Source organism: Streptomyces sp. NPDC016851 (assembly GCF_055562795.1).
Genome location: NZ_JBVHEP010000010.1, coordinates 1 through 57,281 on the forward strand (window position 1 = coordinate 1; position 57,281 = coordinate 57,281).

The 57,281-nt window shown below is 72.1% G+C and carries 46 protein-coding genes, 1 tRNA gene and 1 pseudogene (1 of these 48 running past the window's edge); 25 read left to right on the top strand and 23 right to left on the bottom strand.

Features of this window, described 5'->3' with window-relative positions; translation table 11 throughout:
• Positions 1-117: 117 nt before the first annotated feature.
• Genes ACZ3I3_RS17485 through ACZ3I3_RS17495 form a run of 3 tightly spaced genes read right to left on the bottom strand, consistent with a single transcriptional unit; the run spans position 118 to position 5,201 of the window.
• Positions 118-2,262: an acetate--CoA ligase family protein gene (locus tag ACZ3I3_RS17485; protein WP_467366428.1), complete on the bottom strand. Its 2,145-nt coding sequence runs from the start codon at positions 2,260-2,262 to the stop codon at positions 118-120.
• Between the two features lie 4 nt (positions 2,263-2,266).
• Positions 2,267-3,508 (bottom strand): formyl-CoA transferase, encoded by a 1,242-nt coding sequence (gene frc, locus ACZ3I3_RS17490; RefSeq protein WP_467365963.1) that lies wholly within the window; start codon positions 3,506-3,508, stop codon positions 2,267-2,269.
• Positions 3,509-3,518: 10 nt separating this feature from the next.
• Entirely contained in the window at positions 3,519-5,201 is a 1,683-nt protein-coding gene (locus ACZ3I3_RS17495) for a thiamine pyrophosphate-binding protein (protein WP_467365965.1), read from the bottom strand.
• Positions 5,202-5,345: 144 nt separating this feature from the next.
• On the opposite strand from ACZ3I3_RS17495, the gene sucC reads away from it, so the two are divergent.
• The 3 genes from sucC to ACZ3I3_RS17510 are packed head-to-tail and all read left to right on the top strand — an operon-like array spanning position 5,346 to position 8,971.
• Positions 5,346-6,476: an ADP-forming succinate--CoA ligase subunit beta gene (sucC, locus tag ACZ3I3_RS17500; RefSeq protein WP_467365967.1), complete on the top strand. Its 1,131-nt coding sequence runs from the start codon at positions 5,346-5,348 to the stop codon at positions 6,474-6,476.
• A 9-nt stretch (positions 6,477-6,485) separates the two neighbouring features.
• On the top strand, positions 6,486-7,385 hold the full coding sequence (gene sucD, locus ACZ3I3_RS17505) for a succinate--CoA ligase subunit alpha (RefSeq protein ID WP_467365969.1): 900 nt from the start codon (positions 6,486-6,488) through the stop codon (positions 7,383-7,385).
• Between the two features lie 44 nt (positions 7,386-7,429).
• A complete protein-coding gene (locus tag ACZ3I3_RS17510) occupies positions 7,430-8,971 on the top strand; it encodes an aldehyde dehydrogenase family protein (protein ID WP_467365970.1) in 1,542 nt (513 codons plus the stop codon).
• Positions 8,972-9,032: 61 nt separating this feature from the next.
• Here the strand turns inward: ACZ3I3_RS17510 and ACZ3I3_RS17515 are convergent, their stop codons facing one another.
• Positions 9,033-10,367: a DUF2254 domain-containing protein gene (locus ACZ3I3_RS17515; RefSeq protein ID WP_467365972.1), complete on the bottom strand. Its 1,335-nt coding sequence runs from the start codon at positions 10,365-10,367 to the stop codon at positions 9,033-9,035.
• Between the two features lie 142 nt (positions 10,368-10,509).
• Between ACZ3I3_RS17515 and ACZ3I3_RS17520 the strand changes: the two genes are divergently transcribed.
• Positions 10,510-10,594: transfer RNA gene (locus ACZ3I3_RS17520), tRNA-Leu, on the top strand.
• Positions 10,595-10,681: 87 nt separating this feature from the next.
• On the opposite strand, the gene ACZ3I3_RS17525 is transcribed toward ACZ3I3_RS17520, so the two are convergent.
• Positions 10,682-12,565 (bottom strand): sigma-54-dependent Fis family transcriptional regulator, encoded by a 1,884-nt coding sequence (locus ACZ3I3_RS17525; RefSeq protein WP_467365974.1) that lies wholly within the window; start codon positions 12,563-12,565, stop codon positions 10,682-10,684.
• Positions 12,566-12,708: 143 nt separating this feature from the next.
• On the opposite strand from ACZ3I3_RS17525, the gene ACZ3I3_RS17530 reads away from it, so the two are divergent.
• The 5 genes from ACZ3I3_RS17530 to ACZ3I3_RS17550 all read left to right on the top strand — a co-directional run bounded on the left by ACZ3I3_RS17530 (position 12,709) and on the right by ACZ3I3_RS17550 (position 18,562).
• Entirely contained in the window at positions 12,709-14,502 is a 1,794-nt protein-coding gene (locus tag ACZ3I3_RS17530) for an FAD-dependent oxidoreductase (RefSeq protein ID WP_467365976.1), read from the top strand.
• A gap of 79 nt (positions 14,503-14,581) precedes the next feature.
• Complete coding sequence (locus ACZ3I3_RS17535) at positions 14,582-15,451, top strand: intradiol ring-cleavage dioxygenase (protein ID WP_467365978.1); 870 nt, start codon at positions 14,582-14,584, stop codon at positions 15,449-15,451.
• Entirely contained in the window at positions 15,448-16,575 is a 1,128-nt protein-coding gene (locus ACZ3I3_RS17540) for a maleylacetate reductase (protein WP_467365980.1), read from the top strand. The genes ACZ3I3_RS17535 and ACZ3I3_RS17540 overlap by 4 nt, the downstream gene beginning before the upstream one ends.
• Before the next feature lie 69 nt (positions 16,576-16,644).
• Positions 16,645-17,481 (top strand): NAD(P)H-binding protein, encoded by an 837-nt coding sequence (locus ACZ3I3_RS17545; RefSeq protein WP_467365982.1) that lies wholly within the window; start codon positions 16,645-16,647, stop codon positions 17,479-17,481.
• A 166-nt stretch (positions 17,482-17,647) separates the two neighbouring features.
• Positions 17,648-18,562, top strand: a complete 915-nt coding sequence (locus tag ACZ3I3_RS17550; protein ID WP_467365984.1) for a YceI family protein — start codon at positions 17,648-17,650, stop codon at positions 18,560-18,562.
• Positions 18,563-18,590: 28 nt separating this feature from the next.
• On the opposite strand, the gene ACZ3I3_RS17555 is transcribed toward ACZ3I3_RS17550, so the two are convergent.
• A complete protein-coding gene (locus ACZ3I3_RS17555) occupies positions 18,591-19,244 on the bottom strand; it encodes a hypothetical protein (protein ID WP_467365986.1) in 654 nt (217 codons plus the stop codon).
• Between the two features lie 445 nt (positions 19,245-19,689).
• Between ACZ3I3_RS17555 and fusA the strand changes: the two genes are divergently transcribed.
• Entirely contained in the window at positions 19,690-21,732 is a 2,043-nt protein-coding gene (fusA, locus tag ACZ3I3_RS17560) for an elongation factor G (RefSeq protein WP_467365988.1), read from the top strand.
• A gap of 107 nt (positions 21,733-21,839) precedes the next feature.
• Entirely contained in the window at positions 21,840-22,751 is a 912-nt protein-coding gene (locus tag ACZ3I3_RS17565; RefSeq protein ID WP_467365990.1) for an alpha/beta fold hydrolase, read from the top strand.
• A gap of 71 nt (positions 22,752-22,822) precedes the next feature.
• Here the strand turns inward: ACZ3I3_RS17565 and ACZ3I3_RS17570 are convergent, their stop codons facing one another.
• From ACZ3I3_RS17570 to ACZ3I3_RS17580, 3 genes are all read right to left on the bottom strand, one after another.
• Positions 22,823-23,782: an ATP-binding protein gene (locus ACZ3I3_RS17570; protein ID WP_467365992.1), complete on the bottom strand. Its 960-nt coding sequence runs from the start codon at positions 23,780-23,782 to the stop codon at positions 22,823-22,825.
• A gap of 105 nt (positions 23,783-23,887) precedes the next feature.
• A complete protein-coding gene (locus ACZ3I3_RS17575; protein ID WP_467365994.1) occupies positions 23,888-24,673 on the bottom strand; it encodes a DUF1963 domain-containing protein in 786 nt (261 codons plus the stop codon).
• A 109-nt stretch (positions 24,674-24,782) separates the two neighbouring features.
• A complete protein-coding gene (locus tag ACZ3I3_RS17580; protein WP_467365996.1) occupies positions 24,783-26,726 on the bottom strand; it encodes an AfsR/SARP family transcriptional regulator in 1,944 nt (647 codons plus the stop codon).
• A gap of 111 nt (positions 26,727-26,837) precedes the next feature.
• Here ACZ3I3_RS17580 and ACZ3I3_RS17585 point away from each other — a divergent pair, with 111 nt between their 5' ends.
• Positions 26,838-27,716, top strand: coding sequence for an alpha/beta fold hydrolase (locus ACZ3I3_RS17585; RefSeq protein ID WP_467365997.1), 879 nt, complete (start codon positions 26,838-26,840; stop codon positions 27,714-27,716).
• An 81-nt stretch (positions 27,717-27,797) separates the two neighbouring features.
• Entirely contained in the window at positions 27,798-29,312 is a 1,515-nt protein-coding gene (locus ACZ3I3_RS17590; protein WP_467365999.1) for an ABC transporter substrate-binding protein, read from the top strand.
• Between the two features lie 30 nt (positions 29,313-29,342).
• Here the strand turns inward: ACZ3I3_RS17590 and ACZ3I3_RS17595 are convergent, their stop codons facing one another.
• On the bottom strand, positions 29,343-29,744 hold the full coding sequence (locus ACZ3I3_RS17595; RefSeq protein WP_467366001.1) for a RidA family protein: 402 nt from the start codon (positions 29,742-29,744) through the stop codon (positions 29,343-29,345).
• A 122-nt stretch (positions 29,745-29,866) separates the two neighbouring features.
• Between ACZ3I3_RS17595 and ACZ3I3_RS17600 the strand changes: the two genes are divergently transcribed.
• Complete coding sequence (locus ACZ3I3_RS17600) at positions 29,867-30,247, top strand: winged helix-turn-helix transcriptional regulator (RefSeq protein WP_399406051.1); 381 nt, start codon at positions 29,867-29,869, stop codon at positions 30,245-30,247.
• A gap of 24 nt (positions 30,248-30,271) precedes the next feature.
• Here the strand turns inward: ACZ3I3_RS17600 and ACZ3I3_RS17605 are convergent, their stop codons facing one another.
• The gene (locus ACZ3I3_RS17605; RefSeq protein WP_467366003.1) at positions 30,272-31,030 is read right to left on the bottom strand and encodes a CDP-alcohol phosphatidyltransferase family protein; all 759 of its coding nucleotides are present in this window, start codon (positions 31,028-31,030) and stop codon (positions 30,272-30,274) included.
• A gap of 108 nt (positions 31,031-31,138) precedes the next feature.
• Between ACZ3I3_RS17605 and ACZ3I3_RS17610 the strand changes: the two genes are divergently transcribed.
• The 5 genes and pseudogenes from ACZ3I3_RS17610 to ACZ3I3_RS17630 form a co-directional block, all read left to right on the top strand.
• Positions 31,139-32,119 (top strand): zinc-dependent alcohol dehydrogenase, encoded by a 981-nt coding sequence (locus ACZ3I3_RS17610; protein WP_467366005.1) that lies wholly within the window; start codon positions 31,139-31,141, stop codon positions 32,117-32,119.
• Between the two features lie 138 nt (positions 32,120-32,257).
• Positions 32,258-32,656: a 6-pyruvoyl trahydropterin synthase family protein gene (locus ACZ3I3_RS17615; protein WP_010043117.1), complete on the top strand. Its 399-nt coding sequence runs from the start codon at positions 32,258-32,260 to the stop codon at positions 32,654-32,656.
• The gene (locus tag ACZ3I3_RS17620; protein ID WP_467366007.1) at positions 32,653-33,858 is read left to right on the top strand and encodes a glycosyltransferase family 4 protein; all 1,206 of its coding nucleotides are present in this window, start codon (positions 32,653-32,655) and stop codon (positions 33,856-33,858) included. Before ACZ3I3_RS17615 ends, ACZ3I3_RS17620 begins: the two co-directional genes overlap by 4 nt.
• Positions 33,855-35,072, top strand: coding sequence for a class I SAM-dependent methyltransferase (locus ACZ3I3_RS17625; protein ID WP_467366009.1), 1,218 nt, complete (start codon positions 33,855-33,857; stop codon positions 35,070-35,072). The genes ACZ3I3_RS17620 and ACZ3I3_RS17625 overlap by 4 nt, the downstream gene beginning before the upstream one ends.
• Positions 35,069-36,094: pseudogene (locus ACZ3I3_RS17630) on the top strand (lysylphosphatidylglycerol synthase transmembrane domain-containing protein); the annotation flags it as partial. The gene ACZ3I3_RS17625 and the pseudogene ACZ3I3_RS17630, both read left to right, overlap by 4 nt.
• 164 nt (positions 36,095-36,258) lie before the next feature.
• Here the strand turns inward: ACZ3I3_RS17630 and ACZ3I3_RS17635 are convergent.
• Positions 36,259-36,987, bottom strand: a complete 729-nt coding sequence (locus ACZ3I3_RS17635) for a creatininase family protein (protein WP_467366011.1) — start codon at positions 36,985-36,987, stop codon at positions 36,259-36,261.
• Positions 36,988-37,028: 41 nt separating this feature from the next.
• Between ACZ3I3_RS17635 and ribA the strand changes: the two genes are divergently transcribed.
• The 3 genes from ribA to ACZ3I3_RS17650 all read left to right on the top strand — a co-directional run bounded on the left by ribA (position 37,029) and on the right by ACZ3I3_RS17650 (position 40,043).
• Positions 37,029-37,688, top strand: coding sequence for a GTP cyclohydrolase II (gene ribA, locus ACZ3I3_RS17640; protein ID WP_467366013.1), 660 nt, complete (start codon positions 37,029-37,031; stop codon positions 37,686-37,688).
• A 146-nt stretch (positions 37,689-37,834) separates the two neighbouring features.
• Entirely contained in the window at positions 37,835-38,896 is a 1,062-nt protein-coding gene (locus ACZ3I3_RS17645) for a saccharopine dehydrogenase (protein WP_467366015.1), read from the top strand.
• The gene (locus ACZ3I3_RS17650; RefSeq protein ID WP_467366017.1) at positions 38,886-40,043 is read left to right on the top strand and encodes a saccharopine dehydrogenase family protein; all 1,158 of its coding nucleotides are present in this window, start codon (positions 38,886-38,888) and stop codon (positions 40,041-40,043) included. Before ACZ3I3_RS17645 ends, ACZ3I3_RS17650 begins: the two co-directional genes overlap by 11 nt.
• Positions 40,044-40,049: 6 nt before the next feature.
• On the opposite strand, the gene ACZ3I3_RS17655 is transcribed toward ACZ3I3_RS17650, so the two are convergent.
• Entirely contained in the window at positions 40,050-41,282 is a 1,233-nt protein-coding gene (locus ACZ3I3_RS17655; protein WP_467366019.1) for a serine hydrolase domain-containing protein, read from the bottom strand.
• A 301-nt stretch (positions 41,283-41,583) separates the two neighbouring features.
• Here ACZ3I3_RS17655 and ACZ3I3_RS17660 point away from each other — a divergent pair, with 301 nt between their 5' ends.
• Positions 41,584-41,994 (top strand): VOC family protein, encoded by a 411-nt coding sequence (locus tag ACZ3I3_RS17660; protein ID WP_467366021.1) that lies wholly within the window; start codon positions 41,584-41,586, stop codon positions 41,992-41,994.
• A gap of 41 nt (positions 41,995-42,035) precedes the next feature.
• Here the strand turns inward: ACZ3I3_RS17660 and ACZ3I3_RS17665 are convergent, their stop codons facing one another.
• Both ACZ3I3_RS17665 and ACZ3I3_RS17670 read right to left on the bottom strand, forming a co-directional pair.
• On the bottom strand, positions 42,036-43,394 hold the full coding sequence (locus tag ACZ3I3_RS17665; protein WP_467366023.1) for an MFS transporter: 1,359 nt from the start codon (positions 43,392-43,394) through the stop codon (positions 42,036-42,038).
• A 200-nt stretch (positions 43,395-43,594) separates the two neighbouring features.
• Positions 43,595-44,266 carry a TetR/AcrR family transcriptional regulator gene (locus ACZ3I3_RS17670; RefSeq protein ID WP_467366025.1) on the bottom strand — a complete coding sequence of 224 codons (672 nt, stop codon included), beginning with the start codon at positions 44,264-44,266 and terminating at the stop codon, positions 43,595-43,597.
• A gap of 141 nt (positions 44,267-44,407) precedes the next feature.
• On the opposite strand from ACZ3I3_RS17670, the gene ACZ3I3_RS17675 reads away from it, so the two are divergent.
• On the top strand, positions 44,408-45,283 hold the full coding sequence (locus ACZ3I3_RS17675) for a shikimate dehydrogenase (RefSeq protein ID WP_467366027.1): 876 nt from the start codon (positions 44,408-44,410) through the stop codon (positions 45,281-45,283).
• Positions 45,284-45,297: 14 nt separating this feature from the next.
• A complete protein-coding gene (locus tag ACZ3I3_RS17680) occupies positions 45,298-47,094 on the top strand; it encodes a bifunctional sugar phosphate isomerase/epimerase/4-hydroxyphenylpyruvate dioxygenase family protein (RefSeq protein ID WP_467366029.1) in 1,797 nt (598 codons plus the stop codon).
• Here ACZ3I3_RS17680 and ACZ3I3_RS17685 read toward each other — a convergent pair.
• The 8 genes from ACZ3I3_RS17685 to tkt form a co-directional block, all read right to left on the bottom strand.
• Entirely contained in the window at positions 47,081-48,547 is a 1,467-nt protein-coding gene (locus ACZ3I3_RS17685; RefSeq protein WP_467366031.1) for a membrane-associated oxidoreductase, read from the bottom strand. The two genes, ACZ3I3_RS17680 and ACZ3I3_RS17685, sit on opposite strands and share 14 nt — an antisense overlap.
• Positions 48,548-48,620: 73 nt before the next feature.
• Positions 48,621-49,208 (bottom strand): histidine phosphatase family protein, encoded by a 588-nt coding sequence (locus tag ACZ3I3_RS17690; protein WP_467366033.1) that lies wholly within the window; start codon positions 49,206-49,208, stop codon positions 48,621-48,623.
• A gap of 3 nt (positions 49,209-49,211) precedes the next feature.
• A complete protein-coding gene (gene gnd, locus ACZ3I3_RS17695) occupies positions 49,212-50,096 on the bottom strand; it encodes a phosphogluconate dehydrogenase (NAD(+)-dependent, decarboxylating) (RefSeq protein WP_436730279.1) in 885 nt (294 codons plus the stop codon).
• A 1-nt stretch (position 50,097) separates the two neighbouring features.
• Positions 50,098-51,762, bottom strand: a complete 1,665-nt coding sequence (gene pgi, locus ACZ3I3_RS17700) for a glucose-6-phosphate isomerase (RefSeq protein WP_467366035.1) — start codon at positions 51,760-51,762, stop codon at positions 50,098-50,100.
• Entirely contained in the window at positions 51,755-52,690 is a 936-nt protein-coding gene (opcA, locus tag ACZ3I3_RS17705; RefSeq protein WP_354744699.1) for a glucose-6-phosphate dehydrogenase assembly protein OpcA, read from the bottom strand. Before opcA ends, pgi begins: the two co-directional genes overlap by 8 nt.
• Positions 52,687-54,354, bottom strand: coding sequence for a glucose-6-phosphate dehydrogenase (gene zwf, locus ACZ3I3_RS17710; protein WP_467366037.1), 1,668 nt, complete (start codon positions 54,352-54,354; stop codon positions 52,687-52,689). The genes opcA and zwf overlap by 4 nt, the downstream gene beginning before the upstream one ends.
• Positions 54,351-55,496, bottom strand: a complete 1,146-nt coding sequence (gene tal, locus ACZ3I3_RS17715; protein WP_467366039.1) for a transaldolase — start codon at positions 55,494-55,496, stop codon at positions 54,351-54,353. Before tal ends, zwf begins: the two co-directional genes overlap by 4 nt.
• A gap of 19 nt (positions 55,497-55,515) precedes the next feature.
• Positions 55,516-57,281: the 3' portion of a transketolase gene (tkt, locus tag ACZ3I3_RS17720; RefSeq protein ID WP_467366041.1), read on the bottom strand. It continues 310 nt past the right edge of the window; 1,766 of the gene's 2,076 nt are visible here — the last part of the coding sequence; the start codon falls outside the window, past its right edge; the stop codon is at positions 55,516-55,518.

Here is a 57,281-nt window from a genome sequence, read left to right on the forward strand (position 1 = left end):
CCGGAGCGCCTGGCGTCTAAATTTGGGCCCCGCCCCCCGGGCCCCGTGCGTGGGGGGGGGGGGGGGGGCCGGGGGCCGCCCGCCCCCCCCGGGGGGCCGCCCCCCCGCTGCCTCACCTCATGTACCGCCCCCCAGCAGCCCCGCCTCCCGCGCCCAGCGGTACTTCGCGCCGAGCACGGCCACCGGCTTCTCGGTCGTGTACGGGTACGCGACGACCCCGTGCTCGAAGAGGTACTGGCAGGCCTCCTCGACCTCCACGTCCCCGGCGAGCGACGCCACGACCGGCTTCTCGATCCCCCGCTCCCGGAACTCGGCCACCACGCGCGCGGTGAGCTCCGCGAAGACCATGGGAGGAGTGACGATGGTGTGCCAGTAGCCGAGGACGAGCGCGTGGATGCGCGGATCCTCGAGACCCAGCCGGATCGTCGCCTCGTACGTCGACGGCGGCTCGCCCCCGGTGATGTCCACCGGGTTGCCCGCGGCCCCGAAGGGCGGGATGAACTTCCGGAACGCCTCGTCCAGGTCCGGCGGGATATCCATCAGCGACAGGCCGTTGTCCGTGACCGCGTCCGAGAGCAGCACACCGCTGCCGCCGGCACCCGTGATGATCACGACGTTGTCGCCCTTGGGGGCGGGCAGCACCGGCAACGCGCGCGCGTACTCCAGCATGTCGTTCAGCCCCGGCGCCCGGATCACCCCGGCCTGCCGCAGGATGTCGTCGTACACGGCGTCGTCGCCCGCCAGCGCGCCGGTGTGCGAACCGGCCGCCTTCGCGCCCGCCGCCGTACGCCCCGCCTTCAGCACGACCACGGGCTTCTTCGGCACGGTGGCCCGCGCGGCCTCCACGAAGGCGCGCCCGTCCTTGAGGTCCTCCAGGTGCATGGCGATGCACTCGGTGTGCGGGTCCTCCCCGAACCAGGTCAGCAGGTCGTCCTCGTCCAGGTCCGACTTGTTGCCGAGCCCGACGATCGCCGACACGCCCGTCTTGGTGGTGCGGGCGAAGCCGAGGATGGCCATCCCGATGCCGCCGGACTGCGAGGTCAGCGCCACCCCGCCCTTGACGTCGTACGGCGTGCAGAACGTGGCGCACAGGTCGTGCCAGGTCGAGTAGTAGCCGTAGATGTTCGGCCCCAGCAGCCGCACTCCGTACCGCTCGGCGATCGCCACGATCTCCGCCTGGAGTTCGTGTTCACCGGTCTCGGCGAACCCGGAGGGGATCAGTACGGCGTTCGGGATGCCCTTGCGTCCCACCTCCTCCAAGGCCGAGGCCACGAACTTGGCGGGGATCGCGAAGACCGCCACATCCACCTCACCGGGAACGTCCGTGACACTCTTGTACGCCTTGCGGCCCAGAATGTCATCGGCCTTGGGATTCACCGGATGGATGTCCCCGGCGAAACCACCGTCGACGAGGTTGCGCATCACCGAATTGCCGATCTTGCCCTGTTCATTGGAGGCCCCGATCACTGCGACCGCACTCGGCTCCATCAGGCGGCGCATCGAGGTGAGGATCTCGTCCCGCGTGTACTTCCGGCGCGGCGCGGGCTGCGACTCGGCGAGGATGACCCGGATGTCGGCCGCCACCGCCCCCTCCGCGGTGGCGATCACCGGGTTGAGGTCGACCTCCGCGATCTCCGGGAAGTCCGCGACGAGTTCCGACACCCGGCGGATCTGCTCGGCGACGGCCCACCGGTCCACGCCCGCCTGACCGCGCACCCCGCGCAGGATCTCCGCCGACCGGATCGAGTCCAGCATCGACAGCGCCTCGTCCGCGTCCACCGGAGCGAGCCGGAAGGTGACGTCCTTCAGCACCTCGACCAGCACCCCGCCGAGCCCGAACGCCACCACCTTCCCGAACGTCGGGTCCGTGACAGCGCCGACGATGACCTCCTGCCCCTTGGGCAGCAGCTCCTGCACCTGCACACCCGAGATGCGGGCCTTCGGGTCGTACGCACGGGCGTTGTCGATGATGGTGTGGAACGCCGCCCGTACGTCCGTCGCGCCCTCGACCCCGACGATCACCCCGCCGGCGTCGGTCTTGTGCAGGATGTCCGGCGAGACGATCTTCATCACGACGGGCCCGCCGAAGCGCGCCGCGAACGCCACGGCCTCCTCGACGTCGGTCGCCAGCTCCTCGCCCGGTACGGCGATCCCGTACGCGTCGGCGATCACCTTGCCCTCGGGCGCGGTCAGCGCGGTCCGCCCCTCGGCCCGTACGGAGTCCAGGACGCCCCGCACCCGCAGGATCCGGTCTTCGGCCATCACGTCAGATCACTCCGTTCGACTTGAGCAGGCGCACTTCCTCGTCGCCGAGGCCGAGTTCGCCGACGTAGACCTCTTCGTTGTGCTCGCCGAGGAGCGGCGAACTGGTCACCTCGACGGGGGAGTCGGACAGCTTGAGCGGGCTGCCGACGGTGACGAACTCGCCGCGCTCGGGGTGCGGGACGGTGACGACCATCTCGTTGGCGGCCAGCGACCGGTCCTCGATGATCTCCTTGGTGGACAGGATCGGCCCGCACGGGATGTTGTGCGCGTTGAGCCGCTCCAGCACCTCCCACTTGGGCAGCGTCGAGGACCACTCCTCGATCAGCTGGAACATCTTGTTCAGCTTGGGCAGCCGCGCCTCGGGCGTCGCCCACTCGGGGTCGTCGGCCAGCTCCGGCCGGCCGATGAGCTCGCTGACCGGCCGCCAGCCCACGGGCTGCACGATGACGTACACGTAGTCGTTCGGGCCGCCCGGCGCGCACTTGACCGCCCAGCCGGGCTGGCCGCCGCCGGACGCGTTCCCGGACCTGGGAACCTCGTCGCCGAAGTCCTCGTTGGGATATTCAGCGAGCGGCCCGTGTGCCAGGCGCTGCTGGTCCCGCAGCTTCACCCGGCACAGGTTCAGTACAGCGTGCTGCATGGCCACGTTGACCCGCTGCCCGCGCCCGGTGCGCTCCCGTTGGTAGAGCGCGGCGAGGATGCCCGCCACGGCGTGCACGCCCGTCCCCGAGTCCCCGATCTGGGCCCCCGTCGCCAGCGGCGGCCCGTCCTCGAAGCCGGTGGTCGACATCGACCCGCCCATGGCCTGCGCGACGACCTCGTACGCCTTGAAGTTGGTGTACGGGCCTTCGCCGAACCCCTTGATGGAGGCATAGACGATCCGTGGATTGATCTCCTGGATGCGGTCCCAGGTGAAACCCATCCGGTCGACCGCGCCCGGGCCGAAGTTCTCGACCATGACGTCCGAGCGCCGGATCAGCTCGGTGAGGATCTCCTTGCCGCGCTCGGTCTTGGTGTTGAGGGTGATGCTCCGCTTGTTGCAGTTGAGCATCGTGAAGTAGAGGGAGTCGACGTCCGGCAGGTCACGCAGCTGCTTGCGCGTGATGTCGCCGGTCGGCGCCTCCAGTTTGACGACGTCCGCGCCGAGCCAGGCGAGCAGCTGGGTCGCGGAGGGCCCGGACTGGACGTGGGTCATGTCCAGGACGCGGATGCCTTCGAGGGCCTTGGTGGACGGAGCAGTCATCGGGGGCACCTCACTTGTACATGGTCTGGTTCATGGTTCCGGGGGCGTACGCGTCGGGGTCGACCCAGACGTTGATCAGGGAGGGCTTGCCGGACTCGCGGGCGCGCCTGAGGGCCGGGCCGATGTCGGCGGGGTCGCGGACCTCCTCGCCGTAGCCGCCCAGCATCTGGGCGAACTTGTCGTAGTGGACGTCGCCGAGGGTGTTGCCGATCCGCTCGCGGTCCTTGCCGTACTTGGCGGCCTGGCCGTAGCGGATCTGGTTCATGGAGGAGTTGTTGCCGACGATGCCGACGAAGGGGAGGTCGTAGCGGACGAGAGTCTCGAAGTCCCAGCCGGTGAGGGAGAACGCGCCGTCACCGAAGAGGGCCACCACTTCCTTGTCGGGCCGCGCCTGCTTGGCCGCGAGCACGAAGGGGACGCCGACGCCTAGCGTGCCCAGGGGACCCGGGTCCATCCAGTGCCCGGGCGACTTGGGCTGCACGACCTGCCCGGAGAAGGTGACGATGTCGCCGCCGTCGCCGATGTAGATCGAGTCCTCGGTGAGGAAGTCGTTGATCTCGCTGACCAGCCGGTACGGGTGGATGGGCGAGGCGTCCGACCTCAGGCTCGGCAGCCGCTTCTCCAGAGCGGTCTGCTCGGCCGCGCGCAGCTCGTCCAGCCACTCCTTGCGCCTGGACGCCCCGCCGTTGACGCGTCCGGAGGCCGCCTCGGTGACCGACTTCAGCACCAGCCCGGCGTCGCCCACGATGCCGAGGTCGATGTCGCGGTTCTTGCCGACCGTGCGGTAGTCGAGGTCGATCTGCACGACGGTCGCGTCCGGTGACAGCCGCTTGCCGTAGCCCATGCGGAAGTCGAAAGGCGTACCGACGATGACGATGACGTCGGCGTTGGAAAAGGCGTACCGCCGCGACAGCTGGAAGTGGTGCGGGTCGCCGGGCGGGAGGGTGCCACGGCCGGCGCCGTTCATGTACGCCGGGATGTTCAGTGTGCGCACCAGCTCGATGGCCGACTCCGTGCCCCGGGTCGTCCACACCTGGCTGCCGAGCAGGATGGCCGGCTTCTCGGCGTGCACCAGCAGGTCGGCGAGCTTCTCGATCGCCTCCGGGTCGCCGGCGGAGCGGGTCGACGCGCGGTAGGCGCCGGCCTGCGGCACGCGTGCCTTGGTGGTCGGCACCTTGGCGTCCAGCACGTCGCGCGGGATCTCGAGGAAGGAGGGGCCGGGCGCGCCGTGGAAGCACTCGCGGAACGCCATGGAGACCATGTCGGCCGCGCGCGCCGTGTCGGGGACGGTCGCCGCGAACTTGGTGATGGGGTTCATCATGTCGACGTGCGGCAGGTCCTGGAGGGACCCCATCTTGTGCTGGGTGAGGGCCCCCTGACCGCCGATCAGCAGCATGGGGGACTCCGCGCGGAAGGCGTTGGCGACACCGGTGACGGCGTCGGTCGTCCCCGGCCCCGCGGTGACCACCGCGCAGCCTGGCTTGCCGGTGATGCGCGCGTAACCGTCGGCGGCGTGGGCGGCGACCTGTTCGTGGCGTACGTCGACGACTTCGATGCCCTCGTCGACGCAGCCGTCGTAGATGTCGATGATGTGGCCGCCGCACAGGGTGTAGATGCGCTCGACCCCCTCGGCCTTCAGAGCCTTGGCTACGAGATGACCACCGGAAATGACGTCCTGGGTGTCGTCGGGCATGGCGAAGTCCTGTCCCTTCGTAGGGGGTTGGAACGTCTCGCGGTACATTGCATACAGTCGACGAATACTGTATGAAGCTTGTTATCCCGCATCCGATGGGGTGGTGTCCAGGGGGCGTGCGGCACTTTCAGACAGGAGCCTGGAATGGACCTGTACGAACATCAGGCAAGGGAACTCTTCGAAGAACACGGCATCTTGGTGCCGCGGGCCGAGGTGACGGACTCGTCCAAGGAGGCCCGTGAGATCGCACGCCGGCTCGGTGGCCGAGTCGTGGTGAAAGCCCAGGTGAAGACCGGTGGCCGGGGCAAGGCAGGAGGGGTGAAGCTCGCCGCGGACCCGGCCGCCGCCGAGCTCACCGCCCGTCAGATTCTCGGTATGGACATCAAGGGCCACCGGGTCGGCACGGTGATGCTGGCCCAGCCGGTGGAGATCGAGGCCGAGTTCTACGTGTCCTACGTACTCGACCGCGCGGCGGGCCGCTTCCTCGCGATCGCCTCGGCCGAAGGCGGCATGGAGATCGAGGAGGTCGCCGCCACCCGTCCCGACGCCGTGGCCCGCGTCCCCGTCGACCCCGCCGAGGGCGTCACCTCCGCGAAGGCGGGCCAGATCGCCGAGGCGGCCGGACTGCCGCCGCAGACCGTCGACGTCCTCGTACGGCTCTGGGAGGTCCTGGTCCGCGAGGACGCCCTCCTCGTCGAGGTGAATCCGCTCGTCCGCACCCGGCAGGGGCAGATCCTCGCCCTCGACGGCAAGGTCACCCTCGACGACAACGCCCGCTTCCGGCAGGCACGGTGGGGCGCGGACGACACCGGACACGACGACCCGCTGGAGGCGGCCGCCGCCGCGAAGGGCCTCAACTACGTCAAGCTCGACGGCGAGGTCGGCATCATCGGCAACGGCGCCGGACTCGTCATGTCGACACTGGACGTGGTCGCGGGCTGCGGCGCCCGGCCCGCCAACTTCCTCGACATCGGCGGCGGAGCGAGCGCCCGGGTCATGGCGGACGGACTGTCGGTCATCCTCTCCGACCCAGACGTGAAGTCCGTCTTCGTCAACGTCTTCGGCGGGATCACCGCGTGCGACGCGGTCGCCGACGGCATCGTCCAGGCGCTGGACACCGTCCGCCTCACCAAGCCGCTCGTCGTGCGCCTCGACGGCAACAACGCGCCGCGGGGCCGGGCCATCCTCGACGAGCACGCACATCCGCTGGTCCAGCAGGTCACCACCATGGACGGCGCCGCCCGCCGTGCCGCCGAACTCGCCACCACAGCCTGAGGGGACGTCATGGCCATCTACCTCACCAAGGAGAGCAAGGTCCTCGTCCAGGGCATGACCGGCAGCGAGGGCATGAAGCACACACGGCGCATGCTGGCGGCCGGCACGAACGTCGTCGGCGGCGTCAACCCGCGCAAGGCGGGCCGCACCGTCGACTTCGACGACCGGGCCGTCCCCGTCTTCGGCACGGTCGCCGACGGGATGCGCGCGACCGGGGCGGACGTCACCGTCGTCTTCGTGCCGCCCGCTTTCGCCAAGGCGGCCGTCGTCGAAGCCGCCGACGCCGGCATCGGCCTCGCGGTCGTCATCACCGAGGGCATCCCCGTCCACGACTCCGTCGCCTTCACCACGTACGCGAGGGAGAAGGGGACACGAGTCATCGGGCCCAACTGCCCGGGCCTCATCACCCCCGGCCAGTCCAACGCGGGCATCATCCCGGCCGACATCACCAAACCGGGCCGCGTCGGCCTGGTCTCCAAGTCGGGCACGCTGACGTACCAGCTGATGTACGAACTCCGCGACATCGGCTTCTCGACCTGCGTCGGCATCGGCGGCGACCCGGTCGTCGGCACCACGCACATCGACTGCCTCGCCGCCTTCCAGGACGACCCCGACACCGAACTCATCGTCCTCATCGGCGAGATCGGCGGCGACGCGGAGGAACGGGCGGCGGCCTACGTCCGCGAGCACGTCTCCAAGCCGGTCGTCGGCTACATCGCCGGGTTCACCGCACCCGAGGGCAAGACCATGGGGCACGCGGGCGCCATCGTCTCCGGCTCCTCCGGTACGGCACAGGCCAAGCAGGAGGCGTTGGAGGCGGCCGGGGTGAGCGTGGGCAGCACGCCGACCGAGACGGCGAAGCTCGTGCTGGCGCGCCTCGGAGCGAGCCTCGGAGAACAACGGCAGTGAGCCAGGTCCCGCCCCCGACCGTGCACCGAGAGCGGAGCAACCCGATGGCACCCACCCTCACCCTCAAATCCGGCACGACCTGGCCCGACGCGTGGCAGCGCTGCCTCGCCGCCGCGCCCGAGGCGTTCCGCGACGAGCGGGTCCTCAACCTCTGGAACGCCGCCTGGCAGGCGGACGGCCGGGTCCTGCCCGCCGTCAGCCCCGTCGACGGCAGCCCGATCGCCGGCCCGCCGCGCCTGGACGGGGCCACCGCCCGCCGGGCCGTGCGCGCCGCCCTGGACCAGCACCGCGCCTGGCGTCACGTCCCCCTGCCGGAGCGCCGCGCCCGCGTCGCCGCCACCCTCGACGCCCTCGCCGAACACCGCCGGCTGCTCGCCCTCCTGCTCGTCTGGGAGATCGGCAAGCCCTGGCGGCTCGCCCTGGCCGACGTCGACCGCGCCATCGACGGGGTCCGCTGGTACGTCGACGGCATCGAGGAAATGGTTGCCGGCCGGGCCCCGCTGGACGGGCCGGTGTCCAACATCGCCAGCTGGAACTACCCGATGAGCGTGCTCGTTCACGCAGTGCTGGTCCAGGCACTGGCAGGCAACGCGGTCATCGCCAAGACCCCGACCGACGGCGGTGTCGCCTGCCTGACCCTGGCCTGCGCCCTCGCCGCCCGTGAGGGGGTCCCCGTGACCCTCGTCAGCGGCAGCGGAGGCGAGCTGTCCCAGGCGCTGGTGCGGGCGCCCGAGATCGGCTGCGTCTCCTTCGTCGGCGGCCGCGACACCGGCGCCGCGGTGGCCACGGCCGTCGCCGACCTCGGCAAACGACACGTACTCGAACAGGAGGGACTCAACACCTGGGGCATCTGGAACTACTCGGACTGGGACGCGCTCACGGCGCTCATCCCCAAGCTCTTCGACTACGGCAAGCAGCGCTGCACGGCGTACCCGCGTTTCGTCGTCCAGCGGCACCTGTTCGACGCGTTCCTGGCGGCGTACCTCCCGGCGGTCCGCACGCTCAGGGTCGGGCACCCGCTCGCCGTGGAGCAGCCGGACGACCCGTACCCGCAGCTGGACTTCGGGCCGGTCATCAACGCGGCCAAGGCGAAGGAACTCCAGGACCAGGTCGCCGAGGCGATCGAGCGCGGCGCCGTACCGCTGCACCGCGGCAGTCCGTCCGACGCCCGCTTCCTGCCCGGCCAGGACACCTCGGCCTACGTCCAGCCGGTCACGCTCCTCAACCCGCCCCCGTCCTCTCCGTTGCACCACGCGGAGCCGTTCGGGCCGGTCGACACGATCGTCCTGGTCGACACGGAGGCGGAGCTGCTGGCCGCGATGAACGCCTCCAACGGCGCGCTGGTGGCCACGCTGTCCACGGACGACCGGGCGACCTACGAGCGGCTCGCCCCGCAGATCCGCGCGTTCAAGACCGGCCACGGCCGGCCCCGTTCCCGCGGCGACCGTGACGAACTGTTCGGCGGGCTCGGCGCGTCCTGGCACGGCGCGTTCGTCGGTGGCGAGCTGCTGGTGCGCGCGGTGACACGGGGACCGGCGGGGGAGCGGCTGCCGGGCAACTTCCCGGAGTACCAGTTGCTGCCGTGAGGGCAGGCCGTAGCGCGAGTATCGGAGACCGTATCGGCGACGGACGTCGCCGATACGCCGCTCAGCCGATGCCCTGCCGGTCCGGGCGCAGGGCGAACGCGCGGTCGGAGGGGGCCGGTCCGGACCGGTCCACCGCCTGCCGGAGCAGCTCGCGATGGCGCCGGAGCGGCTCGCGCCGCTCCGGCGGCACGAGCAGGAGCAGGTCGTCCAGCCCCGCCAGCATGCGCCGCGAAACCTGCGGGCTCCCGATGGCGCACCCCCGTACCTCGGCGAACCCGAGATCCACCAACTCGGTCCAGCCCGGCACGGGCTGCACCAGCCGCACCGCCCCGCCCCGGTCCCGGTGCAGGGCGGCGTCGAGCGGCCGTCGGCTCAGCGCGGCCAGGAACTGGACGATCCGGTCCAGCGCCTGGACGGCGGTCGTCGGATCGTTGATCGCGGACGACAGGGCGCGCAGCGCGATGTCGGACAACTGGCGCAGTCCGAAGCCGAGATCCTGGTGGTAGGTCCGCTCCACCCCCACCGAGATCGCGTAACGCAGCGCCCGGCGCGGCGGGGCCGGCCCGCCGTGGACCGCCAGCACGGGCATCCCGGGCACCACGAAGTCCCCGATCCGCGGGATCAGCCGCAACACGACCCCGTGTTTGCGCGCCACCCGCACCAGCCGCGTGATGTGCACGTCCCGCAGCACCCCCGCCCGGCCCTCGTGCGGGACCCACGCGGTCGCGGAACCGAGGCGGGCGGCCTCGTCCTGCCCGCCCGTCGGCACGGGCATCGAGGCGGCCACCCGGAAGGACTCCGTGGCGATCCGCGCGATCACATGGCTGATCCGCATCAGCCGCAGGGTGGTGTTCACGTACAGCACGAAGAGCAGCAGGCTCAGCGCGACCATGCAGAGGGTGAGGACCGACTGCACCAGAGGGACGGTCGTGACGGTCCGTGGGTCTCGCGCGCTGTCGAAGGAGGTCAGGACCAGCAGGGTCAGCACGAAGGTCGCCAGGAAGACGGCGAAGGTCGCCTTGGTGATCCGGCTCCGGACGAAGAGCCGCACCACGCGCGGGGTGAACTGCCCGCTCGCCATCTGCACGGCCACCAGCGAGATGCTGAAGACCACACCGATGAAGGTCATCATCGCAGAGCCGACCGCGCTCACGACGGCCTTGGCGTCCTCCGCGAACCGCAGCAGCTCGTCGAGCGTGTCGTAGTCGCGGTCGTCCTGGAGCGCTTCCACGATGGCCGCGTCCAGTGCCTGGGCCCCCACCCAGACCACGAAGACCCCCGCCATCGCCGCGGTGGGGGCGAACCAGAACGTGTCCCGCAGATGCTCCCTGAGCGGCGACAGCGCACGGGGACGACGGCCCGACGTGGAGCTCTGCGTAACCATCCAGTCACTCATGGTGTGACCCTAGGTGCATCGGGGCGTGAGGTCCCGGACCCCCGCCCTGGGGAAGGAAACGCAGGTGAAAGGCACTGCGAAACCTTGGTATGGTTGTCCATGTCGCCGCCGGGCAGAGCCCTGGCAAGGCGGCAGACACCTGGTCCGGGTGGCGGAATGGCAGACGCGCTAGCTTGAGGTGCTAGTGCCCTTTATCGGGCGTGGGGGTTCAAGTCCCCCCTCGGACACTTGCTTCGGCGTACGAGAGGTGCCGACCGGTTCTGGTCGGCACCTTTTCTGTGTCCGGCGACGCAGGCGGGCGCGCAACCGCGCCCTCAGACCCGGTAGCCCCGCAGCTTGCGATACAGCGTCGCCCTTCCTATCCCCAGCGCCGCAGCCGCGCGTGCCTTGTTGCCGCCGTGCAGGCGCAGGGCCTCCAGGATCGCGGCGCGCTCGGCGTGCTCCATGGGGCTGAGGGGCCGCGCGGCCGGGCCTTCCCGCACGGCGTCCGGCAGCTCCGCCCGGCGGACCGGCCCCGACATCCGGCGGTGCTCCGCGAGGGCCCGGACGACGTGGGCCAGCTCGGTGACGTTCCCGGGCCACGGGTACCGCTCCAGCGCGCGCAGGGCGTCCAGTGTCCAGGTCAGGGGCGGCTGCCCGGCGGCCGGCCGTGGCGCCAGGGCGGGCAGCAGCTCCCGTATGTCCTCGGTGCGTTCCCGCAGCGGGGGCAGGGTCACCGAGCGGGCGGACAGTTTGTCCAGCAGACGCTGGAGGCAGGGGCCGGCCGGCGCGCCGGGCGTGTAGGTGACCAGCAGCCGGGTGGCCGGGTGGGTGTCGAGCAGGGAGTTGAGCGCGGCCACGCCGGGCTGGGCGAGGCGCTCGGCGTGCCGGAGCAGGAGCGGGCGATCGGCCGGCCAGGTGGGCAGGGCCCTTTCGAGCCCGGCGTCCAGCGCCGCGTCGGCGATCTCGACCGCCGCCCGGGCCTCCGTGCCGAGCAGGTCCAGAGCCAGCGCGGACTTGCCGGTTCCGCGTTCACCGGTCAGCAGCAACGGCTCCGGCGAGCGGGCCAGTTCGACGGCGCGGCCGACGGCGTGTCGCCAGGGGACGGACGAAACGGTGAGCGAGCAGGGCGGGTGCGGCCCGGCCGGCACAGATGTCGGCTGCGACGGCGCGGGACCGGCGAGCGGCTCCAGGACGGCGACGATCCCGACGACCACGCCGTCCAGCCGCACGGGGTCGACCCGTGCCACGCATCCAGAGCCGTCCGGCAGCTCGACCGGGCTCATTTCCCCGTCATCAGGCAGCTCGACCGGGCCCGTTTCCCCGTCATCAGGCAGCTCGGCCCGACCCGTTTCCCAAGACTGCGCGGCCTCACCCACGGCACCCGCGTGCCGCGCGCTCACCGCCGTCCGCTCCAGCGCTCCGAGCACCTCGGGCGTCAGCAGCCGCTGCGCGGAGTCGCTGATCAGGCGGTTACGGCCGTCCAGAGCGACCACGGCACGGTCCGGGCCGTCCATGACCCGGCCCGGTCCGGCAACCGCCCGCACATAAGCGTCCAACAGCACCCGCTCGGCCCGCCCCGCCCGCGCCCGCAGCTCCGTCTCCACCGCCGCGGCGGCGGCCTCGGCGAGTGCCGCGTGCGGGTGGGGCGAACGTGCGGTACCCAGTAGCGAACGTGCGGTACCCAGCCGCGACGCGAGCGACGCGACGGTCAGCGTGCCGACGACCCGGCCGCCCTCCGGGGCGAGCAGCGGGACGCTCACGGCGGACACGTCCTGCCACCGGTCGAGGAAGTGCTCCGGCCCGTGCACCTCCGCCCGGCGCCGGGTGCGCAGGGCGACAGCCGCACTGTTGTTGCCGACCTCCTGCTCCGACAGGACGGGGCACGGATCGAGCCCGGGAACGCTCCCCGCGCTCCACAGCACGCGCAGCCGCTCGTCGGTCAGGAGGAGCAGGGACCGGTCCGTGTCCAGGGCCGGGGCGATCCGGTCGAGCACCGGCCGGGCGGCACCGAGCAGCGCCGAGTCCACCGGCCGGGACGGGGCGGCGGCCGGTTCCTTCAAGTCGTGCGGCACACCGAAGAACCGTGCCCGCCGCCATGCCGCGACGACCTCCTCCGGAACACCGCCGGGCAGTGGGCCGCCCGACAGGAACCGCTCGCGGGCGAGACGCAGCGAGGGGCGGGCGGTGGCTGCGGGGGAAGGCTCGGTGGTGGTCACGGCATGAACACCGTAGCGGGTTCGGTTGAACGGGCAACAACGGGTCGCAACGGGCAGCAACCGCGGTGCCCGGCCGCCCCCTCGCTCACCCGCCGGGTGTCTCGTAATGAGACACCCGCGACCGGCCGAACCGCTCCATGATCATGGACCACCCCCGTCCTCCCTCCCCCAAGCCCGCAGGAGCGCCCGTGTCCGCCACCGTCGAGACCGACGTCCTGATCGTGGGCAGCGGCCCCGCCGGTGCCTCCGCCGCGCTCGCCCTGAGCACCTACGGCGTGCCCAACACCGTGGTGACCCGCTACGCGAGCCTCGCCGACACGCCCCGCGCGCACATCACCAACCAGCGCACCATGGAGGTGCTGCGCGACCTCGGTGTGGAACAGGACGTCGTCGCGCAGGCCACCCCGCAGCACCTGATGGGCAACACGACGTTCTGCACCAGCCTGGCGGGCGAGGAACTGGGCCGGGTGCGTTCCTGGGGCAACGACCCGCTCGTGCAGGCGGAACACGAACTCGCCAGCCCCACCCGCATGTGCGACATGCCGCAGCACCTCATGGAGCCGGTCCTCGTGAACGCGGCCGTCGCCCGCGGCACCCGGCTCCGCTTCCAGAACGAGTACCTCTCCCACACCCAGGACGCCGACGGCGTCACCGCCACCGTCCGCGACCGGCTGCGCGGGGACACGTACGAGATCCGCGCCAAGTACCTGATCGGCGCCGACGGCGGACGGTCCAGGGTCGCCGCGGACGCCGGGCTGCCGATGGGCGGCCAGATGGGCGTGGCCGGCAGCATCAACATCGTCTTCGAGGCGGATCTGGCCAAGTACACCGCCCACCGCCCGTCCACGCTCTACTGGGTCCTCGCGCCCGGTGCCACGGTCGGCGGCATCGGCGCGGGCCTGGTGCGCTGTGTCCGCCCCTGGACCGAGTGGCTGATCGTGTGGGGGTACGACGTCACCGCGGGCGCCCCGGACCTGACCACCGAGTACGCCGAATCCGTCGTGCGTAAGCTCGTCGGCGACGACGACATCCCCGTGACCATCAAGTCGTCCTCCGCGTGGACCGTCAACGAGATGTACGCGGAGAGCTACGCGAACGGCCGCGTCTTCTGCGCCGGCGACGCCGTGCACCGGCACCCCCCGTCCAACGGCCTCGGCTCCAACACCTCCATCCAGGACGCCTACAACCTGGCCTGGAAGCTCAAGCTCGTCCTCGACGGCACCGCCCACCCCAGGCTGCTCGACAGCTACACCGCCGAGCGCGCGCCCATCGGCCGGCAGATCGTCACCCGGGCCAACCGGTCCATCCGCGAGACCGCCCCGATCTTCGAAGCCCTCGACGGGCTCTCCCCGCAGAGCCCCGAGCAGCTGTGGGCCAACATCGCCGCGCGCAAGGACAACACCGAGGCCGCCGCGAAACAGCGCGTCGAGCTGCGGGAGGCGATCGCCTTCAAGGTGTACGAGTTCAACGCGCACGGCGTCGACCTCAACCAGCGCTATCCCGCCGAAAGCTCAGCCGCGATCGTCCCGGACGGCACGCCCGACCCGGGCTTCGCCCGCGACCCCGAGCTGTACCACCAGCCGTCCTCACGCCCCGGCGCCCGGCTCCCGCACGCCTGGATCACCTCCGGCTCCCGCACGCTCTCCACCCTCGACACCGTCGGCAGGGGCCGCTTCACCCTGCTCACCGGCATCGGGGGAGAGGACTGGGTGCGGGCCGCCACGGCTCAGGACATCCCGGTCGCCACCGTGGTGATCGGCCCGGGGCAGGAGTACGAGGACCCGTACGGCGACTGGGCGCGCCTGAGCGAGATCTCCGACGCGGGTGCCCTGCTCGTGCGCCCCGACGGGTTCGTCGCCTTCCGGCACGCGTCCGCCGCACCGGACGCCGGCGAACTGCTCACGGACGCGGTGCGGACCGTCCTCGGACACGCCTGAGCGAGCAATCACGGGAGGCACCGGGGCGCGCAATCATGGAAGCAAGGGCACCAGCGAACTTCGACGACGAGGAGCCGGGATGACCACCGACGCGACCGGGACCGGCGTCACCGAGCAGGCCCTCGCCAGCCTCCGGGGAACCGCCGACCCGCGGCTGCGCGAGCTGCTCACCGGCCTCGTCCGCCATCTGCACGACTTCGCGCGCGAGACCCGGCTGACCCAGGAGGAGTGGGAGCGGGCGATCGCCTTTCTGACGGCGACCGGGCAGGCCTGCACCGACACCCGGCAGGAGTTCATCCTGCTGTCGGACGTGCTCGGGCTGTCCATGCTCGTGGAGACCGTCAACGGCCACCGCGCGCCCGGCGCCACCGAGTCGACCGTGCTCGGCCCCTTCCACATGACCGAGTCCCCGGTGCGCGCCCTCGGCGACGACATCGATCTCGTGGGCGGCGGCGAACCGTGTGTGGTCAGCGGCCGGGTGCGGTCCGAGGACGGCACCCCGCTGCCCGGCGCCGTCGTCGACGTGTGGCAGGCCGACGACCAGGGCTTCTACGACGTCCAGCAGCCCGGCGTCCAGCCCGCCGGCAACGGACGCGGGCTGTTCACCGCCGACACCGAGGGCCGCTTCTGGTTCCGCACCTGCGTCCCGGCGCCGTACCCGATCCCCACCGACGGCCCGGTCGGCGGGCTGCTGCGCGCGACCGGGCGGCACCCCTACCGCCCCGCGCACATCCACTTCATCGCCACGGCCGAGGGACACACGCCCGTCACCACGCACATCTTCGTGGCCGGCGGCGACTACCTCGACTCGGACGCGGTGTTCGCCGTGAAGGAGAGCCTGGTCCAGGACTTCGCGGAGACCGACGACCCCTCCCTGGCCCGGGAGTTCGGCGTGCCGAACCCCTTCCGGCACGCCCGCTTCGACCTCGTCCTGGAGCGTGCCGCATGACGTTCCCGAGCTTCCAGAGCTTCGAGAGCTCCCCGAGCTTCCAGAGCGATTTCTCGTACGAGACCCGGCCCGTGCGGGTCGTCTTCCGGCCCGGCGCGGCCGTCACGGCGACACCCGGCGAGGCCGCGCGCCTGGGCCTGCGGCGGCTCCTCGTGGTCTGCGGCAGCCGGGGCGAAGCCGTCGCCCGGGCGGTCGCGGACGCGCTCGGCGACACGTGCGTCGGGGTCCACGCCGAGGCCCGGATGCACGTCCCCGTCGAGGACGCCGACCGGGCCGTGGCAGCGGTACGGGCGGCCGGGGCGGACGGCTGCGTCGCGGTCGGAGGCGGCTCCGCGATCGGCCTCGGCAAGGCGATCGCCCTGCGCACCGGACTGCCGCTGATCGCCGTGCCCTCGACCTACTCCGGTTCCGAGATGACACCCGTGTGGGGCCTGACCGAGCACGGCGCCAAGCGCACCGGCCGCGACCCGGTCGTCCAGCCCCGCAGCGTCGTCTACGACCCCCGGCTCACCCTCTCCCTGCCCATGCCGCTGACCGTGACCAGCGGCGTCAACGCGCTCGCGCACGCCGTCGAGGCGCTGTACGCCCCGGACACCTCGCCGCTGGTCTCGGTCATGGCCGAGGAGGGCGTCCGCGCCATGGCCGAGGCACTGCCACGCCTGGCCGCCGGCCCGGAGGACCTGGACGCGCGCAGCCGGGCGCTGTACGCGGCATGGCTGTGCGGCTCGTGCCTCGGCGCGACCACGATGGGGCTGCACCACAAGCTGTGCCACGTCCTCGGCGGCACGTACGGCCTGCCCCACGCCGAGACCCACACCGTGGTCCTGCCCTACGCCCTCGCCCACAACGCCCCCGCCGCACCGCAGGCGCTGGCCGTCCTGCGACGCGCCCTCGGCGCCGACGACCCGCCCCGCGCCCTGTGGGAACTGGCCGGGCGCCTCGGAGCCCCCCGCTCCCTCGCCCAACTAGGCCTCGCGGAAGGTGACGTGACACCGGCGGCGGCCCGGGTCGCGGGCGAGCCGTACGCGAACCCGCGCCCGGTGACGGCGGCAGGGGCCCGGGCCGTGCTGCGAGCGGCGTACGAGGGCGGCCCGCCGGAACCGCTGGAGACAACCACCCTTTAGCGGATGCAGAGTTGCGGACTCGCGGACTTGCGGACAGAAGCTGACCGCAAGGGTTTCTACGGTCGTGCCATGACACAGACGCAGAAGTTCCTTGTCACCGGCGCCACCGGAACCGTCGGCCGTCAGGTCGTCGCCGAACTGCTCGCCCGCGGGCACGAAGTCCGCGCCCTCACCCGGAACGCCGCGAAGGCGGATTTCCCCGCCGGTGTGGAGGTCGTCGAGGGCGACCTGACGCAACCCGACAGCCTGGCCCCGGCCTTGGAGGGGATCACCGGCCTCCACCTGATCACCTTCGGCGGTGCCGCCCTCACCCCGCTGGAGACCGGACCGCGCATCCTGGAGCTGGCCCGCTCGGCCGGCGTCCGCCGGATCACCGTGCTGCACGGCGGCGGACCCTCCTTGCTGGAGGACGCGGTACGGGCCGACGACGGTGTGGAGTGGACCGTGCTGATGCCGGTCGAGTTCATGGCCAACGCCCTGGAGTGGGCGGACGGGATCGCGGCCTCGGGCGAGGTGCGGGAGCCGTTCGTGGACCGGCTGAGTGCCATGGTCCACGAGGGCGACATCGGCGCCGTCGCCGCGGTGGCGCTCACGGAGGAGGGCCACGCAGGTCAGGAATATGTGATCACAGGCCCCGAGTTGCTCACCGTCGGCGACAAGGTGGAGACGATCGCCGCCGCCGTCGGCCGGAAGATCACCCTGGTCGAACTGACCGAGGAGCAGGCCGTCGAGCAGTGGCGGGCGGTGGGTCTCCCGGAGGATGTGATCGGTTTCCTGCTCGAGGCGTACGGCAACACCCCCGAGGTGGGCCGTACGGTCGTCGGCACCGTCGAGAAGGTCACCGGCCGCCCGGCCCGCACCTTCGCCCAGTGGGCGGCGGAACACGCGGACGCGTTCACGGCGTAAAGGCACGGCGGCCGTCTCCGGGACGGGTGTCTCGTAATGAGACACCCGTCCCGAAGACCGGTCCCGCAAGATCGGCAAGGGGGTGTGACCGCAGCATGGTGCGGCCGTCGGCGTGCGCGGAGAACCGCCGCCCGCACGGCCGTGCCACCGAAGAAAGGTGAACCACATGGCCCTCGCACTGCTCCGGCGCCGGTGGCTCAAGAACACCTCCGCCGCGGCGGCGGGCCTCGCCCTCCCCCTCCCCGCGGGCGCGGGCGCCGTAGCCCGCGAGGTCGTCGACCCGATGGGCACGCCCCTGGCGGCCGCGGACGTCACCGTCACCGCCCTGGACACCCACCGCGTCGCGGCCCGCGGCACGACCGACCCGTACGGCTACTTCCTCGCGGCGCTGCCGCCCGGCCGGTACAGCCTGCTCATCTCGGCGCAGGGCCTGCGTCCGCACCGCGAGACGATCGAGACGGGCCCGGGCGCCCCGACGGCCACCGAGCGCGTCTGGCTGCAGCCCGCCGAGGCGCTCCAGCTGCCGACGCCCGGCACCTGGCTCTTCGACCCGCCGCACACCGCGATCCGGTTCATCGCCAAGCACGTCGGCATGGCCCATGTCCACGGCCGCTTCGAACGCTTCGAGGGCGGCATCCGGATCGCCCAGGACATGACCGACTCCCAGGTGCACGTCCGCATCGACGCCTCCAGCATCACCACCGGCAACACCACCCGCGACAACCACCTGCGGTCCGCCGACTTCCTGGACGTCGAACGCTTCCCGCACATCGACTTCAGGAGCAGCCGCTTCGCCTACCGGGGCGGCAGCAAGTGGACGCTGCAGGGCTCCCTCACGATGCACGGCGTCAGTCGCTCGGTGGCCCTGGACACGACCTACCTCGGTACCGTGAACGGCGGCTACGGCCAGGAGTTGCGCTGCGCGGCCCTGGCGACGGCGGAACTGCACCGCGAGGACTACACGCTCAACTGGCGTTCCATGCTGGCCCGGGGCATCGCGGTGGTCGGCCCGACGGTCCAACTGGAGCTGGACGTCCAGGCGATGTACCGGACGCACGACACTCCTACTCCCCCGGAATAGAGGGGGAGCAGGGCGCGCGTCGTCGTCCTCAGCCGGTGATCCGGCCGTTGAATTCCGGGAACTCGAGGTCGAAGTTCTCGCTGTTCCGCTGAACGGTCACCACGATCTTCTTGCCGTACCTGGTCTCAAGGACGTGGTCGGCGTTCTTCGTGGTCGTCACCCCCGGTGCGAGCCGGCCCTCGAGCGGCTGCGACCCGTTCTCGAAGGCGGTGAACGAGGCCTCCCCGCCGTTGGTCGCTCCCTCGACGATGAGGGACAGGTCGTCCAGACGGGCCGGCTCCTTGCCGGAGTTCTGCAGCTTCAACGTGACCCGGAAGTCCGTGCTGCCGGGCTCCGGCGACTCCAGCAGATCCTCGTCGAAGGCGGTGAACACCTTCGCGCCGACCACGGTGACCTTCAGTCCGTCGGGCCATGTGTACGACTCGCCGAACTTCAGGTCCGTCGACTTGGCTGCCGTGTCGCTGTCGCTGTCGCTGTCGCTGTCAGCGCCGGCGTCCTGCGCGCAGTGCTCCATCCAGTCGGCCTGACTGAGCTTCTGGCTGGTGCAGTCGACGCTCTCCGGCTGACCGGCCGACGCCGAGGCCTTCGTCTGCGAGCCGGAGCTGTCACCGCCGTTGCCGCCGCATGCGGTCAGAGCGGCCAGAAGCACGGCGGCGGTAACCGTCGTCGAACGAATGCGCATGGGTCCCCCAAGGTTGAACGTCGGAACACCGTATAGCAGATGTGAGGGAAATGTGTGCATGCGTCAATCAGTGGTGCTACGACAGCGCCCGTATCGCACGCACGGCCTCCGGCCCGCCGGAAATTCCCTGGCCCCGTAACCCCCCGGCTCCCTACACTCACGCACGTACCCGCGCCGCCCACTACCAGGTGCCGGGCACCGCCGCGACGAACGAAGGGAGACGGACATGCGTGATCGCACCGCTGTCGCCGTCTCCCTGCCTCGCTACGAGGTGATCCTCGTGTCTTCGTCGCCCCGGTGTCCGCTGCGCGGCGGCACCGGCTGACCGGACGAACGCCCGGGTGTCCTTAGATGCTGACGTGACGTCAGGTCTGGGTGCCGACCTGCTCGTTTTGCCCGGTAATCGCGCTGCCCCTTTCCTGAACGCTTCGAAAGGCCCTGGGCCGTGCGCATCAACCGCAACCCGCTCGCCGTCGTCCGTAACCTCGGCATCCTCGCCCACGTCGACGCCGGCAAGACCACCGTCACCGAACGGATCTTGTTCGCCACCGGAACCACGCACAAGCGCGGCGAGGTCCACGACGGCACGACCGTCACCGACTTCGACCCGCAGGAGCGGGACCGGGGCATCACCATCTTCGCCGCGGCGGTGAGCTGCGCCTGGGACGGTCACCGGATCAACCTGATCGACACCCCGGGGCACGTCGACTTCGCCGACGAGGTGGAGCGTGCCCTGCGCGTGCTCGACGGTGCCGTGGCCGTGTTCGACGCGGTGGCCGGAGTGGAGCCGCAGAGCGAGTCGGTGTGGCGGCAGGCCGACCGGCACGGCGTGCCGAGGATCGCGTTCGTCAACAAGATGGACCGCGCCGGTGCCGACCTCGACGCGGCCGTCGCGTCGATCCGGGAACGGCTGCACCCGGCCCCGCTGGTCGTGCAGTTGCCCATCGGCTCGGAGGACGCCTTCACCGGCGTCGTCGACCTCGTACGCCTGCGCGCCCTGCGGTGGGCCGACGGTGACGTCGTCGAGGAGACGCCGGTGCCGGACGACCTGCGGGACGAGGCCCTCGCGCGCCGCCGGGCGCTGGAAGAGGCCGTGGCGGAACTCCATCCGGGCGCCCTGGAGGAGTTCTGCGACACGGGCACGCTCGGCGCGCGGACCCTGGCCTCGGCGCTGCGGGACCTGACCCGGGACGGCGACGGCGTGGTCGTGCTGTGCGGATCCGCGTACCGCAACCGGGGCGTGGAGCCGCTGCTCGACGCGGTGGTGGACTATCTGCCGTCGCCCCTGGACGTGCCGCCGGTGCGCGGCACCCACGAGGGCGAGGAACGGGAACGGCCCGCCGACCCGGCGGCTTTGCCGGTCGCCCTCGCCTTCAAGGTGCAGGCCACTCCGACAGGACGGCTGACCTACCTGCGGATCTACTCCGGGACGATCGAGAAGGGAGACACCCTGTGGGACGCGAGCGCGCGGCGCACCGAGCGCATCGGCCGCATCCTGCGCGTCCGGGCCGACCGGCACGCGCCGCTGGACCGGGCGGTCGCCGGGGACATCGTCGCCGTCGTCGGGCTCAAGTCGGCCCGCGCCGGCTCGACCCTGTGCGCGCCGGACGCCCCGCTCGTGCTGGAACCGCCGGGCGTGCCCGAGCCGGTGGTGTCGGTGGCGGTCGAGTCCCGCAGGGCCGGTGACACCGACCGGCTGGCGTCCGGACTGGCTCGGCTGACGGAGGAGGATCCCTCGCTGGTGGTGCGGACCGACCCGGAGACCGGGCAGACCGTGCTGTCGGGCATGGGTGAACTGCACCTGGAGGTGGCGGTGGAGAAGCTCCGGCGCGAGCTGGGGCTCGAGGTCAACGTCGGCCGCCCCCGGGTCAGTTACCGCGAGACCGTCGCCCGGGGTGTGTCCGGTCTGGTCTACCGGCACGTCAAACAGGACGGCGGGGCGGGGCAGTTCGCCCATGTCGTCCTCGACGTGGAGCCGTACGAGGAGGGAGGGTTCGCGTTCCGCTCGGCCGTCGTCGGCGGACGCGTGCCGCAGGAGTACGTCCGGGCGGTCGAGGCCGGCTGCCGCGACGCTCTCGCCGAGGGGCCGCTCGGCGGGCATCCGGTGACCGGCCTGCGCGTCACGCTCACCGACGGTGCGACCCATGTGAAGGACTCCTCGGACACGGCGTTCCGCACGGCCGGCCGGCTCGGCCTCCGCGAGGCCCTGCGCACCTGCGCGATGGCCTTGCTGGAGCCGGTCGTCGAGGTCACGGTGACCGTGCCCGAGGACGCGGTGGGCGGCGTGCTCGGCGACCTCGCCGCCCGGCGCGGCCGGGTGACCGGCTCGGTCACCCGCGCGGGCGCGGCGGTCGTCACGGCCACCGTGCCGCTGGCCGAACTCTTCGGCTACGCGACCCGGTTGCGCAGCCGCACCCAGGGCCGCGGCACCTTCACGGCCCGGCCCACCGGCTACGCGCCGGCGCCGGTCGCGACGCCGGCGCGGTAGCACCGTAGGGCGGCGGCCCCTCCCCTGGACCGGAAGGGGAGGGGCCTGGCCGCCCTGCCGACGGATATCCGGTTGCCCCGGCCTTCGCCTCCTGTCAGCCTCACGCCATGCCCACCTTCACCGCTCCCGACGGCACCACCCTCGTCCACCACGTGACGGGGGACGGACCGCCCGTGGTCTGTCTCCCCGGTGGCCCGATGCAGGACTCGGTCTACCTCGGGGACCTGGGCGGGCTGACCGCCCACCGCAGTCTGGTCCGGCTGGACCTCCGGGGTACCGGCAGTTCGGCTGTGCCGGGGGACACGGCGTCCTACCGCTGTGACCGGCAGGTCGACGACGTCGAGGCGCTGCGGCAGGAGCTGGGGCTGGAGCGGCTGGATCTGCTCGCGCACTCCGCCGGTGCGAATCTCGCCGCGCTGTACACGGCCCGCCATCCGGACCGGGTGGGCCGGCTCGCCCTGATCACGCCCAGCGTCTTCGCCGTCGGCCTCGGCATCACCGCCGAGGACCGCCTGGAGACGGCACGCCTGCGCCGGGACGAACCGTGGTTCGCCCCGGCGTACGCGTCCCTGGAGACCATCACGGCCGGCCGGGCGACGGCCGGCGACTGGGACGCCGTCGCCCCGTTCTGGTACGGCCGGTGGGACGACGAGGCCCGGGCCTTCCGCGCGGCGGAGCAGCGACAGCGCAACGACGAAGCCGCCGCACGCTACGCCTCCGACGGTGCCTTCGACCCCGATGCCACCCGGAACGCCCTTGCCGCGTTTGCCTCACCGGTGCTCGTCCTCGCCGGGGAGTACGACGTGGCCGCGCCCGCGCGCGTGATGAAGGAGTACGCGGGGCTGTTCCCGAGGGCCGAACTGGTCGTGCAGAGCGGGGCGGGGCACTTTCCGTGGCTGGAGGATCGGGGGCGGTTCGTGACGGCCGTGGCAACCTTCCTGGGCGATGGCGATGGCGATGGCGATGGCGATGGCGATGGCGATGGCAATGAGGATGGGCGTGCTGTCAGCAGTCCCTGAACTCCGGTGACTGGTTCAGGATCCATGGGGGAGTGTCGTCCTGTCCGGTCGGGGATGGCGGCCGGAGGGTGTCAGGTGGTGGACGGGGCGCCCGGGACGTAGTCCGGGTCGACCTGGGCGGCCAGGTCCTCGCCGGTGCGGGCGTCCGCCCACGCTCGGGCGTTGCGCAGGTGGAACTCGACGGCGTGGCGGTGGAGACGGTCCCAGGCGCGGGGGTGGGAGTCGACGGCCTCGCGGAGGATCGTGAGGGCGTGGCGGTTGTGGGGCTCGAGGGAGTCGAGCGCGTCCGGGCCGGCCTCGACGCGGCCCTGTTCGGCCGCGCGGACCCAGGGGGAGTGGACCAGGTAGGCCAGGAGGTCGTCCCCTACCTGTTCCTTGAGGAAGAGGAGGTCGTCCTCGCCGGTCACCTTGTTGCCGATGACCGCGACGCGGATGCCGAACTGTTCCGCGTGGTCGCGGTACTGGCGGTAGACGGAGACGCCCTTGCGGGTGGGTTCCGCCACCAGGAAGGTGATGTCGAAGCGGGTGAACAGGCCCGAGGCGAAGGCGTCCGCGCCCGCCGTCATGTCGACCACGACGTATTCGCCGGGACCGTCGGCCAGGTGGCCGAGGTACAGCTCGACCGCACCGAGCTTGGAGTGGTAGCAGGCCACCCCCAGGTCGGACTCGTCGAACTCGCCCGTGACCATCAGCGGGACGCCGCCCGCGCTGCCGACGTGCCGCGCGTGGAGCTCGTCGTCTCCCAGCGGACGCAGCAGACGGGAGCCGCGACCGGGCGGCGTCGTCTTGATCATCGCCTCGGGGGAGGTGATGCGCGGGTTGGTGCCGCGCAGGTAGTTCTTGATCTCGGGCAGGTGCGCGCCCAGGGGAGGGGCGGCCTCCTCCTCGCCGCCCAGCGCCTCGGCCAGGTGCTGGTTGATGTCGCCGTCGATGGCGAGGACCGGTGCGCCGGAGCGCGCCAGGTGGCGGGAGAAGAGCGCCGACAGGGTGGTCTTGCCGCTGCCGCCCTTGCCGACGAACGCGACCCTCACGACCGCCCCACCTTTTTGAAAATGGATGTCATGTGATGGAGTTTTAGGGAGTGATCGTCGGTGCTGTCAAATCGTTCTGCGTGTCCCGCGGAACCACCATGGGGGTCAGAAGGCGTCGACGTACACGTACAGCCGGTCGAAGCGCAGGGCGGCCAGGTCGGCGCGGCGGATCACCCAGTGGAAGAGGCCCGACTCCAGCTCCTCGCAATCATCATCACCGCGCCAGGTGGCCAGCAGCGTCCACTCGTCGCCGTCCCCGGCGGGCAGCGGCACTTCGTCCCGGGCCACTTCGACCGGATCCCAGTTGAACAGGACCGGCTCACCGCCGAGCTGGAAGCGCCAGCGAGGGCGCCAGCCGACCACGTGAGACCAGGCGGACTCCAGCTCGGCGGCCCGCTGCGACTCCTCGTCGTCGTCCTCGTCGCGCCACGGCCACGACCACTGGTGGAAGCAGAAGTCCAGGCGCGCCCGGCGGTAGGCGCCCGGCTCCTCCTCCGGGTCGAGCGGTTGCTCCGGCAACAGGGTCCCGGCCGGCATGTAGCGCACGGCGTCGGCGATCACCGCCCCGCTGCCCGGATCGGGGTCGGCGAAGAACAGCAGCAGGCCCTCGGCCGGCAGCGGCAGATCCGTCGCCCCGGGCGGCAGGGCCGCGCAGTCGACGGCCGCGACGAACGAAGCCGCCGGCGCCGGGGTACCCTCCGCCGCAGGCGGATTCCCGCCGGTCAGCGCCACCACCGGGCCGGGGCCGTCCTCGGCGAGATAGATCGCCGGGCGGGCGGTGCGGATGTACGCCTCCACCTCGGCGGCCGGAATTCCCCGCGCGGCTGCCTCCGCACGGAAGCGGGCAGCCCTCGCCGCGGGGGATTCGTCAACGATCTCCGTGTCGGTCATGGGCCGACCCTACGGCCCGTCACTCGGTCCGCTCCGCCGGGGAGTACCCTCCACCGCGTGGCCTGCCGTGGAGCGAACTCATGAGCCAGGCAACATTTCTGATGCCAGATCAGGTGATCGTTGCCCCGACATGTTCCTCCGCCTCCGCCAGGTACCGCGCCACCGGGCCCAAGGTCAGCATTCCGCTGGCGGCGCCGGCGTGTTCCGCGCGGGCGCAGCGCAGGGCGGTCACGGCGCGTGCGGCGATTCCCCGCTCGCCGAGGCGTACGGCGGCGTGGGCGGTCAGGCACCACATGGCTTCCTGCATGTGGTCACGCGCCGGCTCCGGCGCCGCGGTCAGCGCGGTACGGGCTTCCTCGCCCCGGTCCTGAGCGAGGAGCACGAGCGGTCGCGCCCACGGCAGGTACGGACCCCAGTCGAGGCGCGGGTCGGTGGGCGCGGGCCGGTCGTGCAGCAGGCGCAGCCCCAGCAGGGCCAGCGGGAACAGCCCACGGTGCAACCCTGGCATGCCGGCCGTCCGCAGGGCGTCCTCGGCAGCTCGGTAGTGCGCTGCTGCCGTGGCGGCGGCAGGTCCGCCGGGTTCGGTGCTGCGCTCGGCAGTGACCCGGGCCCGGAACCAGGCGGTGAGCACGGGGACGAGGGGCGCCTCGGTGGCCGCGGCGAGCCGTTCGGCCGCGTGGGCGTGCGAGGCCGCGGCGTCGAGTTCGCCGAGCGCTGAGGCGGACTGCAGACGGACGAGTCGGCCGAGTACGGCGAAGTTCGGCAGGTCGTGCCGGGTGGCCAGGTCGAGGATCTCGGCCCCGACGCTGTCCCGCACCGCGGCGAGCCCGGGCCGGGAGAAGGACTGCAGGAACACCCCGTTGAGGGCGAAGGCCAGGAGAGCGGGGTCGGCCAGCTCCCGTGCCAGCGCCTCGCTCCTCCGTGCCGCCTGGTGCGCGTGCTCCAGACCGGTCCCCGACAGATCGGCGCTGCGGCTCTCGACGGCGACCGTGGCCAGGAGGCGGGCGGTCAGGTCGGCGGGGCTGTCGGGGCCGAGCGCCTCGAGCGTGCGCTCGGCGGCCGCGACCACGGCCCGTGACTGCTCCGGGTCGTCGGCCCGGCTCCAGATCGCGGGCACGTCATAAGCACCGATGACCCGGGCCGTCAGAAGGAGGTCTCCCGTGCGTTGTGCGGCCTGGACGGCCGCGAGGCGGTCGCGCCGCGAGTGGACGAGGGCGTCGCCACCGGCCAGGGCGAGGGTGCGGGCCAGATCCACCGTGGTGCGCGGGCCGAGCCGGACACCCGGGCCGGGCCACGCCGTCCGCGCGCCTTCGAGGGACATGGAACCGTTGAGGATCTCCGTCTCCAGGCTCTGCAGGGCGGGGCCGGGATCGAGCCCGAGCCGGCCGACGAGCATCGCGCGGGCGCGGCGGAGGGTGGCGAGGGCGTCGGCCCGCCGGCCCGCGCGGTGGAGCGCGCGGGCAAGCAGCTCCCAGGCCGGCTCGCGCCATGGATGCTCGGCGACGTGGGCACCCAGCTCGGCGACGAGACCCGAACCCTCCCCGGAGTCGAGGAGGATGCGGGCGCGCAGTTCCACTCCCTCCAGCCGCAGCTCCTCGAGCCGGGTCCGCTCGCGCTGCGCCCACACGGAGTCGGCCACATCGGCGTAGGCGGGTCCGCGCCAGGCGGCGAGTACCGCTGCGAGGTCGGTCACCGCATCAGGGTTGCGGCGGGCGCGGGACAGAGTGTCCTGGAACCGATGCACGTCCACGTCCTCGCGAGGCAGCAGCAGTGCGTAACCGGGGCCTTCGGTGACGAGGATCCGTGGCGGAGTGCGCGGCGGCCGGTCGGGTTCGAGAGCGCGGCGCAGTGCGGCGACGAAGGTACGCAGAGCGCCCACGGCGCGGACCGGCGGATCGGACCACAGGTCGTCGACGAGGGTGTCGGTGGTGACCAGCCGTCCCTCGGCGGCGACGAGCCGGGCGAGTACCTCGCGATGGCGGGGCCCGCCCAGGTCGACGGGACTGCCGTCGTCACGCAGGGCCCGCACGGCCCCGAGCACGTCGATGCGCATGCCCCCATCCTGCGTGCCAGGAGCCGGCGGCGCCCAACCGCACTGATCGGCTGCTGATCGCCGTCGCGCAGGCTGATCCGGTCGGTTCCCGGCCCGAAAGGACGGCCTTCCATGGCGCTCACCATTCCCGGCTTCGATCACATCCGCGTGCCCGGCACGGACGGTGTGGAGTTGGCCGCCGCCGTCGGCGGCAGCGGCAGCCCGGTGGTGCTGCTGCACGGTTTCCCGCAGACCCACCTGATGTGGCGGCACGTCGCCGAGCGACTCGTCGACCAGCACACGGTGATCTGTCCCGATCTGCGCGGCTACGGTGCCAGCGACAAGCCCGAGGCCACCGATCCGGACGTGTACGCCAAGCGCACCATGGCCGCCGACGTCGTGACCCTGGCGGCGTCGCTCGGTCACGAGCGCTTCGCCCTCGTCGGCCACGACCGGGGTGCCCTGGTCGCCTTCCGGGCGGGCTTGGACCACCCTGACACCATCACGCACCTCGGCATCCTCGACGTCGTGCCGACGCTCGACATGTGGAACGTCCTGCACGGCGCCCCGGCGGCGGTCGGCTACCACCTCTTCCTCATGGCGCAGCCGCCGGGCCTTCCGGAGACGATGATCACCAACAGCGCGGACGCGTTCTTCGGCTCGTTCCTCGACGCCTGGGCCGGCGATCCGACCGCCGTGCCGGAGGAGGTGCGCGCCGAGTACCTGCGGGCGAGCGCCGCGGCGGTGACGTCGATCGTCGCGGACTACCGGGCCTCGGCGGGCATCGACATCGTGCACGACCAAGCGGATCTGGACGCCGGATCGCAGTTGGCCATGCCCGTGACGGTCATCCAGCAGGACTGGGGCACACGCCTGGGGTATGACGCTGCCGGGGTGTGGAAGGCCTGGGCGCCGGACCTGGACCACCGGCTGACCCGAGCGGGGCACTTCATGGCCGAGGAAGCGCCCGACGAGATCGCCGCCGCGATCCAGGACCTCCTGGCCCGCTGAACCTCTGGGCGTAGGGGACTTGGGCGCATCCCTGCCCTCGGGCACCCGGCCGACCGGCGTGCCGGGCTTGATGCATATGCTGTGCAAGTGCGTCAGCTGAGCATCAAGAACGGCCTCCGGTTCCTCACCGTCCTCGTCCTCGTCCCGGGCCTGGCCGGCTGCTTCGTCTCCCCGCCGGGGGAGTCGTCGTCGGACGGCGGACAGCCGGGCTCGCGGCTGCGCGTCGCCCTCGCCTTCCCGCCCGCCGAGAACTTCTCGCCGTACGGAGCCGACGCCACGCTCCTCAGCCGGCTCGGCGTCACCGAGGGCCTGACCGCCCTGGACGCCAACGGTGCCGCGACCCCCGCGCTCGCCGAGTCCTGGCGCCGAGAGGACGACCGGACCTGGCGGTTCACCCTGCGCGAGGCCACCTTCCAGGACGGCACGGACGTCACCCCCTCCGCCGTGGCCGACGCGCTCACCCGCGCCACGAAGGCGAAGCCCCTGCCCGCCGCACTCGCCGGGGTCACCCTCGACGCCGAGGCCGACGGCAGCCGCGGCATCCGGATCACCACCGGCGCGGCCGATCCCGTGCTGCCCACGCGCCTGTCCAGCCCGAGCCTGGCGATCCTCTCCCCGAAGGCGTACGCGAGGAAGGGCGCCCCCACGCCCGTCGGCACCGCCACCGGACCCTTCGAGATCACCAAGGTCAGCAGCGGCGGCTCGGCCACCCTCGACCGCTTCGACGACTACTGGGCCGGCCGCGCCCACGCCTCCGGCATCGACGCACGCTTCGTCAAGGACGGCACCGCGCGCGCCAACGCGGTGCGCACCGGCGACGTCGACATCGCCGAGGCCGTCCCCGTCGCCCAGGCCGCCACCCTCGACAAGGAGACCCTGAAGGAAGCCGGCACCACCCGGACGACCAGCCTTCACCTCAACACCAGGACCGGCCCCTTCAAGAACCCGGCGCTGCGTGCCGCCGCGCGCACCGCGGTCGACTCCTCCGTCATCGTCAAGGGTGTCTTCGAGGGGTACGCCGACCCGGGCGCGGGCGTGTACGGGCCCGCCGTCACCTGGGCCGAGAGCAAGCGCGTGAAGCCGACGGGGCGCGCGGACGCCGCCCGGCCCGACGGCACGCGGATCACTCTCGCCACCTACGACAACCGGCCCGAACTCCCCGAGGTCGCCCAGGTCGTACAACAGCAGCTCGAAAAGGCCGGGTTCACCGTCGACCTGGAGGTCCGCGAGTACTCACGCTTGGAGAGCGACGCCCTGGCCGGGAAGTTCGACGCGTTCATCGGCGCCCGCAACAGCCTGCTCGACACCGGCGACCCCGTCGGCATCCTCGCCAGTGACTACACCTGCGACGGCGGCTACAACCTGGCCCTGCTGTGCGACGAGGGCGTCGACCGGGCCGTGCGCAAGGCCGACGGGACCGACGGCACGGGCGAGCGGCAGGACGCGGCCATGGCCGCCGAGGCCGCGGTCCTCGGCACGGACGCGGTCGTGCCGCTGGCCCATCAGCAGATCATCGCCGGAGTCGCCCCCGAGGTCCGGGGCGTCGTCCTCGACCCGTACGAGCGGGCCCTGGTGGGTGCCGGGACGCGTCGCTGACCGTCTCCCGTCGAGGGCCCGCCCCCCGACTCACGCGGGCAGCTTCGTGTCGATCACGCAGCTGATCTCCACCGTTTGTCCGGGGAAGGTGAGTTCGGTGACGCCCAGGGCCGTGCTGACCGGGCGGTGGGTACCGAAGTACGCCCGGTTGCCCTCCGCCACCGCGTCGGCGTTCTTCACCAGGTCCACCACGTACAGCGTCTGGGAGACGATCTGGTTGCGCGTGACGCCGTAGTGGGCCAGCACCTTGTCGATGTTGGCGTAGGTCCCCTTCAGCTGAGTGGCGACATCGTCCTCGGCGCGGAAGCCGCCCGCCTCGTCGAACGAGAGCTGTCCGGAGACGTGGATCAGATCACCGGACCTGATCGCCTGCGCGTAGCCGAAGTGGCTCTCCGCCGGGATGGCGTGGTCGTAGACATCGATCGTGGTCATGGTTCCCGTCCTTGCGTTTCTTCGGTCGAGCGCGAACACACGCTCTCTTGCGGTTACTCGGAAACCGTAGGAGAGTCTGTGCCGACCTGGAAGAACGCACTTTTCAGTGACTGGGGAACCAGATGGTGACCAAGCAGTTGAGGGACCTGCCGGAGAACGCGGACCTGCGGCGGGCCGACTCCCTGGCGCGGGAGATCTTCTCGGACGTGGCCAACAAGTGGGCGCTGCTGATCATCGAGGCCCTCGGTGAAGGCACCCTGCGCTTCAGCGAGTTGCGCAACGAGGTCGAGGGCGTCAGCCACAAGATGCTCACGCAGAACCTGCGGATGCTGGAGCGCAATGGGCTGGTCGACCGGAAGGTGCACCCCACCGTGCCGCCGAAGGTCGAGTACACGCTCACCGAACCGGGCCGGGCCCTGCGCGCCACCGTCGACCTGATCTGCGGCTGGACCCATGAGTACCTCGGGCACATCGAGTCGGCGCGCGACCGGTTCGACGCCTGACCGGCCGGGGGCGTCAGCTCGCGATCAGCTCGCGACCAGTTCCCGCACCTGCCGCCGGGCCGGGGCCTTCTCGACCCGCGAGGTCCGGTACAGCCACAGCACATCCCGTCCGAACGACCACACCAGCAGACCCAGCGCCAGGGCCGCGACCCCGAAGTTGGCCGCGTACGGCAGCAGATCGGCGCCCGCCAGCAGCAGCAGCACGCCCTGGAGCGCGGCGACGGTCTTGCGGGCGGTGCTCGGCGGGAGCGCGGCGGTCAGCCAGGGCCAGACCCGCGCGGCGGCGACGAAGACGTACCGCATCCCGCCGATCAGCAGCACCCACAGGCCCAGTTGCATCGACACGTACACGCTCAGCACCAGGATCAGGAACGCGTCGACCTCCATGTCGAAGCGCGCGCCCAGCGGGGTCGAGGTGCCGGTGCGGCGGGCGACCTTGCCGTCGACACCGTCGAGGATCAGCGCCACCGCCGTCAGACCGACGAGCAGCGACACGGGCGGCGAGCTCTGGAAGGAGTCCGCGACCAGCGCGGTGACCCCGCCGACGAGGGTGGCCCGGCCGAGGGTGACCCGGTTCGCCGCGCCGAACGAGCGCAGCCGGGAACGGTGCAGGGCCCGGGAGAGCACCGCCCAGGTGGCGATCGCGAACGCGAGGCCGGTCAGCCAGCCCGCCGGCCCCATCCCGATCGCCGTGCCGATCAGGGCCAGCAGCAGGATCTGAACTCCCGCCCCCAGGGCGGTCTCCTGCTGGAGCCTCGCGTCGTAAGTGTTGTTCAGGGCCACCGAACACCCTCCGGCCGTGTGACAGAGTCGATCAACGCCGCTACCTTGTGCGCGGCCTGTGCACCCCTCGGTACGCAAGCAGCTTCCCGATCGTTCAGGAGGACTTCGATGAAGCACACCGGACGCGCGTTCTGGATCGACTCGCCTGGGCGAGGCGGCATCCGGGACGTCAGTCTGCCGGAGCCCGGCGAGGGCGAGGTGCTGGTCCGCGCCCTGTACTCCGGCGTGAGCCGTGGCACGGAGACGCTGGTCTTCCGCGGCGGCGTGCCGGAAAACCAGCACACGGCCATGCGGGCGCCGTTCCAGGAGGGCGACTTCCCGGGCCCGGTGAAGTACGGCTACCTCAGCGTCGGCGTGGTGGAAGAGGGGCCCGAGGCCCTCGTCGGCCGTACGGTGTTCTGCCTCTATCCGCACCAGACCCGCTACGTCGTCCCGGCGAGCGCCGTCACACCCGTACCGGACACCGTGCCGGCCGAACGGGCCGTGCTCGCGGGGACCGTGGAGACCGCCGTCAACGCCCTGTGGGACGCGGCGCCCCTGGTCGGCGACCGGATCGCCGTGGTCGGCGGGGGCATGGTCGGCTCCTCGGTGGCCGCGCTGCTCGCCCGGTTCCCCGGTGTGCGCGTCCAGTTGGTCGACGCCGACCCGGGCCGGGCTGAAATCGCCAAGGCCCTGGGCGTCGGCTTCGCCTCTCCCGAGGAGGCCCTCGGCGCGTGTGACCTGGTCGTGCACGCCAGCGCCACCGAGCAGGGCCTCGCCCGTTCCCTGGAACTCCTCACCGCCGAAGGGACCGTGCTGGAACTGAGCTGGTACGGCGACCGGCAGGTGAGCCTGCCGCTCGGCGAGGCCTTCCACTCCCGGCGCCTCGTCATCCGCTCCAGCCAGGTCGGCACCGTCTCCCCGGCCCGCCCGGGCCGCACCTACGCCGACCGGCTCGCCCTCGCCCTCGACCTGCTCGCCGACCCGGCGCTCGACGCCCTCGTCACCGGCGAATCCGCCTTCGAGGACCTGCCGGACGTGCTGCCGAAGCTCGCCTCCGGCGAGATCCCCGCCCTGTGCCACCGCGTCCGTTACGACGGGAGCGCCTGACCTGAGAGAAGGCCAGAGCGCCTGACCTGAGAAAAGACGTAGCGGAGGCTGAACAGGGGAAGGGAAGCAGCCGTAATACACGGCATCCCCGGCACATGGAGCGGGGGAGCAGACGCGCCGCACCTGGAGGGTCGTCCGTTGTTCAGCATCACCGTCCGCGATCACATCATGATCGCCCACAGCTTCCGCGGCGAGGTCTTCGGACCGGCGCAGCGCCTGCACGGGGCCACGTTCCTCGTGGACGCCACGTTCCGGCGCGAACAGCTGGACGAGGACAACATCGTCGTCGACATCGGCCTGGCGACCCAGGAACTGGGGGCGGTGGTCAGCGAGCTGAACTACCGCAACCTCGACAACGAGCCCGACTTCGCCGGTGTCAACACCTCCACGGAGTTCCTCGCCAAGGTCATCGCCGACCGGCTCGCCGAGCGCATCCACAAGGGCGCGCTGGGCGAGGGCGCCAAGGGCATCGCGGGCCTGACCGTCACCCTGCACGAGTCGCACATCGCGTGGGCGAGTTACGAGCGTGCGCTGTGACCGACACGACGATCGAACGGCCCGGGCAGAGCGGACCGGCGCCCGCGCGGCTGAATTATGTTCCCGTGCAGCACGCCACTCTGAAGAACGCCGAGATCATCCCCATGTCCCTGCGCACCGTGCACTTCGTGCTGCCGGGCGGCGTCGACGACCCGGCAACGCCGAGCGGCGGCAACGCCTACGACCGGCGCGTGTGCCTGGACCTGCCCGGCTTCGGCTGGCAGGTCACCAAGCACGCCGTGGCCGGTGACTGGCCCCGGCCGGGGGCGGCGGCCCGTACGGAACTCGCCCGCGCCCTGAGCGGCCTGCCCGACGGTGCCGTCGTCCTGCTCGACGGGCTGGTCGCCTGCGGCGTCCCGGAGATCGTCGTGCCGGAGGCGGAACGGTTGCGCATGGTCGTCCTCGTCCACCTCCCGCTCGGCGACGAGACCGGGCTCGACCCGGCCGTGGCCGCGGAACTCGACGCCAAGGAGCGGGCGGTGCTGCGGGCGGTGCCGGCGGTGGTCGCCACCAGCGACTGGGCGGTCCGCCGTCTGGTCGCCCACCACGGCCTTCCCCCCGAGCGGGTGCACGTCGCCGCCCCCGGCGCCGACATCGCGCCGCTCGCGCCCGGCACCGACGGTGTCTCACGGCTGCTGTGCGTGGCCGCCGTGACCCCGCGCAAGGGACAGCACCGGCTGGTGGAGGCACTGGCCTCGGTGGCCGACCTGCCGTGGAGCTGTGTGTGCGTCGGCAGTCTCACCCAGGACCCGGAGTACGTCGCCCACCTGCGGTCCCTCATCGCCGAGCACGGTCTTCAGGACCGGCTGGAGCTGGCGGGAGCGCAGACGGGCGCCGCACTCGACGCCAGTTACGCCACCGCCGACCTGATGGTCCTCACCTCCTACGCCGAGACGTACGGCATGGCCGTGACCGAGGCCCTGGCGCGCGGCATCCCGGTCATGGCCACGGACGTCGGCGGACTCCCCGAGGCGGTCGGCCGCGCCCCCGACGGCGGCGTGCCCGGCATCCTCGTCCCGCCGGAGAACCCGGCCGCCATCGCCGCGGAACTGCGCTGCTGGTTCGGCGAGGCGGACGTGCGCCGTCGCCTCAAGGGCGCCGCCCGCAGCCGCCGCGCCGCCCTCGGCGGCTGGGCGACGACCGCACAGAGCCTGGCGGCGGTACTGCGCCGGCTCCCGACCGACCCCCGGAGGGCCGCATGACGAACCCGGTGACGACCCAGCAGAACGGGACGATCCCGGCCCAGCCCGGACCGAGGGAGGCTGCCGAGACGATGAGTGGCGTGATTCCGGGCGCGGGCCCGAACGGGAAGCCCGGGCCCGACCCGTCGGCCCGGTCGGCGGATGCGGTGCTCCCGGGCGTGGGCCCCGGCGGGCCGTCCGCCTGGTCGGCGGGCGCGGCGGCCCCGGGTGTGGGCTCCGCTGGGCAGGCCGCCCGGCCGGCGGACGCCGTGCCTGCGGGCTCGGCCCTCAGCGGCCGGTCCGGGCCGGGGCAGGCCGCGGACGTGGTCATCCCGGGTGCCGGGCCCAGTGTGAGTCCCGGGGCGCGGCCCACCGTGAAGCTGCGTGAGGCCGATCCGGACGATCCGCCCCGTTACGCGCCCGAGTGGCTGGAGTTGCGGGAGCCGGCCGATGCCGCGGCGCGGGCGCACGATCTGCTCGACCCCTTGCGGATCCGGCTCGCCAACCTGCCCGGCAAGTCCGGCGGGGTCGTCATCCACGACCTCGGGTGCGGTACCGGCTCGATGGGCCGCTGGCTCGCCCCCTGCCTGGACGGCGCGCAGCACTGGATCCTGCACGACCGCGACCCCTATCTGCTGCACTTCGCCGCCGTCGCCTCCCCGCGCTCCGCGGCCGACGGCAGCCGGGTCACCGTGGAGACGCGGCGCGGTGACGTCGCCCGCCTCACCGCGGACGCCCTGCACGGCGCCTCCCTGGTGACGGCGTCCGCACTGCTGGACGTCCTCACCCGCGAGGAGATCGACGCCCTCGCCGCCGCCTGCGCGGGAGCCGGCTGCCCCGCCCTGCTCACGCTGTCCGTCGCCGGCCGGGTGGAACTGACGCCGTCCCACCCGCTGGACTCGGAGATCGCCCAGGCGTTCAACGACCACCAGCGCCGTGACGGTCTGCTCGGTCCCGACGCGGTGACGGCGGCGACCGAGGCGTTCTCCGAGCACGGCGCGACGGTGCGGCTGCATCCGAGCCCCTGGCGGCTCGGCCCCGAGCAGGCCGCGCTCACCGAGCAGTGGCTGCGCGGCTGGGTCGGCGCCGCCGTCGAGCAGCGCCCCGAGCTGCGCGCCCGCGCCGACGCCTACCTGGCCGAGCGCCTGGCCGCCTGCGCCGCCGGCCAGTTGCGCGTCACCGTCCACCACACCGACCTCCTGGCCCTGAACCGCCCGGCGGGCGGAGCGTCATGAGCCCCCAGGCGACGGGAACGACGCAGGTGCCGCAGGGCGCGCTGACGGCCGTGTGCGAGCGGCCGTCGCCCGTCGACGCGGAGTGGCTGCCGGAAACCGGCGGTGACTCGGCTCCGCCGACCGAGTCGGCCACCCCCTGCGGCAACGCGGCCGACGCCGCCTCGTCGCCCCGTCGTCGCCCGATCCGTACCGCCCTGGCACGCCTCGGCTCCCCCAAGGTCCGTACGCACCTCGGCACCCTCGCCGGGGTCGTCATCCTCGGCGTACTCCTCTGGCGGCTCGGCACCGGCGTCTTCCTGGACGGGCTGGCCCGGATCGACACCGTGTCGGTGCTGCTGGCGCTCGGGATCGGGCTCGTCACCACCGTGTTCAGCGCCTGGCGCTGGGCGCTCGTCGCCCGCAGCCTCAGGATCCGGCTGCCGTTCGGTCCGGCCGTCGCCGACTACTACCGGGCGCTGTTCCTGAACGCGGCGCTGCCCGGCGGTGTGCTCGGCGACGTGCACCGGGCGGTGCGGCACGGGCAGAGCGAGGGGGACGTGCGGCGGGGCGTGAAGGCCGTCGTCCTCGAACGGGCCGCCGGACAGATCGCGTTGTTCGCCCTGGGAGCCGTGGTCCTGCTGACCATGCCGTCCCCGGTGCTGTCCCAGGCCCGGCACATCGCCCCGCTCGCGGTCCTGGCCGCTCTCGGCGCGGTCGCCGTCGTCCTCGCCCTGCGCATGAACCGCCCGGCGCCCTCCCGACGGGGCCGGGCGCTGCGCGCCATGCTCACCGAGGCCCGCGAAGGGCTGCTGTCCCGCCGCAACGGGCCAGGAGTCGTCGTCTCCTCGGTGGTCGTCCTGGCAGGCTACGTCGCCATGTTCGTCCTCGCGGCCCACGTCGCCGGGGCCGCCGCCTCCGTGGCCGTCCTGGTGCCGCTCGCGGTCCTCGCGCTGCTGGCCATGGGCCTGCCGCTGAACGTCGGCGGCTGGGGACCGAGGGAGGGCGTCACCGCCTGGGCGTTCGGCGCCGCCGGCCTGGGCGCCGGCCGGGGACTCGCCGTCGCGGTCGTCTACGGGGTGCTCAGCCTCGTGGCGAGCCTGCCCGGCCTGATCGTGCTGGTCGCCCGCTGGTACGCGGGCCTGCGGGCCGGATCCCGGTCCGCCTCACCGGCCCCCGGACCCGGACCCGGTCCCGCGACCGTGTCCGACTACCCGTCGGAGGTCAGCAGCGAGAAATACGCCCCGAAGGAATCCGCCAGGCTCGCCAGGAGTTCCTTCCCCTTTTCCGCCGAACCCAGTGAAGGACGGCCGATGACACCGGAATCGGTATAACCGGACATGCCGAGGGTGAGCAGATGACGCCGGTCGTCAGCGACGAAATCGGAAGTCTCATAACCGGGTCGGAGCATTTCGGGATGAGCGTGCAGAAGGATGGAGGTCTCTATTTCCCCCGCGTGCATGTCGGTGAGCAGCGAGGCGACCACACCCGCCCGCTCCCGCGCCGCCTCCCAGTCCTCCGGAGCCGGGAACAGCGCCATCCGCTCGCCGCGGGCGGAGGATTCCTGAACGACGTTGCCCAGTACGTAGTTTCCGCCGTGCCCGTTGACCACCACCAGGGCGTCGACACCGGACCGGCGGAGCGAAGCCGCTATGTCCCGTACCACCGCATGAAGGGTCACCGAGGAGATGCTCACGGTCCCCGGCCAGGCCGCGTGCTCGTGCGAGCACGAGATCGTCACCGGAGGAAGGAGGTGCACCGGGTACGCGCCGGCTATCTCCCGCGCGACGGCACAGGCGACGAGCGTGTCGGTCGCCAGCGGAAGATACGGACCGTGCTGCTCGAAGCTGCCCACGGGAAGCACCGCGACCTGCCGTGAGACACCGGAGCCCCGCGTCCGTACGTCTTCCGTGGTGTCCGCCGGCACCAAGTCACTCATAACGTCACGGCCTTTCGTCTCTGCTTAGGAACTCGAGAATCATGACAGAAAAAATTGGCGTACTCGGCAAGAAGTCACCGCAGCGGACCGGCGTGGAACGCGTCGTGAATGCGCCCTTGCCCACCGTGTACGGGAAATTCCAGGCGGTCGGCTACCTGGACCACGACCGCGGTGACGAACAGGTCGCGCTGGTCTACGGCGACCTCGGCACCGACGACGTGCTCATCCGGCTGCACTCGGAGTGCCTGACCGGTGACGCCTTCGGCTCGCAGCACTGCGAGTGCGGCGACCAGCTCGACGCCGCCCTGCGCGCGGTCGTCGCCGAGGGCGCCGGTGTCGTGGTCTACCTCAGAGGGCATGAAGGCCGTGGCATCGGCCTGCTCGCCAAGCTGCGCGCGATGGCCCTCCAGGCGGAGGGTCTGGACACCGTCGAGGCCAACCTCGCCCTCGGTCTGCCGGTGGACGCCCGTGACTACGGTGTGGCCGCCCGGATCCTCGACGACCTGGGCGTCAACTCCGTGCGCCTGATGTCCAACAACCCGCGCAAGCGCGAGGCGCTGGTGAACCACGGCATCGAGGTCGCCGAGCAGGTGCCCCTGCTGATCCCGCCGTGCGAGAACAACATCACCTATCTGCGGACCAAGCGGGAGCGCCTCGACCACCACCTGCCCCACCTCGACGCGGTGGTCAGCTCCTCCTGAGAGGCCGGGGCGGATCCGGAGCCCCTCGACGTGACCTGGGCGCATTCGTGCGCGACCCGCGGGCGGGCCGCGTACGCTGCGGGGACGTCCGTCCCTTGAGCGCCGGCCCTCACGGCCGGCGCCTCACGTCCGGAGGCCCACCTGGTATGACCGAGCTCCAGCTGTGGCTGCGCCACGAGGCCCGAACCACCGAGCGGCGCACGCCGGTCGTGCCCGACGACGCCCGGCGACTCGTCGAGCACGGAGTGGCACTGACCGTCGAGGACTCCCCGCAGCGGGTCTTCCCGACCGAGGAGTACGAGGCGGCCGGCTGCCGTGTCGCGCCCGCCGGCTCCTGGGTGTCGGCCCCGCCGGACGCCGTCGTGCTCGGCCTGAAGGAACTGCCCGAGGAACCGGCCGAGCTGACGCACCGGCACATCTTCTTCGGCCACGCCTACAAGGGCCAGCCCGGGGCGGCCGGCCTGCTGCGCCGGTTCGCCGCCGGGGGCGGGGCGCTGTTCGACCTGGAGTACCTGGTCGACGACACCGGGCGGCGCCTCGCCGCCTTCGGGTTCTGGGCCGGCTACCTGGGCGCGGCCCTCGCCGTGCTCCAGCACCGCGACCGGCTGCGGGCACCGCTGACGCCCACGACGAAGGCGGCCCTGGACGAGACGCTGAAGCCCGCCGATGACGACGCCGAGTTCACCGGCCTCGTCATCGGCGCCCTGGGACGCAGCGGCCGCGGCGCCCGGATGGCCTTCGCCTCCGCCGGTGCGGACCCGACCTGCTGGGACCTCGCCGAGACCCGCGACCTGGACCGCCGCGCCCTGCTGGAGCACGACGTGATGGTGAACGCGGTGCTCGCCACCAGCCCGGTCCCGCCCTTCCTCCGCGAGCAGGACCTCGACACCCCAGGCCGCCGCCTGCGCACCCTGTGCGACGTCACGTGCGACGTCGGCTCCCCGCTCAACGTCCTTCCGGTGTACGACGAGACCACCGACTGGGACGAGCCGGTCCGCCGGCTGCGCGAGGACCCGCCGCTCGACCTGATCGCCATCGACAACCTGCCCTCCCTGCTGCCGCTGGAGTCCAGCGCCGACTTCTCCGCCGCCCTCCTGCCCCACCTGCTCGACTTCGGCGTCACCGGTCCCTGGGGACGCTGCCTGGACCGGTTCCGTCAGGCATGCCGCGAACACGGCCTCGACCAGGGGGAGACCCGTGACCACTGACCCGGTCCCCGCGAGCGGCACCGTCCACTGGATCGGCGCCGGCCTGTCCACGGGCAGCGGTCTGGCCGCCCTGTGCGACACCGCCGAGCGCGTACGGCTCTGGCACCGCACCGAGAGCCGCGCGGCCGACGCCCTCGACCGGCTGGGCCTCGCCGGCCGCGCCGAGCCCCGCGCGTACACGCTGCCCGCCCTCGCCGCCGAACTGGCGCCCGGTGACGTCGTGGTGTCCATGCTGCCCGCCACGGAACACGCGCCGCTGCTCGCCGAGTGCGTCCGGCTCGGCGCGCACTTCGCCTGCTCCAGCTATGTGTCCCAGGCGGTCCTCGACCAGGTGCCCACCGCGGAGAAGGCCGGGGTCGTCGTCCTGACCGAGGCCGGGCTCGACCCGGGCATCGACCATCTCTTCGCCCACGCCCTCGTCGCCCGCGCGCGGGAGGCCGTCGGGGACGAGACGCCCGCCTCGTACAGCCTCACCTCGTACTGCGGTGGCGTCCCCGCCGTCCCGAACGACTTCACGTACCGGTTCAGCTGGGCACCGGCGGGGGTCCTCAACGCCCTGCGTTCCCCGGCCCGTTACATCGAGGGCGGCGCCGAGACGGTGGCCGGCCGCCCGTGGGAGGCGACCCGGCGGCACGTCGTCGACGGGGAGACCTTCGAGGTCTACCCCAACCGCGACAGTGTCCCCTTCGTCGCACAGTACGGACTGCCGGACGCCTGGACACCGCGCACGTTCGTCCGCGGCACCCTGCGCCTGGAGGGCTGGCTGCGCGCCTGGGACGGCGTCTTCGAGGAGCTGAAGCGGGGCGACGACGCGCGGATCACCGCCCTGGCCCAGGAGTTGGCCGCAGCGTACCCCACCACGGACGACGACCGTGACCGGGTCGTCCTCGCCGTGTCGCTGGACGTGCGGGCCGGGACCGGGCAGGCCTGGGCGGGCGGCTACCTCCTGGACCTGGTGGGCGACGCGCGGGAGAGCGCGATGGCCCGCTGCGTCTCGCGCACCCTCGCCCTGGGCGTCCGCCACGTCCTGGACGGCTCCCTCCCGCCGGGCCTGAACCGGGCCGCCGGGACAGCGGCCCGGTCCGAACAGTGGCTGAGCGAACTCGCCCGGGACGGCGTCGAGTTCACACTCCGCGTCGACCAGTAGCGGGGGTCAGCCCGACACGGCCTCGTGGATGAACTTCTTGAGGTCCCGGAAGACCGTGTGCGAGGTCCTGGGCCGCACCTGTGTCATGAACTGCACCGTCAGGTCGCGGCCCGGGTCGACCCAGAACGTCGTCGTGGCCACGCCGCTCCAGCCGTAGGCGCCGAGGCCGGAGGGCGCCTGGGTGCGGGACGGGTCGATCACCACGGAGACGTTGAGCCCGAAGCCGACCCCGTCGTTGCCGGGCTCGTCGTGGGCCGGGCGGCTGCCGAAGGCACGCAGATCGGCGTCGCCGGGCAGGTGGTTGCGGGTCATCAGGTCCACCGTCTCAGGGGCGAGCAGCCGGACGCCGTCGAGCTCGCCCCGGCGGCGCAGCATCTCCATGAAGCGGTGGTAGTCGTGGGCGGAGGCCACCATGCCGCCGCTGCCGGACAGGAACCGCGGCCGGCCGCCGCGCAGCGGCAGCCCGGCGATCCGCTCGATGCCGCCGCCCTCCTTCTCCCCGTACATCTCGGACAGCCGGGGCGCCTGCTCGTCCGTGACGTGGAACCCCGCGTCCGTCATGCCGAGCGGGCCGAAGACCCGCTCGGCGCAGAACACGTCGAGCGGCTGCCCCGACACGACCTCGACGACCCGGCCCAGGACGTTGCTCGCCACCGAGTAGTTCCACTGCGTGCCCGGCTCGAACTGCAACGGCAGACTCGCGTACAGCTCGATCGTCTCGGCCAGGTCCGCGCCCGGCCGCACCGACGACTCCAGGCCGGCCTCGCGGTACAGGGCGTCCACCGGGTGGGCGTGGTAGAAGCCGAAGGTCAGGCCCGAGGTGTGGGTCATCAGGTGCCGGACGAGTATGGGGCCGGTGGCCGGGCGGGTTCTGACATCGGCGCCCGAGCCCTCGACGTAGACCCGGGGGTTCGCGAAGGCCGGCAGGTGGTCGGCGACCGGGTCGTCCAGTGACAGCCGGCCCTCCTCCACCAGCAGCAGCGCGGCGACCGCGGTGACCGGTTTCGTCATGGAGTAGACCCGCCACAGCGTGTCCGGCTCGACGGGGCGCCCGGCCGCGAGGTCGCGCAGGCCGTGCGTCGTGAGGTGGGCGACGCGTCCGCCGCGGGCGACGGACACGAGGAAGCCCGGCAGCCGGCCCTCGTCGACGAGACCGGCGAAGTGCCGGTCCAGGCGGCTCAGCGCCTTTAGATCCAGCCCGGCCTCACCCGGGTCGGCCTCTTGCCGCAGCTGTGCCATCGCTCATCCTCCGTCGCGCTCGTCGAGGTGAGATCCGGCATACCCCGACCGGACCGCCTCAGACCCCATCCTCGTGCAGGAACCATGCGTGATCACGTAGGAACGGCAACATCACGTGGGAACGGCAACATCACGCAGGAGCGGCAACAGCACACAGGAACGGCAACCTGAACCGGCTCGCGCACGCCAAGGCCTAGGTTCCGGGACGCAGGGCCGATGGCCGATGTCAGGCGGCGGCAGGCTTCCTAGGCTGCGAGGCGGATCACCGCCGCAGACCAGGACGCCACGAGAAGAGGTCGCCATGCCCGTGAACGGTCGCAGTCACATCCGGATCGCCCGCCCCTCCCGCGACCTCGCGGCGGCCGAGCGGTTCTGGCGCGAGGGGCTCGGGCTGAGTGTCGTGTGGCGGTCCGAGGGCGGATCCGAACCGGGCCACCACGACCTGCTGATGCTCGGCTGGCCCGACGCCGACTGGCATCTGGAGCTCGTGTACGAGTCCGCCCGGCCGGTGGAGCCCCGCCCCACCGAGGAGGACCTGCTGGTCGTCTACGCCGACGACCCGGTCCCGGACGAGCTGATCGCCCGCTTGGAGCGGCACGGCGGCAAGCGGGTCGAATCCCCCAACCCCTACTGGAACGAGTGGGGCGTCACCCTCGAGGACCCCGACGGCTATCGCCTGGTGCTGTGCCGCCGGGCCTGGTCCAACAGCTGACGGGACCCCGCCGGGCCCGAGAGGACCCGGCGGGGAGTGGCTCAGGCCGTCACCTTCTCCGGCTCCGTGGTCGCCCGGGCCGGGCGTACGCCCAGACCCTCCGTCGGAACCCGGTGCGTCTCGCGGGCCGACAGCGCGGCGATGACCGGCGGCACGCACAGGGCCGCCGTGAACAGGGCCACCGCCGACCAGTCGTCGCCGCCCGGCCCCGCGATCCGCGCGGCGAACGTCACCGCGAAGCCGGCCGCCGCGAAGCCGATCTGCGTGCCGATGGCCACGCCGGACAGCCGGACTCGGGTCGTGAACATCTCGCCGTAGAAGGCGGGCCACACGCCGTTCGCGGCGCTGTAGACCACGCCGAAGCAGAGGATGCCCAGCACGAACGTCAGCGGGTAGGAGCCCGTGGAGACGGCCCACAGGTACAGGAACATCGTCACCGCGCTGCCGGCCGCGCCGATCAGGAACACCGGGCGGCGGCCGATCCGGTCGGACAGGGTGGCCCACAGCGGGATCGCGGCGAGTGCGACGAGGTTGGCCAGGGCGCCCACCCACAGCATGGCGGTGCGCGACATGCCGACCGCGTCGCTCGTGGCGTACGCCAGCGCCCACACCGTGAAGATGGTGCTGACCGAGGCGATGAGCGCGCCCCCGATCACCCGCAGCACGTCCGCCCAGTGCTCGCGCAGCAGCACCACCAGCGGCATTTTGACGACACCCTGCTCAGCGGCCTGCTGGGCGAAGGCCGGCGTCTCGTCCAGCTTGCGGCGGATGACGTAGCCGACGACGGCGACCGCGACGCTCAGCCAGAACGGCACCCGCCAGCCCCAGGACAGCAACTGGTCCTCGGGCATCGCGGCGACCGGGATGAAGACCAGCGTGGCCAGCAGCTGGCCGCCCTGCGTGCCGCTGAGGGTGAAGCTGGTGAAGAAGCCGCGCCGGCCCGGCGGAGCGTGTTCCAGCGTCATGGAATTGGCGCTGGCCTGTTCGCCCGCCGCCGAGATGCCCTGGAGCACCCGGCACAGCACGAGCAGGACCGGGGCGAGCGTGCCGACCTGGTCCCGGGTCGGCAGGCAGCCGATCAGGAACGTCGACAGGCCCATCAGCATCAGCGTGAAGACCATGATCTTCTTGCGGCCGAGCTTGTCGCCGAAGTGGCCGAGGACCAGCGCGCCGACCGGGCGGGCGGCGTACGCGACGCCGAACGTGGCCAGCGACAGCAGGGTCGCGGTGGCCGGGTCCGACTCGTCGAAGAACACCTCGGGGAAGATCAGCGCGGCGGCGCTGCCGTAGATGAAGAAGTCGTAGTACTCCAGCGCGCTGCCGATCCAGGCGGCGGTCGCTGCTTTCCTGGGCTGACCGGGCGGGGCGGCGGCCCCTGGGGGCGTGGCGGGGACGGACACGGCGGCTCCTTTGGCGGCTCCACCCTAGGCGGAGTGAACAGAAGGACGAGCGAAGGACGAGCAAGGACGAGCGAAGGGGGAAGTGCCGGATCGCGGCTCTAATTAACCCACTGGATAGTTAGTAGGCGGTGGCTAGGGATGCTGCGCCGGTGTGCCGTCGGTGTCAAGGGGTCGCGCGGCGGGCCTTCGGTGCCGGACGGTCAGTCCGCCGCGCGCTCCGCCGTCAGATAGGCGATCACCATGTCGCCCAGCATCGCGCGGTAGTGCGCGCGCTGTGCCGGGTCGACCAGGTCGCGGCCGAACAGCGCGCCGAAGGTGTGCCGGTTGGAGACCCGGAAGAAGCAGAAGGAGGAGATCATCGCATGCAGGTCGACGGCGTCGACCTCCGCCGTGAACAGCCCTGACCTGCGGCCTTCCTCCAGGATGCGGCGGATCACGTCCAGGGCGGGGGAGCCGATCCTCGCCAGCTTCTCGGAAGCGGCGATGTGCTGCGCCTCGTGGATGTTCTCGATGCTGACCAGGCGGATGAAGTCCGGGTGCTGCTCGTGGTGGTCGAAGGTCACCTCGGCCAGGCGCCGGATGGCCGCCACCGGGTCCAGGTGCTCGACGTCGAGCTGCTGCTCGGCCTCCCGGATCACGCCGTAGGCCCGTTCCAGCACGGCCGTGAACAGCTGTTCCTTGCCGCCGAAGTAGTAGTAGATCATCCGCTTCGTGGTGCGGGTGCGGGCGGCGATCTCGTCCACGCGGGCCCCGTCGTAGCCGGCCCGGGCGAACTCCTGCGTGGCGACGTCGAGGATCTCGGCCTGGGTGCGGGTGGCGTCACGGACGCGCTCGCGCTCGCCGGGACGGGCCGGTTCTTCGACGCTGGTCATCAGGTTCCTTCGGGCGGAGGGGCCGGTGCCGGTGATTCTAGGAGCAGGGGCCGGATCCCACCGGGGCCTTCCCGTGGTCGAGCTCGGCTGATATAGCTAACGTACTAGTTCGTACATTAGTGAGCCGCTCGGGAGGCCCGTGTGCCCAAGGACTCGTATCTCGTCGGACTGATCGGTTCCGGTATCGGCCCGTCGCTCAGCCCGGCACTCCACGAGGGGGAGGGCGACCGGCAGGGCCTGCGCCTGCTGTACCGGCTGATCGACATCGACCCGCTCGGGGTGGAGCCCGAGGCCGTGGGCGATCTGGTGCGGGCCGCCCGCGACCTGGGGTTCGACGGGCTCAACATCACGCACCCCTGCAAGCAGCTCGTCATCGAGCACCTGGACGCGCTCGCGCCGCAGGCCGAGGCGCTGGGCGCGGTGAACACCGTCGTCTTCGAGGACGGCCGGGCCGTCGGCCACAACACGGACGTCACCGGCTTCGCCGCGTCCTTCGCGCGCGGGCTGCCCGACGCGCCGCTGGAGCGCATCGTGCAGCTGGGCGCCGGCGGCGCGGGCGCGGCCGTCGCGCACGCCCTGCTCACCCTCGGCGCCGAGCGCGTCACCGTCGTCGACGCCCTGCCCGAACGGGCCTCCGCCCTGGCCGACTCCCTGAATCGTGCCTTCGGCCCGGACCGTGCCGCCGCCGCGGCCCCGGACCGGCAGGCGCGGCTGCTCGCGCAGGCCGACGGCATCGTCCACGCCACGCCCACCGGCATGGCGGCCCACCCCGGCTTGCCGCTGCCCGCCGAACTGCTCCACCCCCGGCTGTGGGTCGCCGAGGTCGTCTACCGCCCGCTGGAGACCGAACTGCTGCGCACCGCCCGCGCGCTGGGCTGCGCCACCCTCGACGGCGGCGGCATGGCCGCCTTCCAGGCCGCCGACGCGTTCCGCCTGTTCACCGGACGGGAACCCGACGCCGCGCGGATGCTGGCGGACCTGACCGAACTGGCCGGAGCCGTAGGGGCATCGAACTGAAGAGAGGTACCCACGTGCGTACGTCCATCGCCACCGTCTCCCTCAGCGGATCCCTCACCGAGAAGCTCACGGCCGCCGCCCGGGCCGGCTTTGACGGAGTGGAGATCTTCGAGAACGACCTGCTGGCCAGCCCCCTCACCCCCGAGGAGATCCGCGCCCGCTGCGCCGACCTCGGCCTCTCCATCGACCTGTACCAGCCGATGCGGGACATCGAGGCCGTCCCCGAGGACGAGTTCGCCCGGAACCTGCGGCGGGCCCGGCACAAGTTCGAGCTGATGCGCAGGCTCGGCGCCGACACCGTCCTCGTCTGCTCCAGCGTCTCCCCGCGGGCGGTGGACGACGACGCCCTCGCCGCCGAACAGCTGAGCCGGCTCGCCGGCCTGGCCCAGGAGTCCGGCATCCGGGTGGCCTACGAAGCCCTGGCCTGGGGCCGGCACGTCAGCACGTACGACCACGCCTGGCGCATCGTCGAGTCGACCGGGCATCCCGCCCTCGGCACCTGCCTGGACAGCTTCCACATCCTCTCGCGCGGCTCGGACCCCAAGGGCATCGAGGACATCCCCGGCGAGAAGATCTTCTTCCTCCAGCTCGCCGACGCCCCGCTGCTCGCCATGGACGTCCTCCAGTGGAGCCGCCACTACCGCTGCTTCCCCGGCCAGGGCGGCTTCGACGTCGCCGGCCTGGTGCGCCACGTCCTGCGCACCGGCTACGACGGCCCGCTCTCCCTGGAGGTCTTCAACGACGTCTTCCGGCAGGCCGAGGCCGGTCCCACCGCCGTCGACGCCCGGCGTTCCCTGCTGGTCCTCCAGGAGACGGTGGGCCGGGCCGCCCTGCCCGAGCCCGTCGTCCCCACCGGCATCGCCTTCGCCGAGCTGGTCACGCCCGACGCCGAACCCCTCACCGCCCTGCTCGGCGCCCTCGGCTTCGCGCGCACCGCCCGCCACCGCGGCAAGCCCGTCGCCCTGTGGGAGCAGGGGGACGCCCGGATCCTCGTCAACACCGGGCCGATGGTCCGCCGCGACGGCACCCAGCTCGCCGCCATCGGGCTGGAGTCACCGGACCCCGCCGAGGCGGCCCGGCGTGCCGAGGCGCTGCTGGCGCCTGTCCTGCCGCGCCGCCTGGCACCCGAGGACGCCCCGCTCGACGCGGTCGCCGCCCCCGACGGCACGGAGCTCTTCTTCTGCGCCACCGGCCGTCCGGACCTGCCCGACTGGCGGGCCGACTTCGAGGACACGGATTCGGCACCCGCGCCCACGACCGTCCGCGGCATCGACCATCTCGCCCTCACCCAGCCCTGGCACCACTTCGACGAGGCGGCCCTCTTCCACCACGGTGTGCTCGGCCTCCAAGCCCAGGAGAGCGTGGACGTCGCCGACCCCTACGGCCTGCTCCGCAGCCGTGCCGTCACCAACGCCGACGGCAGCGTCCGGATCGCCCTCACCGTCGGCCCCGCGCCCACGGACGACACCGTCCACGCGCAGCACATCGCCCTGGCCACCGACGACGTGGTCGCCTCGGCCCGCCGCTTCCGGGACGCCGGCGGCGCTCTGCTGCCCGTCCCGGCGAACTACTACGACGATCTCGCCGCCCGCTTCGAGTTCGCCGACGGCGAGCTGGAGACCTACCGCGACCTCGGCATCCTCTACGACCGCGACGCCCACGGCGTCTTCCGCCACTGCTACACCCGCACCGTCGGCCGGGTCTTCTTCGAACTGGTCCAGCGCGACGAGGGCTACCGGGGCTACGGCGCCCCGAACGCCCCCGTCCGGCTGGCGGCACAGCACACGGCACGGGCACTCACTGGCGGCTGACCGACCGAGTGATGCCGGTGACGACCGTCGTGGCCAGGATCCAGCCCGTGAGCACCAGGGTGTAGGAGAGCCACTGGTAGCCGCCGGTGGGGGCGAACGCGCCCTCCTGCCCGAAGGAGATCACCGGCAGCAGCAGGTCGAGCGTGTAGAAGACCGGGTTGAACTGCGGGGCCTCGTCCGCCTTCAGCGGCTGGGGGTGGTGCAGCGCGTAGGTCAGGGAGCCGATCGCCAGCAGCGACACCAGCCAGCCGGCGGCGCGCAGGGGCCGGAAGCCGTAGCCGACGGCCGCGTCCTGGACGTAGCCCCACAGCCGGCCGTACCACGGCAGGGTGGCGCGGCGGCGACGCTGCTTGGCGAGCTGGACGACGCGGGCGGCGTCGTCGTCGCCGATCCGGCGGTAGGCCGCGGTCAACTGCTCGTAGGCGTGCGGGACATAGCCCTCACGGTCCCGCTCCAGCATCGCCAGGCGCCGCTCGGCGGGTTCGTGCGGGGTGAGGGAGGTGTAGACGAGGCTGTTGAGCAGGACCTCCCCGGGGACCACGTCCGGTTCGAGGAACAGGACGTCCAGCTGGGCGCGGCGCAGGTTGAGGGCGCCTGCCATGGGCGGGCTCCTGCGCAGCCAGAGTTCCCCGACGGCGCAGCTGCTGGCGCGCAGTGCCGTGTCACCGGGGTTCGCCAGCCGGGCGTGGGAGAGGTCGAGGCGGCCCGCGATCCGGGCGCCGCGCAGGCCGATCCAGCCGAGGACGTCCATGTCGCGCAGCAGGACGTCGCCCTCCACCGTGAGCGTCTCCGCGTCGAGGGCGGCCTGACCGGTGCCGGCCTCCAGCCGTGCCCGGTTGAGGTCGATCGTCCCGGCGACCGAGGCGCCCGTCAGGCGTACCTCGCCGCGGGTGCGCAGGTCCTGCGCCGACAGGCCGTCGCCGATGGTCACGTGGTTGAGCTGGAGCGCGGGCTGATCGGTGGGCCGTTCGTCGATCTCGGCCCTGTCCATGAAGAGCGCCCCGGAGATCTGCGCCCCGCCGAGCCGGACGGGCCCCTCGAACAGGCAGTCCGACAGGCGCAGCACACCGTCCACGCGGAGGGTGGCGGCGTCCAGCCCGGGCAGGGCGGATTCGCGCAGGTTCAGCTGACGCAGCCGCGCCCCGTACAGGACGGGGACGTCCTCGAAGTGGCAGCCGCTGAGGCGCACGGCGTGGTCGACCTCTCCGTACTTGAGGTCCAGCACGCCCGTGATCCGCGCGCCCGCCAGCCGGAGGGCGGCCGTCTCCCCGTCCTCCTGCGGGGCGCTCAGCAGCAGGGCCCGCAACACGGCCGCCCGTACGGTCCGTTCGGGTCCCCAGTCCGCGCCCCGCACCGTGTCCTCGTCCGCCGGCTCGCGGAAGTCCACGTCCTGCCCGCGCGGAAAGGCGCGCCACACCCGCTCCTCGGCGGGTGTCATGTCCTCGATCTCCATCAGCGGGGACTCTGACGGGCCCGGCCGGAGGCTGTCAACTCACCTCCGGCCGGGGCCGGTTACGCGGTGGTGTTCACGCCCTGGTGTTCCACTCCGCGATCACGGGCCGCCCGTGCTCGGTCGAGAGCCGGCAGACCGTGCCCGTCTCCAGCCGGAACAGCCGGCCCTCCGACGGCGGCAGGCCCAGCCGGCGGGCGGTCAGGACGCGGAGGAAGTGGCCGTGCGCCACCAGGAGCACATCGCCCTCGGGCAGCGCGCCGGCCACCCGGGACAGCACCCGGTCGGCGCGCTCGCCGACCTCCTCGGGGGACTCGCCCGGTTTGCCGTCGGGGCCGGGCGGGCCGCCGTCGGTCCACAAGTCCCAGTCCGGGCGGGTGCGGTGTATCTCCTCGGAGGTGACGCCCTCGTAGGCGCCGTAGTACCACTCGTGCAGGTCCGCGTCCCGCACGGTCCCCGTCACGCCCGCGAGTTCGGCGGTGCGCACCGCGCGGCCGAGCGGGCTGGTGAGGACCAGTGCGAAGGAACGGCCCGCCAGGAGCGGAGCCAGCGACTTGGCCTGCTCCTCGCCGTTCGGGGTGAGGGGCAGGTCGGTGAAGCTGGTGTGCTGTCCGCTCCGGCTCCACTCCGTCTCGCCGTGGCGGACCAGCAGCAGATCTCCCACGTCCTACGCCTTCTTCGCGGACTCGACGGCGTGGCCGCCGAACTGGTTGCGCAGCGCCGCGATCATCTTCATCTGCGGCGAGTCGTCCTGCCGGGAGGCGAACCGGGAGAAGAGGGAGGCGGTGATCGCGGGCAGCGGCACGGAGTTGTCGATCGCGGCCTCCACGGTCCAGCGTCCCTCGCCGGAGTCCTGGGCGTAGCCCCGCAGACCCTCCAGGTGCTCGTCCTCGTCGAGGGCGTTGACCGCGAGGTCCAGCAGCCAGGAGCGGATGACGGTGCCGTCCTGCCAGGAGCGGAACACCTCGCGGACGTTGTCCACCGAGTCCACGGCCTCCAGCAGCTCCCAGCCCTCGGCGTAGGCCTGCATCATCGCGTACTCGATGCCGTTGTGGACCATCTTCGCGAAGTGCCCGGCGCCCACGCTGCCCGCGTGGACGAAGCCGTACGGGCCCTCCGGCTTGAGCGCCTCGAAGATCGGCCGGAGCCGGTCGACGTACTCCTTCTCGCCGCCGACCATCAGGGCGTAGCCGTTCTTCAGGCCCCACACGCCGCCGGAGACGCCCGCGTCGACGAAGCCGATGCCGCGCTTGCTCAGCTCCTCGGCGTGCTTCTCGTCGTCCGTCCAGCGGGAGTTGCCGCCGTCGACCACCGTGTCGTACGGCTTGAGCAGGTCCGCCAGACGGTCGATGACGTGCTGGGTGGGGTCGCCGGCCGGGACCATGACCCAGACCGTGCGCGGCGCCTCCAGCTCGTTGACGAGGTCGGCCAGGCTGGCGACGTCGGACTTGTCCGGGTTGGTGTCGTAGCCGATGACGGTGTGGCCGGCGTTGCGCAGGCGCTCGCGCATGTTGCCGCCCATCTTGCCGAGACCCACAAGACCGATCTGCATGTCAGTTCACTTCCCGAAGATTGCGGTAGGCGGCCACCAGCGCGGCCGTGGACGGATCGAGACCGGGGACCTCTGCGCCCTCGGTCAGGGCGGGCTCGACGCGCTTGGCGAGCACCTTGCCGAGCTCGACGCCCCACTGGTCGAAGGAGTCGATGTTCCAGACCGCGCCCTGCACGAACACCTTGTGCTCGTAGAGGGCGACCAGCTGGCCGAGGACCGACGGGGTCAGTTCGGTGGCCAGGATCGTTGTGGTGGGGCGGTTGCCCTGGAACGTGCGGTGCGGCACCTGCTCCTCGGGCACGCCCTCGGCCCGCACCTCCTCGGCGGTCTTGCCGAAGGCGAGCGCCTGCCCCTGCGCGAACAGATTGGCCATGAGCAGATCGTGCTGTGCCTTCAGTTCGTCGCCCAGCTCGGCGACGGGCTGTGCGAAGCCGATCAGGTCGGCCGGGATGAGCTTCGTGCCCTGATGAATCAACTGGTAGTAGGCGTGCTGCCCGTTGGTACCGGGCGTACCCCACACCACCGGCCCCGTCTGCCACTGCACGGGACGGCCGTCGCGGTCCACCGACTTGCCGTTGGACTCCATGTCGAGCTGCTGGAGGTAAGCGGTGAACTTCGACAGGTAGTGGCTGTACGGCAGGACCGCGTGCGACTGGGCGCCGTGGAAGTTGCCGTACCAGATGCCCAGCAGGCCCATGATGAGCGGGGCGTTGGCCTCGGCGGGGGCGTTGCGGAAGTGCTCGTCGACGATGCGGAAGCCGTCGAGCATCTCCCGGAAGCGGTCCGGGCCGATCGCGATCATCAGGGACAGGCCGATCGCGGAGTCGTACGAGTAGCGGCCGCCGACCCAGTCCCAGAACTCGAACATGTTGTCGACGTCGATGCCGAAGTCGGCGACCTTCTCGGCGTTCGTGGACAGCGCCACGAAGTGCTTGGCGACCGCCTTCTCGTCACCGCCGAGCCCTTCGAGCAGCCAGGAGCGCGCCGAGGTCGCGTTCGTGATGGTCTCGATCGTGGTGAAGGTCTTGGACGCGACGATGAACAGCGTCTCCGCCGGGTCCAGGTCGCGGGTGGCCTCGTGGAGGTCGGCGCCGTCCACGTTCGACACGAAGCGGAACGTCAGCTCCCGGGCCGTGAACGGCCGCAGCGCCTCGTAGGCCATCGCCGGGCCCAGGTCCGAGCCGCCGATGCCGATGTTGACGACGTTGCGGATCCGCTTGCCGGTGTGACCGGTCCACTCACCCGAGCGCACCCGGTCCGCGAAGGCGGCCATCTTGTCGAGCACGGCGTGCACACCCGGGACGACGTTCTCGCCGTCGACCTCGATCACCGCGTCCCGCGGGGCGCGCAGCGCGGTGTGCAGCACGGCCCGGTTCTCGGTGACGTTGATCTTCTCGCCGCGGAACATGGCGTCCCGCAGCCCGAACACGTCGGTGGCGGCGGCCAGCTCCTGGAGCAGGGCCAGCGTCTCGTCGGTGACCAGGTGCTTGGAGTAGTCGATGCGCAGGTCGCCCACATGCACGACGTAGCGCTCGGCGCGCCCCGGGTCCGCCGCGAACAGCTCACGCAGGTCCGGCTGCGGCAGGGCGTCCTTGCGGTGGTCCTCCAGGGCGGTCCACTCGGGCCGCCGGGTGAGCTTGGGGGAGCCGGAGGGGGAGTCAGACATGAGCAGGGGTCTCCTCGGTTGCCTCGCCGTTCAGGGCGATGGCGTACATCTCGTCCGCGTCGAGGCGCCGCAGCTCCTCGGCGATGAGCTCGGAGGTGGCACGGACCTTCAGGGCGAGGGTGCGGGAGGGCTGGCCGGGCAGGGTCAGCGTGGCCAGCGGTCCCTCGGGGCGGTCGATGACGATCTCGCCGTTCTCCGTGCCCAGGCGGACCGCCGTCACGACCGGCCCGGCGGTGACCACCCGGTCGACCCGGACGTGCAGCCGCGCCTCCAGCCAGCGGGCCAGCAGCTCGGCGGCCGGGTTCTCGGCCTCGGCCTCCACGGCCGCCGAGATCACCTTCGCCCGGGCCTGGTCCAGCGCCGCCGCCAGCATCGAACGCCAGGGCGTCAGCCGGGTCCAGGCGAGGTCGGTGTCACCGGGCGCGTAGGAGCGGACCCGGGTCTCCAGCATCTCCAGGGGGTTCTCCACCGCGTACAGGTCGGTGATGCGCCGCTGGGCCAGCGCCCCGAGCGGGTCCTTCGAGGGCACCTCCGGCGCCTCCATCGGCCACCACACCACCACCGGCGCGTCCGGCAGCAGCAGCGGCAGCACCACCGAGTCGGCGTGCTCGGACACCTCGCCGTAGGTCCGCAGCACCACCGTCTCGCCGGTGCCCGCGTCGGCGCCGACCCGGACCTCGGCGTCCAGCCGGGACTGGGTGCGGTCGCGCGGGGTGCGGGCGTGCCGCTTGATGACGACCAGGGTGCGCGAGGGGTGCTCGTGCGAGGCCTCCTCGGCCGCCTTGATCGCGTCGTAGGCGTTCTCCTCGTCCGTGACGATCACCATCGTCAGGACCATGCCCACGGCGGGCGTGCCGATGGCGCGGCGGCCCTGCACCAGCGCCTTGTTGATCTTGCTTGCCGTGGTGTCGGTCAGGTCGATCTTCATGGCCTGCGCCAGCTCCGTCCGTCTCGTGCGAGCATCTCGTCGGCTTCCGCGGGTCCCCAACTGCCCGAGACGTACTGCGCGGGCCGGCCGTGCGTGGCCCAGTACTGCTCGATCGGGTCGAGGATCTTCCAGGACTCTTCCACTTCCTGGTGACGGGGGAACAGGTTGGCGTCGCCCAGGAGGACGTCCAGGATCAGCCGTTCGTACGCCTCGGGGCTCGATTCGGTGAACGACTCGCCGTAGGCGAAGTCCATCGTCACGTCCCGGATCTCCATCGACGTACCCGGCACCTTGGAGCCGAACCGCACCGTCATGCCCTCGTCCGGCTGGACGCGGATGACGATCGCGTTGGAGCCCAGCTCCTCGGTGGCGGTGGAGTCGAAGGGGGAGTGCGGGGCCCGCTGGAACACCACCGCGATCTCCGTCACCCGGCGGCCCAGCCGCTTGCCGGTGCGCAGGTAGAACGGCACGCCCGCCCAGCGGCGGTTGTCCACCTGGAGCTTGATCGCGGCGTAGGTGTCGGTCGAGGAGGCCTGGTCGATGCCCTCCTCCTCCAGATAGCCGCGGACCTTCGTGCCGCCCTGCCAGGCCGCCGCGTACTGCCCGCGCACGGTGTGATTGCCCAGGTCCTCCGGCAGTCGCACGGCCCGCAGCACCTTCAGCTTCTCGGTGAGCAGCGACGCCGCGTCGAAGGCGGCGGGTTCCTCCATCGCGGTGAGCGCCATCAGCTGCAGGAGGTGGTTCTGGATGACGTCACGGGCGGCGCCGATGCCGTCGTAGTACCCTGCGCGGCCGCCGATGCCGATGTCCTCGGCCATGGTGATCTGCACGTGGTCGACGTACGACCGGTTCCAGATCGGCTCGAACATCTGGTTGGCGAAGCGCAGCGCCAGGATGTTCTGGACGGTCTCCTTGCCCAGGTAGTGGTCGATGCGGAAGACCTGCTCCGGGTCGAACACGTCGTGCACGATCGCGTTCAGCTCGCAGGCGCTGTCGAGGTCGTGGCCGAACGGCTTCTCGATGACCGCGCGGCGCCAGGAGCCCTCCTGGGCGTCGGCCAGCTTGTGCTTCTTCAGCTGCTGGACGACCTTGGGGAAGAACTTCGGCGGCACCGAGAGGTAGAAGGCGTAGTTGCCGCTGGTGCCCCGGGAGGCGTCCAGCTCCTCCACGGCGGAGCGCAGCTGCTTGAACGCCGTGTCGTCGTCGAAGTCGCCCGGGATGAACCGCATGCCCTCGGCGAGCTGCTGCCAGACCTCCTCGCGGAACGGGGTCCGCGCGTGCTCCCGGACCGCGTCGTGCACCACCTGCGCGAAGTCCTGGTCCTCCCAGTCCCGGCGGGCGAAACCCACCAGCGAGAAGCCCGGCGGCAGCAGGCCGCGGTTGGCCAGGTCGTACACCGCCGGCATCAGCTTCTTGCGGGACAGGTCACCGGTCACACCGAAGATGACGAGCCCGGACGGGCCCGCGATCCTGGGCAGACGGCGGTCGCGCGGGTCGCGCAGGGGATTGTCGAAGTCGGTGCCGGCGTACTGCGGGCGCGGTGCGGCCCGGCCGCTCACCCCGGTCTGCTCGACCCCGGCGGCCTCCTGCGCCGCCCGGGCCTCCTTGTCCTCCTTGGTCCCGATGGTCTCCTGCTCGGCCGTCTGGGGGATGCCCTCAGTCATTCCGCGTCAACTCCCTTGCTGTTCAAGGACTTGGTGACCGCGTCCAGCAGGTCCTGCCAGGCCACCTCGAACTTGGCGACGCCTTCGTCCTCCAGTTGCCGCACCACCTCGTCGTAGGAAATGCCGAGCCGCTCGACGGCCGCCAGGTCGGCGCGCGCCTGGGCGTAACCGCCGGTGACGGTGTCGCCCTGGACGTCACCGTGGTCGGCGACGGCGTTCAGCGTGGCCTCCGGCATGGTGTTGACCGTGCCGGGGGCGACCAGTTCGTCCACGTACAGGGTGTCCTTGTAAGCGGGGTCCTTCACACCGGTGGAGGCCCAAAGGGGGCGCTGCCGGTTCGCACGGGCACCGCCCAGGGCCTGCCAGCGCGGCCCGGCGAATACCTGTTCGTACGCCTCGTAGGCCAGCCGCGCGTTGGCCAGGGCCGCCCTGCCCTTCAGGGCGAGGGCCTCGTCCGTGCCCAGCAGCGTCAGCCGCTTGTCGATCTCGGAGTCGACACGGGAGACGAAGAAGGACGCGACCGAGTGGATGGCCGACAGGTCGAGACCGGCCGCCTGCGCCTGCTCCAGGCCGGCGATGTAGGCGTCCATCACCTCGCGGTAGCGCTCCAGCGAGAAGATCAGCGTCACGTTCACGCTGATGCCCGCGCCGATCACCTCGGTGATCGCCGGCAGACCTGCCTTGGTCGCCGGGATCTTGATCATCACGTTGGGGCGGTCCACCAGCCAGGCCAGCTGCCGGGCCTCGGCGACGGTCGCCGCCGTGTCGTGGGCCAGCCGCGGGTCCACCTCGATGGAGACCCGGCCGTCCCGGCCGCCGGTGGCGTCGTACACCGGCCGCAGGACGTCGGCGGCGGCCCGGACGTCGGCCGTCGTCATCATCCGGACGGCCTCGTCGACGGTGACGCCCCGCACCGCCAGGTCGGCGAGCTGCTCCTCGTAGCCCTCGCCGGAGCCGATGGCGGCCTGGAAGATGGACGGGTTGGTGGTGACACCGACGACACCCCCCGTCGCCACGAGCCCGGCCAGGCTGCCGGACTCGATCCGCCGGCGGGACAGGTCGTCCAGCCAGATCGACACGCCCTCGTCGGACAGGCGCTTGAGTGCTCCCGCGCTCGCGGTCGCTTCGGTCACAGTGATCATCTTCTTTCGGGCGGTCGGATCAGCCACGAGCCGCGGTCAGGGACTCGCGGGCGACCGCGACGACGTTCTCGGGGGTGAAGCCGTACTCGGCGAAAAGGGTCTTCGCGTCGGCGGAGGCGCCGAAGTGCTCCAGGGAGACGATGCGTCCCGCGTCCCCCACGAACCGGTGCCAGGTCAGGCCGATACCGGCCTCGACCGCGACCCGGGCCTTCACCGACGGCGGCAGGACGCTGTCGCGGTACGCGCGGGGCTGCTCCTCGAACCACTCCACGGACGGCATGGACACCACCCGAGTGGGCACGCCCACCGCCTGGAGCTGCTCACGGGCCTCGACGGCCACGTGCACCTCGGAACCGGTGGCGATCAGGATCACCTGCGGCTCACCGCCTTCCGCCTCGGCCCTCACGTAACCGCCGCGCACCACGTCCGGGTCCGGCTCGTACGTGGGCACGCCCTGGCGGGTGAGCGCGAGACCGTGCGGGGCCGGGTCGGTGGTGTGCCGCCGGAGGATCTCGGCCCAGGCGAGCGCGGTCTCGTTCGCGTCGGCCGGGCGTACGACGTTCAGGCCGGGGATGGCCCGCAGCGCGGCCAGGTGTTCGACCGGCTGGTGGGTCGGGCCGTCCTCACCCAGGCCGATGGAGTCGTGCGTCCACACGTACGTCACCGGCAGCTGCATCAGGGCCGACATCCGGACGGCGTTGCGCATGTAGTCGGAGAACACCAGGAAGGTGCCGCCGTAGATGCGCGTGTTGCCGTGCAGCGCGATGCCGTTCATCTCCGCAGCCATGGAGAACTCGCGGATGCCGAAGTGGATCGTCCGGCCGTACGGGTCGGCCTCCGGCAGCGGGTTGCCCTCGGGCAGGAAGGACGACGTCTTGTCGATCGTCGTGTTGTTCGAACCGGCCAGGTCGGCCGAGCCGCCCCACAGCTCGGGGACGACCGTGCCGAGGGCCTGGAGCACCTTGCCGGACGCGGCACGGGTGGCGACCGCCTTGCCCGGCTCGAACACCGGCAGGGCGTCCTCCCAGCGCGCGGGCAGCTCGCCCTTGCTGACCCGGTCGAAGGTCGCGGCGCGCTCCGGGTTCTCACCGCGCCAGGCGGCGATCCGCTTGTCCCAGGCGGCGTGCGCCTCGGCGCCCCGGTCCAGGGCCCCGCGGGTGTGCGCCAGCACCTCGTCGGCGACCTCGAAGCTCTTCTCCGGGTCGAAGCCGAGGAGGCGCTTGGTGGCGGCGACCTCGTCCTCGCCGAGCGCCGAGCCGTGCGAGGCCTCGGTGTTCCGCGCGTTCGGGGCGGGCCAGGCGATGATGGTGCGCATCGCGATGATCGAGGGACGCCCGGTCTCGGCCTGAGCCTCCTTCAGCGCCCCGTACAGCGCGTGCACGTCGACGTCGCCGTCCTCGCGCGCCTCGATCCGCTGCACGTGCCAGCCGTACGCCTCGTACCGCTTCAGCACGTCCTCGGAGAACGCGGTCGCGGTGTCGCCCTCGATGGAGATGTGGTTGTCGTCGTAGAGGAAGACCAGGTTGCCGAGCTTCTGGTGGCCGGCCAGCGAGGAGGCCTCGGCGGAGACGCCCTCCTGAAGGTCGCCGTCGGAGACGATCGCCCAGACGGTGTGGTCGAAGGGTGACTCGCCCTCAGGCGCCTCCGGGTCGAACAGGCCGCGCTCGTAGCGGGCCGCCATCGCCATGCCGACCGCGTTCGCGACGCCCTGGCCGAGCGGGCCGGTGGTGGTCTCCACGCCGGCGGTGTGCCCGTACTCGGGGTGGCCGGGCGTCTTCGAGCCGT

Bases quoted from the DNA above. Each gene is read 5' to 3' on its own strand.
- ACZ3I3_RS17485 (WP_467366428.1), bottom strand. From the start codon at position 2,262: ATGGCCGAAGACCGGATCCTGCGGGTGCGGGGCGTCCTGGACTCCGTA.
- frc (WP_467365963.1), bottom strand. From the start codon at position 3,508: ATGACTGCTCCGTCCACCAAGGCCCTCGAAGGCATCCGCGTCCTGGAC.
- ACZ3I3_RS17495 (WP_467365965.1), bottom strand. From the start codon at position 5,201: ATGCCCGACGACACCCAGGACGTCATTTCCGGTGGTCATCTCGTAGCC.
- sucC (WP_467365967.1), top strand. From the start codon at position 5,346: ATGGACCTGTACGAACATCAGGCAAGGGAACTCTTCGAAGAACACGGC.
- sucD (WP_467365969.1), top strand. From the start codon at position 6,486: ATGGCCATCTACCTCACCAAGGAGAGCAAGGTCCTCGTCCAGGGCATG.
- ACZ3I3_RS17510 (WP_467365970.1), top strand. From the start codon at position 7,430: ATGGCACCCACCCTCACCCTCAAATCCGGCACGACCTGGCCCGACGCG.
- ACZ3I3_RS17515 (WP_467365972.1), bottom strand. From the start codon at position 10,367: ATGAGTGACTGGATGGTTACGCAGAGCTCCACGTCGGGCCGTCGTCCC.
- ACZ3I3_RS17530 (WP_467365976.1), top strand. From the start codon at position 12,709: ATGGACCACCCCCGTCCTCCCTCCCCCAAGCCCGCAGGAGCGCCCGTG.
- ACZ3I3_RS17535 (WP_467365978.1), top strand. From the start codon at position 14,582: ATGACCACCGACGCGACCGGGACCGGCGTCACCGAGCAGGCCCTCGCC.
- ACZ3I3_RS17540 (WP_467365980.1), top strand. From the start codon at position 15,448: ATGACGTTCCCGAGCTTCCAGAGCTTCGAGAGCTCCCCGAGCTTCCAG.
- ACZ3I3_RS17545 (WP_467365982.1), top strand. From the start codon at position 16,645: ATGACACAGACGCAGAAGTTCCTTGTCACCGGCGCCACCGGAACCGTC.
- ACZ3I3_RS17550 (WP_467365984.1), top strand. From the start codon at position 17,648: ATGGCCCTCGCACTGCTCCGGCGCCGGTGGCTCAAGAACACCTCCGCC.
- ACZ3I3_RS17555 (WP_467365986.1), bottom strand. From the start codon at position 19,244: ATGCGCATTCGTTCGACGACGGTTACCGCCGCCGTGCTTCTGGCCGCT.
- ACZ3I3_RS17565 (WP_467365990.1), top strand. From the start codon at position 21,840: ATGCCCACCTTCACCGCTCCCGACGGCACCACCCTCGTCCACCACGTG.
- ACZ3I3_RS17575 (WP_467365994.1), bottom strand. From the start codon at position 24,673: ATGACCGACACGGAGATCGTTGACGAATCCCCCGCGGCGAGGGCTGCC.
- ACZ3I3_RS17580 (WP_467365996.1), bottom strand. From the start codon at position 26,726: ATGCGCATCGACGTGCTCGGGGCCGTGCGGGCCCTGCGTGACGACGGC.
- ACZ3I3_RS17585 (WP_467365997.1), top strand. From the start codon at position 26,838: ATGGCGCTCACCATTCCCGGCTTCGATCACATCCGCGTGCCCGGCACG.
- ACZ3I3_RS17595 (WP_467366001.1), bottom strand. From the start codon at position 29,744: ATGACCACGATCGATGTCTACGACCACGCCATCCCGGCGGAGAGCCAC.
- ACZ3I3_RS17600 (WP_399406051.1), top strand. From the start codon at position 29,867: ATGGTGACCAAGCAGTTGAGGGACCTGCCGGAGAACGCGGACCTGCGG.
- ACZ3I3_RS17610 (WP_467366005.1), top strand. From the start codon at position 31,139: ATGAAGCACACCGGACGCGCGTTCTGGATCGACTCGCCTGGGCGAGGC.
- ACZ3I3_RS17625 (WP_467366009.1), top strand. From the start codon at position 33,855: ATGACGAACCCGGTGACGACCCAGCAGAACGGGACGATCCCGGCCCAG.
- ACZ3I3_RS17635 (WP_467366011.1), bottom strand. From the start codon at position 36,987: ATGAGTGACTTGGTGCCGGCGGACACCACGGAAGACGTACGGACGCGG.
- ribA (WP_467366013.1), top strand. From the start codon at position 37,029: ATGACAGAAAAAATTGGCGTACTCGGCAAGAAGTCACCGCAGCGGACC.
- ACZ3I3_RS17645 (WP_467366015.1), top strand. From the start codon at position 37,835: ATGACCGAGCTCCAGCTGTGGCTGCGCCACGAGGCCCGAACCACCGAG.
- ACZ3I3_RS17655 (WP_467366019.1), bottom strand. From the start codon at position 41,282: ATGGCACAGCTGCGGCAAGAGGCCGACCCGGGTGAGGCCGGGCTGGAT.
- ACZ3I3_RS17660 (WP_467366021.1), top strand. From the start codon at position 41,584: ATGCCCGTGAACGGTCGCAGTCACATCCGGATCGCCCGCCCCTCCCGC.
- ACZ3I3_RS17670 (WP_467366025.1), bottom strand. From the start codon at position 44,266: ATGACCAGCGTCGAAGAACCGGCCCGTCCCGGCGAGCGCGAGCGCGTC.
- ACZ3I3_RS17685 (WP_467366031.1), bottom strand. From the start codon at position 48,547: ATGGAGATCGAGGACATGACACCCGCCGAGGAGCGGGTGTGGCGCGCC.
- gnd (WP_436730279.1), bottom strand. From the start codon at position 50,096: ATGCAGATCGGTCTTGTGGGTCTCGGCAAGATGGGCGGCAACATGCGC.
- pgi (WP_467366035.1), bottom strand. From the start codon at position 51,762: ATGTCTGACTCCCCCTCCGGCTCCCCCAAGCTCACCCGGCGGCCCGAG.
- opcA (WP_354744699.1), bottom strand. From the start codon at position 52,690: ATGAAGATCGACCTGACCGACACCACGGCAAGCAAGATCAACAAGGCG.
- zwf (WP_467366037.1), bottom strand. From the start codon at position 54,354: ATGACTGAGGGCATCCCCCAGACGGCCGAGCAGGAGACCATCGGGACC.
- tal (WP_467366039.1), bottom strand. From the start codon at position 55,496: ATGATCACTGTGACCGAAGCGACCGCGAGCGCGGGAGCACTCAAGCGC.